Annotated in this window: 44 protein-coding genes and 1 pseudogene (2 of these 45 cut by a window edge); 24 read left to right on the top strand and 21 right to left on the bottom strand. The window is 52.6% G+C overall.

What is annotated here, in order from left to right; genetic code table 11:
* Positions 1-613 carry the 3' portion of a cystathionine gamma-synthase family protein gene (locus HF685_RS05170; RefSeq protein ID WP_168818587.1) on the top strand. The gene continues 707 nt to the left of window position 1, outside the view, so the window shows 613 of its 1,320 coding nt (coding positions 708-1,320); the start codon falls outside the window, past its left edge; it ends in the stop codon at positions 611-613.
* Positions 614-639: 26 nt separating this feature from the next.
* Here HF685_RS05170 and HF685_RS05165 read toward each other — a convergent pair whose 3' ends face one another.
* Positions 640-1,311: an HAD family hydrolase gene (locus tag HF685_RS05165; protein WP_246218762.1), complete on the bottom strand. Its 672-nt coding sequence runs from the start codon at positions 1,309-1,311 to the stop codon at positions 640-642.
* A 133-nt stretch (positions 1,312-1,444) separates the two neighbouring features.
* Here HF685_RS05165 and HF685_RS05160 point away from each other — a divergent pair, with 133 nt between their 5' ends.
* The 4 genes from HF685_RS05160 to HF685_RS05145 all read left to right on the top strand — a co-directional run bounded on the left by HF685_RS05160 (position 1,445) and on the right by HF685_RS05145 (position 4,996).
* Positions 1,445-2,557, top strand: a complete 1,113-nt coding sequence (locus HF685_RS05160; protein ID WP_168818586.1) for an ABC transporter permease — start codon at positions 1,445-1,447, stop codon at positions 2,555-2,557.
* Positions 2,557-3,378 carry an ABC transporter ATP-binding protein gene (locus tag HF685_RS05155; RefSeq protein ID WP_168818585.1) on the top strand — a complete coding sequence of 274 codons (822 nt, stop codon included), beginning with the start codon at positions 2,557-2,559 and terminating at the stop codon, positions 3,376-3,378. The genes HF685_RS05160 and HF685_RS05155 overlap by 1 nt, the downstream gene beginning before the upstream one ends.
* A 62-nt stretch (positions 3,379-3,440) precedes the next feature.
* Entirely contained in the window at positions 3,441-4,388 is a 948-nt protein-coding gene (locus HF685_RS05150; RefSeq protein ID WP_168818584.1) for an MlaD family protein, read from the top strand.
* A gap of 11 nt (positions 4,389-4,399) precedes the next feature.
* Complete coding sequence (locus HF685_RS05145; RefSeq protein WP_168818583.1) at positions 4,400-4,996, top strand: ABC-type transport auxiliary lipoprotein family protein; 597 nt, start codon at positions 4,400-4,402, stop codon at positions 4,994-4,996.
* Positions 4,997-5,166: 170 nt separating this feature from the next.
* Here the strand turns inward: HF685_RS05145 and HF685_RS05140 are convergent, their stop codons facing one another.
* The 5 genes from HF685_RS05140 to HF685_RS05120 all read right to left on the bottom strand — a co-directional run bounded on the left by HF685_RS05140 (position 5,167) and on the right by HF685_RS05120 (position 12,299).
* Positions 5,167-8,643, bottom strand: a complete 3,477-nt coding sequence (locus HF685_RS05140) for a TonB-dependent receptor (protein WP_168818582.1) — start codon at positions 8,641-8,643, stop codon at positions 5,167-5,169.
* A 222-nt stretch (positions 8,644-8,865) separates the two neighbouring features.
* Positions 8,866-9,501, bottom strand: a complete 636-nt coding sequence (gene udk / locus HF685_RS05135) for a uridine kinase (protein WP_168818581.1) — start codon at positions 9,499-9,501, stop codon at positions 8,866-8,868.
* Positions 9,498-10,433: an isopenicillin N synthase family dioxygenase gene (locus HF685_RS05130; protein WP_168821276.1), complete on the bottom strand. Its 936-nt coding sequence runs from the start codon at positions 10,431-10,433 to the stop codon at positions 9,498-9,500. The genes udk and HF685_RS05130 overlap by 4 nt, the downstream gene beginning before the upstream one ends.
* 53 nt (positions 10,434-10,486) lie before the next feature.
* Positions 10,487-11,722 (bottom strand): NupC/NupG family nucleoside CNT transporter, encoded by a 1,236-nt coding sequence (locus HF685_RS05125; RefSeq protein ID WP_168818580.1) that lies wholly within the window; start codon positions 11,720-11,722, stop codon positions 10,487-10,489.
* Positions 11,723-11,729: 7 nt separating this feature from the next.
* Positions 11,730-12,299 (bottom strand): LOG family protein, encoded by a 570-nt coding sequence (locus HF685_RS05120; RefSeq protein WP_168818579.1) that lies wholly within the window; start codon positions 12,297-12,299, stop codon positions 11,730-11,732.
* A gap of 90 nt (positions 12,300-12,389) precedes the next feature.
* On the opposite strand from HF685_RS05120, the gene HF685_RS05115 reads away from it, so the two are divergent.
* Complete coding sequence (locus HF685_RS05115) at positions 12,390-13,046, top strand: queuosine precursor transporter (RefSeq protein ID WP_168818578.1); 657 nt, start codon at positions 12,390-12,392, stop codon at positions 13,044-13,046.
* An 18-nt stretch (positions 13,047-13,064) separates the two neighbouring features.
* Complete coding sequence (locus HF685_RS05110) at positions 13,065-14,852, top strand: long-chain-acyl-CoA synthetase (RefSeq protein ID WP_168818577.1); 1,788 nt, start codon at positions 13,065-13,067, stop codon at positions 14,850-14,852.
* On the opposite strand, the gene HF685_RS05105 is transcribed toward HF685_RS05110, so the two are convergent.
* Positions 14,849-16,813 carry a beta-galactosidase gene (locus HF685_RS05105; protein ID WP_168818576.1) on the bottom strand — a complete coding sequence of 655 codons (1,965 nt, stop codon included), beginning with the start codon at positions 16,811-16,813 and terminating at the stop codon, positions 14,849-14,851. The two genes, HF685_RS05110 and HF685_RS05105, sit on opposite strands and share 4 nt — an antisense overlap.
* A 13-nt stretch (positions 16,814-16,826) precedes the next feature.
* Entirely contained in the window at positions 16,827-18,920 is a 2,094-nt protein-coding gene (locus HF685_RS05100; protein ID WP_168818575.1) for an alpha-galactosidase, read from the bottom strand.
* A gap of 112 nt (positions 18,921-19,032) precedes the next feature.
* Between HF685_RS05100 and HF685_RS05095 the strand changes: the two genes are divergently transcribed.
* The 4 genes and pseudogenes from HF685_RS05095 (at position 19,033) to HF685_RS05080 (ending at position 23,876) form a co-directional block, all read left to right on the top strand.
* Positions 19,033-20,499, top strand: coding sequence for a sodium:solute symporter family transporter (locus tag HF685_RS05095; protein WP_168818574.1), 1,467 nt, complete (start codon positions 19,033-19,035; stop codon positions 20,497-20,499).
* Positions 20,500-20,501: 2 nt separating this feature from the next.
* Positions 20,502-21,523 (top strand): annotated as a pseudogene (locus tag HF685_RS16700) (UDP-glucose--hexose-1-phosphate uridylyltransferase).
* A 5-nt stretch (positions 21,524-21,528) separates the two neighbouring features.
* Entirely contained in the window at positions 21,529-22,692 is a 1,164-nt protein-coding gene (gene galK / locus HF685_RS05085) for a galactokinase (RefSeq protein ID WP_211051368.1), read from the top strand.
* Positions 22,693-22,709: 17 nt separating this feature from the next.
* Positions 22,710-23,876, top strand: coding sequence for a winged helix-turn-helix domain-containing protein (locus HF685_RS05080; RefSeq protein WP_168818573.1), 1,167 nt, complete (start codon positions 22,710-22,712; stop codon positions 23,874-23,876).
* A 10-nt stretch (positions 23,877-23,886) separates the two neighbouring features.
* Here HF685_RS05080 and HF685_RS05075 read toward each other — a convergent pair whose 3' ends face one another.
* Positions 23,887-24,432: a DsrE family protein gene (locus HF685_RS05075; RefSeq protein WP_246218760.1), complete on the bottom strand. Its 546-nt coding sequence runs from the start codon at positions 24,430-24,432 to the stop codon at positions 23,887-23,889.
* A 172-nt stretch (positions 24,433-24,604) separates the two neighbouring features.
* On the opposite strand from HF685_RS05075, the gene HF685_RS05070 reads away from it, so the two are divergent.
* Genes HF685_RS05070 through fghA form a run of 3 tightly spaced genes read left to right on the top strand, consistent with a single transcriptional unit; the run spans position 24,605 to position 26,956 of the window.
* Positions 24,605-25,714 (top strand): S-(hydroxymethyl)glutathione dehydrogenase/class III alcohol dehydrogenase, encoded by a 1,110-nt coding sequence (locus tag HF685_RS05070; protein ID WP_168818572.1) that lies wholly within the window; start codon positions 24,605-24,607, stop codon positions 25,712-25,714.
* 24 nt (positions 25,715-25,738) lie between these two features.
* Positions 25,739-26,119 carry a VOC family protein gene (locus HF685_RS05065; protein ID WP_168818571.1) on the top strand — a complete coding sequence of 127 codons (381 nt, stop codon included), beginning with the start codon at positions 25,739-25,741 and terminating at the stop codon, positions 26,117-26,119.
* A gap of 3 nt (positions 26,120-26,122) precedes the next feature.
* The gene (fghA, locus tag HF685_RS05060) at positions 26,123-26,956 is read left to right on the top strand and encodes an S-formylglutathione hydrolase (protein ID WP_168818570.1); all 834 of its coding nucleotides are present in this window, start codon (positions 26,123-26,125) and stop codon (positions 26,954-26,956) included.
* On the opposite strand, the gene ggt is transcribed toward fghA, so the two are convergent.
* Positions 26,953-28,743 carry a gamma-glutamyltransferase gene (gene ggt, locus HF685_RS05055; RefSeq protein WP_168818569.1) on the bottom strand — a complete coding sequence of 597 codons (1,791 nt, stop codon included), beginning with the start codon at positions 28,741-28,743 and terminating at the stop codon, positions 26,953-26,955. The two genes, fghA and ggt, sit on opposite strands and share 4 nt — an antisense overlap.
* 354 nt (positions 28,744-29,097) lie before the next feature.
* Between ggt and HF685_RS05050 the strand changes: the two genes are divergently transcribed.
* A complete protein-coding gene (locus HF685_RS05050) occupies positions 29,098-30,468 on the top strand; it encodes a DEAD/DEAH box helicase (RefSeq protein ID WP_168818568.1) in 1,371 nt (456 codons plus the stop codon).
* Between the two features lie 84 nt (positions 30,469-30,552).
* Positions 30,553-30,660, top strand: coding sequence for a GIY-YIG nuclease family protein (locus HF685_RS16280; protein ID WP_343040086.1), 108 nt, complete (start codon positions 30,553-30,555; stop codon positions 30,658-30,660).
* A 236-nt stretch (positions 30,661-30,896) separates the two neighbouring features.
* Here the strand turns inward: HF685_RS16280 and HF685_RS05040 are convergent, their stop codons facing one another.
* Together HF685_RS05040 and HF685_RS05035 are read right to left on the bottom strand one after the other, a co-directional pair.
* Positions 30,897-32,351: a coniferyl aldehyde dehydrogenase gene (locus HF685_RS05040; protein ID WP_168818567.1), complete on the bottom strand. Its 1,455-nt coding sequence runs from the start codon at positions 32,349-32,351 to the stop codon at positions 30,897-30,899.
* 95 nt (positions 32,352-32,446) lie between these two features.
* The gene (locus HF685_RS05035) at positions 32,447-33,283 is read right to left on the bottom strand and encodes an HpcH/HpaI aldolase/citrate lyase family protein (protein ID WP_281352815.1); all 837 of its coding nucleotides are present in this window, start codon (positions 33,281-33,283) and stop codon (positions 32,447-32,449) included.
* A gap of 285 nt (positions 33,284-33,568) precedes the next feature.
* Between HF685_RS05035 and HF685_RS05030 the strand changes: the two genes are divergently transcribed.
* Entirely contained in the window at positions 33,569-35,287 is a 1,719-nt protein-coding gene (locus HF685_RS05030; protein ID WP_211051365.1) for a hypothetical protein, read from the top strand.
* Positions 35,288-35,871: 584 nt separating this feature from the next.
* Here HF685_RS05030 and HF685_RS05025 read toward each other — a convergent pair.
* Positions 35,872-37,140, bottom strand: a complete 1,269-nt coding sequence (locus tag HF685_RS05025) for a glycosyltransferase family 2 protein (RefSeq protein WP_246218758.1) — start codon at positions 37,138-37,140, stop codon at positions 35,872-35,874.
* 188 nt (positions 37,141-37,328) lie between these two features.
* On the opposite strand from HF685_RS05025, the gene HF685_RS05020 reads away from it, so the two are divergent.
* Positions 37,329-37,697, top strand: coding sequence for a hypothetical protein (locus HF685_RS05020; RefSeq protein ID WP_211051363.1), 369 nt, complete (start codon positions 37,329-37,331; stop codon positions 37,695-37,697).
* Here HF685_RS05020 and HF685_RS05015 read toward each other — a convergent pair.
* The 3 genes from HF685_RS05015 to HF685_RS05005 are packed head-to-tail and all read right to left on the bottom strand — an operon-like array spanning position 37,694 to position 40,899.
* Positions 37,694-38,761 carry a mannose-1-phosphate guanylyltransferase/mannose-6-phosphate isomerase gene (locus tag HF685_RS05015; protein ID WP_168818562.1) on the bottom strand — a complete coding sequence of 356 codons (1,068 nt, stop codon included), beginning with the start codon at positions 38,759-38,761 and terminating at the stop codon, positions 37,694-37,696. The genes HF685_RS05020 and HF685_RS05015 overlap by 4 nt on opposite strands.
* A 12-nt stretch (positions 38,762-38,773) precedes the next feature.
* Positions 38,774-39,577, bottom strand: coding sequence for a class I mannose-6-phosphate isomerase (locus HF685_RS05010; protein ID WP_168818561.1), 804 nt, complete (start codon positions 39,575-39,577; stop codon positions 38,774-38,776).
* Entirely contained in the window at positions 39,574-40,899 is a 1,326-nt protein-coding gene (locus HF685_RS05005; protein ID WP_168818560.1) for a UDP-glucose dehydrogenase family protein, read from the bottom strand. The genes HF685_RS05010 and HF685_RS05005 overlap by 4 nt, the downstream gene beginning before the upstream one ends.
* A 276-nt stretch (positions 40,900-41,175) precedes the next feature.
* On the opposite strand from HF685_RS05005, the gene HF685_RS05000 reads away from it, so the two are divergent.
* Positions 41,176-42,336: an FAD-dependent monooxygenase gene (locus tag HF685_RS05000; RefSeq protein WP_168818559.1), complete on the top strand. Its 1,161-nt coding sequence runs from the start codon at positions 41,176-41,178 to the stop codon at positions 42,334-42,336.
* Positions 42,337-42,379: 43 nt separating this feature from the next.
* Positions 42,380-43,129 (top strand): enoyl-CoA hydratase/isomerase family protein, encoded by a 750-nt coding sequence (locus HF685_RS04995; RefSeq protein WP_168818558.1) that lies wholly within the window; start codon positions 42,380-42,382, stop codon positions 43,127-43,129.
* 65 nt (positions 43,130-43,194) lie between these two features.
* Here the strand turns inward: HF685_RS04995 and HF685_RS04990 are convergent, their stop codons facing one another.
* Positions 43,195-44,046 (bottom strand): diacylglycerol/lipid kinase family protein, encoded by an 852-nt coding sequence (locus tag HF685_RS04990; protein ID WP_168818557.1) that lies wholly within the window; start codon positions 44,044-44,046, stop codon positions 43,195-43,197.
* Positions 44,047-44,125: 79 nt separating this feature from the next.
* The gene (locus tag HF685_RS04985) at positions 44,126-46,528 is read right to left on the bottom strand and encodes a transketolase (protein WP_168818556.1); all 2,403 of its coding nucleotides are present in this window, start codon (positions 46,526-46,528) and stop codon (positions 44,126-44,128) included.
* 125 nt (positions 46,529-46,653) lie between these two features.
* Between HF685_RS04985 and HF685_RS04980 the strand changes: the two genes are divergently transcribed.
* From HF685_RS04980 to HF685_RS04970, 3 genes are all read left to right on the top strand, one after another.
* Positions 46,654-47,124 carry an Lrp/AsnC family transcriptional regulator gene (locus HF685_RS04980; protein ID WP_211051359.1) on the top strand — a complete coding sequence of 157 codons (471 nt, stop codon included), beginning with the start codon at positions 46,654-46,656 and terminating at the stop codon, positions 47,122-47,124.
* A 167-nt stretch (positions 47,125-47,291) separates the two neighbouring features.
* Positions 47,292-48,065: a glutathione S-transferase family protein gene (locus HF685_RS04975; protein ID WP_168818555.1), complete on the top strand. Its 774-nt coding sequence runs from the start codon at positions 47,292-47,294 to the stop codon at positions 48,063-48,065.
* Positions 48,066-48,226: 161 nt separating this feature from the next.
* Complete coding sequence (locus HF685_RS04970) at positions 48,227-51,241, top strand: TonB-dependent receptor domain-containing protein (RefSeq protein ID WP_246218757.1); 3,015 nt, start codon at positions 48,227-48,229, stop codon at positions 51,239-51,241.
* Between the two features lie 87 nt (positions 51,242-51,328).
* Here HF685_RS04970 and HF685_RS04965 read toward each other — a convergent pair whose 3' ends face one another.
* Positions 51,329-53,911 carry a flavin-containing monooxygenase gene (locus tag HF685_RS04965; RefSeq protein WP_168818554.1) on the bottom strand — a complete coding sequence of 861 codons (2,583 nt, stop codon included), beginning with the start codon at positions 53,909-53,911 and terminating at the stop codon, positions 51,329-51,331.
* 213 nt (positions 53,912-54,124) lie between these two features.
* Between HF685_RS04965 and HF685_RS04960 the strand changes: the two genes are divergently transcribed.
* Positions 54,125-55,279 carry a ribosomal protein uL16 3-hydroxylase gene (locus HF685_RS04960; RefSeq protein WP_168818553.1) on the top strand — a complete coding sequence of 385 codons (1,155 nt, stop codon included), beginning with the start codon at positions 54,125-54,127 and terminating at the stop codon, positions 55,277-55,279.
* Positions 55,280-55,309: 30 nt separating this feature from the next.
* Here the strand turns inward: HF685_RS04960 and HF685_RS04955 are convergent, their stop codons facing one another.
* Positions 55,310-56,056, bottom strand: coding sequence for a 3'(2'),5'-bisphosphate nucleotidase CysQ (locus HF685_RS04955; RefSeq protein ID WP_168818552.1), 747 nt, complete (start codon positions 56,054-56,056; stop codon positions 55,310-55,312).
* Positions 56,053-57,671: the 3' portion of a sulfate adenylyltransferase subunit CysN gene (gene cysN, locus HF685_RS04950; RefSeq protein WP_168818551.1), read on the bottom strand. 295 nt of this gene lie beyond the right edge of the window; the window shows 1,619 of its 1,914 coding nt (coding positions 296-1,914); its start codon lies off the right edge, out of view; its stop codon occupies positions 56,053-56,055. The genes HF685_RS04955 and cysN overlap by 4 nt, the downstream gene beginning before the upstream one ends.

The raw sequence follows: 57,671 nt of genomic DNA, 5'->3' as shown, positions 1-57,671 counted from the left end.
ATGGCAGCAGCCGCTCAATAACGGCGCGGATATTGTGGTTTACAGTCTGACCAAATATGTTGGCGGTCACAGCGATCTGGTGGCCGGTTCGCTGGCGGGCGCGAAGAAGTGGATGGACCCGGTAAGGGCGCTCAGAAACACAATGGGAGGAATTTGCGATCCCAATACCGCCTGGATGCTGATGCGCTCTCTGGAGACGGTAGAGTTACGCATGGAACGTGCCGGACAAAACGCGTCAAAAGTATGCGAATTTCTGGCGCAGCATCCGAAAGTAGACGGATTGGGCTATCTGGGCATGATTTCCGACGCCCGACAGCAGGATATTTTTGATCGGCATTGTTCCGGTGCGGGCTCGACATTTTCAGTCTTCATAAAAGGCGGCGAAGAGGAAAGCTTCCGCTTTCTCGATAGTTTGCGCATCGCCAAGCTTGCAGTGAGTTTGGGAGGAACCGAGACGCTCGTGAGCCTTCCGGCGGCGATGACGCATCTGTCAGTTCCAGATGAGCGCAAGGCACAACTTGGCATTACCGACAATCTGGTGCGGATATCTGTCGGTGTGGAAGACCCGGATGACCTGATTGCTGATTTCGAGCAGGCACTGGAAGCGGTTTAACTTCAAGAATTTTGGACCGACTGCGGTCAATCCCAGTCCACAATCGTCCAGCCACGCGCCTTCGCAGTTTTGCGCAATGCAGCGCTGGGCGTTGTGGCGACGGCTTCATCGGCAAACTCCAGCATCGGCACGTCGGAAATATGATCGGAATAGGAGCGGATGTGCAATTCCTCCCGCTTTAGATTTTCTCCGTCCAGAAAGGTCTTGATACGGCCAAGCTTGGCTTCATCATAGCAATTTTCGCCGATGATTTTTGGCAGAACATTGCCGTCACTATCAATTTCGAGAACAGTCCCAATTACATCATCGAACCCCAGCCTTTTGGCGATGGATTTCACATATAGGTCATAGGATGCCGTCGCCAACACCAGCCGACGACCCTCGGCGCGATCATGCGCTATTTGGACGATGGCTCGCTTGTAGCTGTTACTTTCGATCATCTTATCGGCAAATGTTTCAATATGCGGCTGGAGCGCGGCAAGGCTGGGCTTACCACCAAGTAACAGGCGCTGATTATAGGTTTTGAGGCCTTTGCGCCCGATAAGCTTCATTCCATAGGCAATAAAGCCGAAGGCAACCAATGGGAGCAATGCCAGCCGCCAGGGCGAGCGAGCGAAAACCATGTGCAGAAGAAACGGCGTATAGGTTCCGCTCTTCGTTATCGTACGATCCATGTCGTAAATTGAAAGTTTCTGCATGTGGAGGCGACCTTGATTTTTCAGCGCTCTTATCAGGACAAATTGATTTCCACCAAATAAATGAAAGACGCGTATGAATAAGTTAGGCATAAACGCTTGAGCTTTGCAGTTTTTTCGGTCAATTGTAACGGCAATGACAATTCCGAGCGATTTTAGCGAAGAGACAACAGAAGACGGAGTAGCCACACTTCGGTTTTCCGGAAACCTGTCAATCGCTTCGCTGGAAGACTTACCTGAGCGGTTGCGAGCCTATGACGGCGGTGCAACACAACTGGATATTTCAGAAACCGGTTATGTCGATACCGTAGGTGCCTGGCTGATCTATCGCACCGCTCGCGATATGGGTGCGGAGATTACTGGCGCGGATGATGAGGCGCAGCGATTGATTGCCGCAGTGAGTGCTGCGGACGAACCTGCCGAGGTTCGTCCTGTTCTCCCCAATCCGGTTATCCGCGTGCTAGGCGAGATCGGGGAGGCGACGACTACCGCTTTTAAAACCATGGCGGGGCTTGTCGGTTTTTTCGGTGCTGTGACCGCGGCAAGTTTTTCGCTGCTCCGTCACCCGGGGCGCATCCGCTGGCATGCAGTTATCCAACGGTTTGACGTGGTTGGGGTCCGAGCATTGGGTATTGTCGGCTTGATGAGTTTTCTCATCGGACTAGTTATCGCGCAGCAGGGCGCCGTGCAACTGCGGCAATTTGGCGCGGAAGTGTTTACTGTCAATCTCGTTGGCCGCCTGACTTTGCGCGAACTGGGTGTATTGATGACTGCGATCATGGTGGCGGGTCGCTCCGGTTCTGCTTTTGCAGCGCAAATTGGCACCATGAAGCTCACCGAAGAAATTGACGCGATGCGGACGATTGGCGTTTCCCCGGTTGAGGCACTGGTTATTCCTCGAATGATGGCGGCTGTTCTTATGCTGCCGCTGCTCGGTTTTTATGCGTCGGTCGTTGCGATTATCGGTGGCGGTTTGCTTAGCTGGGTAGCGCTGGATATCCCGCCAGCGACCTTCTTCGCGCGCATAAGAGAAGTTGTGCCAATTACAGATGTCTACATCGGTCTTGTCAAAGCGCCAGTTTTTGGCGCCATTATCGCGCTGTCCGGTTGCTACCAAGGTATGCAAGTAGAAGGCAATGCGGAGGAAGTAGGCAAGCGTACGACTGCGGCAGTGGTTCAGGCGATTTTCCTTGTGATTGTGCTTGATGCGTTTTTTGCTGTGTTTTTCAGCTGGATCGGGTGGAATTGATGCTGGAAGAACTACTTACTGAAGAGGAGATTGTCGTTGACCGCAGTTTCGAGGGCCCGATCATATCGGTCAAGGACCTGCGCAACAGTTTCGGCGACCAAGTGGTCCACGAGCATCTTGATCTTGATGTAAAGCGTGGCGAGATTATCGGCGTCGTGGGTGGATCAGGCACTGGCAAATCGGTCCTCATGCGTTCAATTATAGGGCTTCAAACTCCTGACGAGGGTTCGATCGAAGTTTTCGGCGAATCCCTGCTTGGTAAATCAGAAGCGCAAACCATTGATGTGCGCAAGCGTTGGGGTGTGCTTTTTCAGGGTGGTGCGTTATTTTCCACCCTGACGGTTGCGGAAAATGTGATGGTTCCGATCCGGGAGTTTTATCCGCAAATGGACCGCGAATTCCGCCGCGAGGTTGCAAAATACAAGGTTTGCCTCTCTGGCTTGCCTGCTGAAGCGTCACCAAAATACCCGTCAGAGCTCTCGGGCGGCATGAAGAAACGCGCGGGCATTGCGCGAGCACTGGCGCTTGACCCCGAATTGCTCTTTCTCGATGAGCCGACCGCCGGACTCGATCCAATTGGCGCGGCAGCATTCGACAATCTCACACGCGAACTGCAGCAGACGCTCGGCCTGACGGTCTTTTTGATCACCCATGATCTTGATACGTTGCACGCGATCTGTGACCGCGTCGCCGTTCTGGCGGACAAGCAGGTGATTGCAGTGGGAACGATTGAGGAGCTTCTCGCGATGGATCATCCATGGATTCAGGAATATTTTAATGGCCCACGCGGCCGGATGGCTGCGCCGCAGCCAAAGATGTGAGGATGAGTAAGTTGCAGAGAATAGTTGCAGTGTCCGCCGTAGCCGTCATAAAGGTAATCTAGATGGAAACACGTTCCAATCATATTCTCGTGGGTGTTATCACCCTTGCGCTTTTGGCCCTGGTTGCCGCCTTTCTGGTATGGATTGTCCGGTTTGGCGACGGTGAGCAAAAGGAATATGATATCTTTTTTGCCCAATCTGTAGGCGGATTGGCAAAGGGAACCGGCGTCACATTTGCCGGCGTTCCGTCAGGTCAAGTGCTCGCGGTTGAACTTTGGAAGAAGGATCCCGATTTCGTGCGCGTCCGCATTGCCGTGAGTGAAGAGACGCCAATTTTGCAAGGCACAACGGCTACCGTCCAAAGCGTTAGCTTTACGGCACCGCCTAATATTCAGCTTGACGGTGCCAAAAAAGGCGCGCCGCCGATAACCGAGCTTGGTCCGGAAGGTGTGCCGGTTATCCCCACCAAGCCGGGAGCATTGGGTGAATTGCTCAACAGCGCACCTTTGGTGGTAGAGCGTCTTGCGACATTGACAGACCGGTTGACGTTGCTTTTGTCGGATAAAAACCAGGAGTCGATAGAAGGCATTTTGAATAATACCAAGCAGCTCACCGGGAGCTTGGCCGATCAGGCACCCGGAATAGAAGCGGTGATGGCAGAATCCCGGATCGCTATTCGCAATGCAGCACAGACAGCGGAGAAATTGTCCGCCGTTGCAGATAGTGCCAACAGCTTTTTGAACGCCAATGGCGAGCCACTGGCAAAAGACCTGAGCAAGACTTTGAAAGCGGCAGAAAAGAGCATGGCCGCGCTGGATGCTGTTTTACAGGAAACACGTCCGGGGCTGAAACAATTGGGAACCAAAACGCTGCCGGAAGTCGATCAGCTCGTAGAAGACATGCAGGCTTTGACGCGATCGATGACTTCGGTCAGCGAGCGGATAGACCAGGGCGGGGCCGGTTCGCTGATATCAGCGCCGGCACTTCCAGATTATGAACCGGGCAAATAAGGGGCAGGACGATGAGATTTCATAAGAGATTGCGACCTTTGGCAATGGCAACAGGATTGGCATTGCTGGCTGGTTGTGTCAGCTTTGGCGGCGCAGAGCCACCGCCATTTTTGCTGTCATTGACGCCGGATGCAACGGTCAATGCAGGGGCATCGCTAAGCGGCCCGAAATCCGGATCTCTGGTGGTTCGCCTGCCAGTCACGCCGCAAAAGCTGAACAATTTGCGCGTACCGGTGCAAACCAGCAGCACGGCCATTGCCTATTTGAAAGAAGCGACATGGGTGGATAAACCGGCCCGGCTCTTTCAGGATTTGCTCAGCGAAACAATCGCGGCAAAAAACAATCGACTGGTGCTGACTGCGCCACAAGCTGGCGGCACTGCCGAAACATATCTGGCAGGCGAGCTGGTTAATTTTGGTCTCGATGGGCCGAGCCTGAAGGTGACGGTCACTTATGATGCGGTGAAAATCCGTGAGGGGCAGCCGGTTGAAAAACGCCGATTTGAGGCAAGTGAAACGGTATTCGCAGCCGAAGCAGGCCCTGTTGGAGAGGCGCTGAATACAGCGGCTAACAAAGTGGTCAGCGAAGTCGCCCAATGGGTCGGCTGATTTAGCCAAAGCTAGCCTCGCACGCTGGCCCTGTTTAACGCAGGTTTTCACCAACCCGCTGTGGTGAGCGGGCTTTCGATCGCCTTGTACACACTGCGCTCTTCAATAAAAACCGGCGACACTGATATGCAGCGCCGCCGGCTTGGATCATTGTAGAAAAGCGGTTTCTTCTAGAATTCGTAACGAACACCAAGCTGTATCCGCCACAAGGATGCGGAGAAATTCTGGAAGTTCGTATCGTCAGGAGAGAAGCCCTTCAGCACATAACGGCCCTGATTATCAACACCGCCTGTGATTAACGGGGTCGTATAGTTGCGTGAACGGAAAAGGTTCGCGCCGCTATCGATCAAATTCAGGAGATTATTAAAGTCAGCAAATAGCTGGATTTTATCTTCGACACCAAACAAACGTCCGGGTCCTGGAAGATCCTGCGAAATACGCATATCAAGATCGAAGAACCAATCGTTGCGGCAGGAGTTGCGCGCGATCGACATTCCGCGATTTCTCGACAGACATTTGTCGCCGTTGATATAGGCATCAAGACCCGCTTGCGCTTGGGCAGCGGTTTGAACGACAGCGCCATTGACGACGTTATTGACGTAAACAACGTTCGGATCAGTCGGCCCTGTTGGAACATAAAGCAAAGCATTGTCGTTGCCAGACGCAGAGTCATTGAATACCGCCCCGTTGTCAAAGGTCACGCTGTAAGGCCGACCGGAACGGGCGACAAACACAAAGCCCAGCTGGGTTGCAAAATCACTGAAAAACTCTTCGCGGAAATTCATCGCCCAGGTAATATTGTGGCGCGATTCATATTCCGAAGTAGCAACAGCGTTATTCTGGCGATCAAAAGATGCGACGATATCATAGCTCGACGTTGCCGTGGAGCTCGCGTTGTACCGGTTATTGTCAGCTTTGGTCCATGCATAGCCGAGATTAAAGCTTACACTGCCATTGTCAGTGATGACGCCACTATTCCAACGTTTGGCCAAACGAACCGATGCTACGTGGCTGTTGAAATCCGCCCCGTTTGTCAGCTGGATTTCATCATCGCGACTTGTCGCAAAACACGGAGCATTGACCCCGGTATAGACCGGAGGAACACCGCCGGGATATGTGAGCGACGCGTTACAACCGGTATTGTTCGGATCAATCGCGCGATAGATAGGACGTCCGTCAACGGTAAATCCGTTGAGGCCCTGGGTCACGTCGATCACCTGCGAAAGATCAGCGAAATCGGCGGGGTTGCGGAAGCGGCTGAAAATATAGTCGAAGTTGAATTTCCAGTCGCTGAAAAAACCGCCACTCGTTCCCAAGGTCGTAGACAATCCAAAGTTAGCACGAAGGACGGTTGGAGTCTTGAACTCGGGGCTGGTGGACTGTGCATCACCCAGTCCGCGGGCTGCAAAGTTAATTCCGGAATTGACTGCGCAAGTGGGCGGAGTAGGCACGGAACCGTTGGTCGGGACGGCTAGCTGAGTACCTGGCGGAACGCAACCTGATACACCGGTTTGACCCTGACCAACGCCAAAGCCGTTATTCTGGAAGGCGTTGGAGAGCCATACACTCGGATCACCCCCGGTAAAGAGTCCGACACCGGCGCGAACCTGGGTATCGCTCAAGAAGCCTGAATTGAACAAGTCATAGGTCGCGGCAAAGCGCGGCATGAGCACCGGATCAACCTTGCTGAATGCATTGGCGTTAGTAAAACCATAGCGGGTCAGGAAGTTCGGGTTCGGTGCTGGTGCATCGCCGTCAAGCCAGTCAACACGCGCGCCAATTACCAATGTCAGTTGATCCGTCGCTTTCCATTCATCCTGTGCATAGACGGAGAAAAGTCCGCGACGCCAATTTGCCGCTGCATCATTGACATCACCCGAAAATGAATAATTGCCATAGAAACCTGCTGACACAGAGTTGGGATCACGGTTGCCAAGCACACAAAGGGCCGGGTTGTTTGCGCCAACAATCTGGTTTGCCGTTGGGAACGTATTGGTACCGCAAGCCAGACGGCCAGCCTGAAGATCGGCTGCATTTGCAAATGTATAGGTTCCGTTGGCATTCTGAACGAAAAGATTGAACACTTTGGTGTCGTTCAGTTCTGCGCCGAGCGTCAGATTGTGATTACCCGCTTCCAGATCTGCCTTGAACTTATACTGGTTGATTTCGGTTTTTAGATCATTTGCCGTCCGTGAAAATCCCGGTCCGAACACCAGTGAACCGGACTGGCCATTGTCGGGATTGGTCACGCCGACAACGATACGAGGGATCGGATTAGCGTTTTGGGCTTCACCGCCGCCGATAGGATCCTGAAGGTCTTGGACTTCCGCGCGCGATGCGCGGATTTCAGTAGAAAGCCGGTCGGTCCAGTTCGAGTAAAGACGTGCAGAATAGTAGTTCGACTTCGTGCCGGAAGTGTAGAACGTGTTGTTTCCAGAGTAAGTGCGATTTGATGTACTCACATCATCAGAATTGACACTTGCTTCGTCGAGACGCTGGTAGGTTGCTTCCAACCGGTGCTGATCGTTGATCACCCAGTCAAGACGCCCAAAGAATCGGCGGTTGGATTCTGGCAGGCTGCGCGTTATGCCGCCAGATTCAATGCCGAAATTCTGACGGACAATATCGGAAATATTGTTAAACTGCGCTTCGGTAACGAATGCGAGTTCGGTGCCAAAGCCTGAACCAATGGGCCCGACAACCTGGTTTGAACCGAGCTTCGCTTCTTCATAACCGAAGGAGAAGAAAAGGTGATCAGGAATAATCGGTCCCGAAAGGGTGGCGCCGTAACGCTTCTCGTTGAACGGATCGAACTGGAGCTGCTGGCCATCAAAATTGTCGCCCTGCAATCCGCGGTCAGAATAGGTGAAAAAGGCGCTGCCGTGAAAATCGTTCTGGCCCGCTTTGGTCACCACGTTGATGGCACAGCCAGTAAACGCGCTATACTGTACATCATAAGGCGCAAATTCGACCGACGTTTCTGCGATCACATCAAATGGCAGCGGCAGTGAATTACGGGAAGCAAACGGCGTTCCGTTGAGACCGTAAACATCGGACTGGATGATACCATCAACTGAAAAGGAGTTTGAACGGTCATTGCCGCCAAGACAGCTGACACGGTCGTTTGAACCAGCACGGTCAAGGCTGACACGCGGGTCGATCCTGATAAAATCTCGAATGTCACGAGTGATCGATGGGAAAGCTTCCAGCGTTGCCTCGCCGAAAGACTGTCCGGGGCCGATAGCCAACTGGCTGATGGCAACGCGTTCGCCGGTGACAACGATAACGTTTTCCATCGATCCGCTCGAGAGCGTGAAACCAAGCTGGGTGTTGCCCTGAAGATTGATCGTGACATTTTCAAGCGTTTGTCCTTCAAATCCGGAAGCGGTCGCGGTTACGGAATATGGCCCGCCGGTGGTTAGGCTTTCCGCACGGAACTGGCCGGAAGAACCGGTCGTGATGGAGCGTTGCGCACCCGTCCGCGTGTCGGTCACAACAACTGTTGCGCCTGCAAGAGCATTGCCGTTATCATCCCGGACAGTGCCCTCAATTCCAGAGGTAATCTGCTGCGCAGCAGCCGGCGTTGCTATCATGCCCACAGCGGAAAGACTAACCACGCTGGCTGCTAATAAATACTTGATTTTCATTGATTACGTCCCTGTATTGAACTCAGTTGGAAAACTTACCTGTCAACTCACACCGAATCATAGTGAGAGCCCCTCTAAAAACAGGCATCCTCTAGGCTGCTAAAATGACAGTTTTGTCTCAATCGCAACGACTTTATGTTGCGCTGCACGATTTGAATTTTACCCACAGTTTTTCAGCCGTGATCGGGTTGCTTCATAGAAGCGCGCTTCAACACTTAGTGATTACTGAATTTTTTCTTTGATCAAATGCAATATCTGCACAAATTGATCCGCCATTTGCGCTTTTGACTGTGACGAATTTACAACGATGTCTGCATGGGTCTGGGACGGTTCAACATATCTATCGTGCATTGGCGCTACCTGATCTGTGAAAACCTGGCGCACTGATTCGGCCGTGCGTCCGCGCTCTTTTACGTCGCGCGAGAGCCGTCTTGCGAAGCGCGTTTGTTCGTCACATTCCACAAAAACTGACAAGTCAAACAACTGCCGCATCGGTGCATGATGCAGTATCAATATACCATCGACGATGATCACGGCACGCGGTTCGGTATATTCTGTATCGGCTTTGGGTAGATGGGTTGGGAAGTCATAAAGTGGGCGGTTGATGGCCTTGCCCTGTTTGAGCATTGTAAGCTGAGCGCACATATTGTCGAAATCCACGGCATCGGGATGATCAAAATTGGGTCCGCCTTTGCCTGCCGGCGCGTCGCCTAGGCCGAAGAAATAATCATCCTGCGGCAGAAGTACGCTTTTTGCAGGCCCAAGCGCTTCCAGGAAGTTGGCAGCGAGGGTCGATTTACCGGAACAACTGCCGCCGCTAATGCCTATTGCAATGGGCGGCTTTGCCCTCAGTTTCATGCAAGCCCGATTTCGCGCAGGCGCTCGAGCAGATAGTCATGCGCGGTGATCGGTTCGGGATAGAGATTGGGATGGCTATTATCCACGCAGTCCGGCAACGTTTCGATGAGATAGTCTGGCCGGAAGTGTAGGAAAAAAGGCATGGAATAGCGCGAATGACCCCGCCGTTCCGGAGCCGGATTGACGACGCGATGGGTTGTGGAGGGAAGGCGATTGTTGGTCAGTCGCTGCAACATATCACCGATATTAACCGCAAGCTCGCCCGATTTTGGGGAAACAGAACGCCAATTACCTTGTTTGTCCAGCAGTTCAAGGCCTGCTTCTTCTGCGCCAATCAGCAAGGTGATGGTGTTAATATCTTCATGCGCGGCGGCGCGGACGGCGGGGGAATCTTCCGGCACAGGCGGGTAATGGATCAGCCGCATCACCGAATTGCCATCTTGCACTGTTTCTTCGAAAAAATCGGGTGATAATTTCAGATAACGTGCGATCGCTTCCAATATACGTCCACCTGCCTTGTCGAACGCGGCAAACATTTCGGTGTAGACTTCGCGAAATTCGGGTAGTTCAGCGGGCCAGATGTTGGGAGACATGAAACTCTCAAACGCGTGTCCCGCCGGCAGTTCCCGACCAATATGCCAGAACTCCTTGAGATCATGCAGCGTGGCGTCCTTGGCGACTTCCGTGCCAAAAGGTGTGTAACCGCGTGCTCCACCGTCGCCCGCTATGTGATAAGCGCGCTTGGTTTCTTCAGACAGCGCAAAGAAAGCACGCGACATTTGCTCGGCCCGGCCAATCAACTCGTCAGAAATGCCATGATCCGAAACAATAGCAAAGCCCCAGTCCTCGAAAGACCGGCCAATCTCCTCGGCGAATATCTCGGGATTAACATCCGCTTTGGCCAGAGAAACGGATGAAAGCGTGTCGTTCATGGTCGTCATAAAATTAGTTTGCCTTGGGACTGACGGAACATCATCCTAGCTGGTCACGCGACCGACAGCAATATGCCCGCAAGCGCCGCACTCATAAGATTGGCGAGCGAACCCGCCGCCAAAGCGCGCAAACCAAGCTTGGCAATAACCGGACGCTGGTTCGGCGCGAGTCCGCCAGTGACCGCCAGTTGTATTGCGATACTACTAAAATTAGCAAAACCGCACAGCGCGAATATCACAATAGCATTGGTGAGCGGGGAAATGCCTTCCTGCATTTTACCCAGTTCGATAAACGCTACAAATTCGTTGAGTACGACTTTAGTGCCAAACAGTCCGCCAGCATTGAGTGCCTCGTTCCAGGGGACGCCCAGCAAATACATGATCGGAGCAAAGACATAGCCGATGATCTGCTGGAAACTAAGGTTCGGTTGTCCGAACCATCCGCCGATTCCGCCAAGCACGCCATTGGCCAGAGCGACCAGCGCCACGAAGGCCAGTACCATCGCACCGACCGCTACTGCCAGTTTTACACCGGTTTGCGCGCCCATTGCGGCAGCCATGATGATGTTGGCGGGTTTCTCGTCTTCATATTCCACTGCAATGACCAGCTCTTCCGGTGCTTTGTCTTCCGGATTGTCGGGCATGATGATTTTGGCCATCATGATCCCGCCAGGGGCAGACATGAAAGCGGCGGCCAGCAGATAATCAATGCGGATGCCCATTGCAGCGTAAGCGGCGAGGATGGTCCCGGCTACGCCCGCCATCCCAACGCTCATCACGGTGAACAGCTGTGATTGGGTTAGAGTAGCGAGATACGGGCGGATGACCAGCGGCGACTCAGATTGGCCAACGAAAATGTTGGCCGCAGCGCAAAGCGATTCAACTTTCGAAATACCGGTAATTTTCTGGATACCGCCGCCGACCCATTTGATGATGAACTGCATGATGTTCAGATAATAAAGGATCGAAATCAGCGCAGAGAAAAAGATGATCACTGGCAAGGCCGCAATGGCAAAACTGGTCCCGCCCATGTCAGGACTGGCGAGCGGGCCGAAAATGAAATTCGTGCCTGCAGAAGCATAGCCCAGCAGGTTGGATACACCGCCAGCCATCGCCGCAATCACGTTCTTGCCAGCCGGCACATAGAGCACCAATACTGCGATACCGGCTTGCAACGCGAAGGCAGCACCAACAACGCGCAGCCGGATGTTGCGGCGCCCGGTCGAAAGAGCGAGAGCCAATAGCAGGATGAGCAGCATCCCGCCGATGCTGGCTAATATGGAAGTCATACGCGCTCTACCATGTCACTTTTCCTTCGTTATCCGTGCAGGCTGCTTTCAACGATTCCAGCGCGCCGTCAATATTATCCTCGACAATCAGTTGTTTGCGCCGTGCGGTGGACATGAAGCCGTTTGTTTCGACCGAATCCAGAAACGTCACCATGGAATCCCAGTAATTGGCAACGTTGAGCAAGCCAAAGGGTTTTGCGTGATAGCCCAAAGCATTCCAGGTCCACGCTTCAAAGAGTTCGTCCAGTGTTCCGATGCCGCCGGGCAGGGCGACAAATGCGTCACAGAGCTCTGTCATCTTGGCCTTACGCTCGTGCATGTTGCGGACAATGAAGAGCTCCGTCACGCCGGTATGTGCGACTTCGTGGTCCTTGAGCATATCGGGAATAACACCATAAACTTGGCCGCCGCCATCAAGAACAGCGTCTGCTATAATACCCATTAGACCTAGTTTACCGCCGCCATAGACCAGATTGATGTTCCGCTCTGCCATAGTCGCGCCCAGTTTTCTGGCAGTGTCAGCAAAGACCGGATTGGTTCCGGTCGCTGATCCACAATAGACCGCAAGATTTTGCATAAGATGCTCCCCGTTGAAGGATTCGCCATATAGGGGCTCTGCAAGAGTTTGGTGCCTTTTTTTTTCTGGCCAACCCGTTATGGACAGCAAATGACAAATGAACCCACTTCGATTTCCGTCCCGCGCGGGCTTTTCATAATCTCGGTGCTCTATGGCGGGATGGCTAGTCTCGCCGGAATTCTGGGCAACAAGCTGGTTTCGCTGGAACCGCTGCCATTGGCCGTTGAGGCCGGGATATTTGCGTTTATCCTGCTGGTTGTGTTGTCCAGTGCCACGGCTGAAATTTACGGTCGTGCAACGGCCAACCGGCTCGTTCTATTTGGTTTCATTCCCATCATCGTGTCGATGATATTGATCCAGCTAGTTCTGGCATTGCCGCCGGCATCCTTTTGGGAGGAAGAAAAACGGGACGCATTTGACATCATTCTCAATCAATCGACCCGGCTGATGTTTGCCGGAATATTGGCTTACGGCGCTTCGCAGCTACTCAACGTTTTTCTGATCACCAGATTAAAGGGTGAATCCGGTCGTTTCTTGTGGTTGAGAAGCATGATTGCGGGCGTAACCAGTCAGGCTCTTGATACGCTGATTTTTATAACTGTGGCATTTTATGGTGTGGTCCCGCTGATGAAAATCATGCCAGGACAGTTGCTGGCGAAAATAGTTTTGTCCGCAGCGTTCGTGCCGCCGCTGGTTTATGCTATTGTTGCCCTGATCAAGCGGTTAGACGCGGAAAAACCGCAATAAAATAAGGAGAGAATAGGTTTGAACTTCATATCCAGGATTAAGCGGGAAGTCGGATTTACCATAGCGCTGAAGCGCTTGATGAAGAATGTTGAAGGCATTGATCGCGATTCGGATGTGCTGATCGCCGATGATATCGAAGCTAGCGTCGATGCGCATCGGGGCAATGTAGCGTTTATCTTTGGTAACAATATGCAGACCTATGCGGAGTTCGATGCGCGAGCAAACCGTATCGCGCACTGGGCGTTGGGGCAGGGCTTTCAGGCCGGTGATGCAGTGGCATTGTTCATGGAGAATTGTCCCGACTACGTCACGACGTGGTTTGGCTTAACCAAAGTTGGCGTCGTTACGGCGCTGATTAATAGCAATCTTGATGGCTCAGGCTTGGCCCACTGCCTTAATATCGCTTCTGCCAAAGCGGTGATCACCAGCGCCGATCTTGCGCGGCGCGTTGCTGGTATTAGTGGTCACCTCGAAGGCAAGCCCAGTCTGTGGGATTGGGATGGTGTAGTTGGCGAAGATCTGAATTCGGCGCTTGCCGGGCTTCCCGATGAGCGCCCGGATCGCAAGCATCGCGCGCATTTGCGCGGGCATGATCTATTTCTATTTGTCTATACATCCGGCACCACCGGATTGCCCAAAGCAGCCAAAATTTCCAACATGCGCGCTCGCCGGAGTTTCCGGATTGGAATTACTACCTGCAATCTCACGGATCAGGATCGTATTTATATCACGCTCCCGCTTTACCATGTAACCGGCGGTTTTGTTGGTCTTGGCGGCGCACTGCTGAGCGGTGCGACAGCTATTTTGCGGGCGAAATTTTCCGCTTCCCGATATTGGGATGATGTGTCGGATCATGGTGCAACCGTCATCGTTTATATTGGTGAGCTTTGCCGCTATTTGCTCAACCAGCCTGAGCACATCAAGGAGCGTGCCCATAAAATTCGCACCGGTATCGGCAATGGATTGCGGCCCGATATATGGCAGAAGTTTGTCGACCGGTTTGCTATTCCCAAATTACTGGAGATTTACGGTTCTACCGAAGGCAATGTTTTCTTGATGAATTTTGACGGAAAAATCGGCGCAGTTGGGCGGATCCCAAAATATCTGGAAAAGAATTTTGGTGATGTTCGCATTGTCAAATTTGATGTGGTTTCGGAAGAGCCAGTGCGCGGCGATGATGGCCATTGTATGATTGCTGATCTTGGCGAGCCGGGCGAGCTGCTGGGACGGATCGACCAAAATGGCCCATCTGATTTCTCAGGCTATCACGATAAAAAAGCGACCGAGAAAAAGATTTTGCGCGATGCTTTTGAAAAAGGGGACGCCTGGTTTCGCACCGGTGACCTGATGAGCAAAGATGCCGAAGGTTATATTTATTTCAACGACCGGATAGGCGATACATTCCGCTGGAAAGGCGAAAATGTGGCAACCAACGAAGTCGCCGAAGCGCTATCGCAATATCCGGGAATCGAGACGGCCAATGTTTACGGTGTGCCGATAAAAGGGACGGACGGAAAAGCAGGCATGGCATCGCTGACGGTGGACGAGAGTTTTGATATTGACGGGCTGAAAGCTCATCTTGCTGGCGCGTTACCGCCTTATGCGGCTCCGGTTTTCATCCGTATTCAACCGGAAGCGGATACCACCGGTACGTTTAAATATCGGAAAGTGGAGCTGGTCAAAGAGGGTTTTGATCCCTCTCAAGTTGATGACCCTCTGTGGTTTTCAACGGCTGGTAGCGATGCGTTTGAAGCGCTGGATGCCGATGAATATTCGAAGATACTGGGTGGAGAGTATCAGTTTTAGGCTCTGTTTTGGCTTTCGATTTGACGCCGCCAGACAGCCACGCCCGCACTGGGCAGATTCTCTTCCCCGATCAAAAATTCAGTGGCGGCGCTGGCAAGGTTTAAATCGCTCAAACTTAATGCTTCTATGCCGTGGTTAAATGCAAATTGGAGATCGCCAAGGCTCCGCAAGCGAAGGTCTCTTGGCAATTCACAAATGCCGACATCTGCATCAGAAGCCATTTTCATAAAGATTCTTCTCAGCAGCTTTTGGGATGGCCATGCTGCAAGATAGTTGACGCCATTTTTTCCAAATAAAATGCCGCGCTCATCAACAAGCGTTTCGCTGGGCACCAAGTCCGTCTCAACATCCTCAATCCAGCGCGAAACATCATGGTCATCGCCCTTTTCGGTCAAGCCGGGTCGCAGGCTTTGCACGCGCTTGATCTTTAGCGGCAAAACGTCCTGCAACGCGCCGGGAGGAAGCTCTGCCGGGATCTGGAAGTCAGCTGTTTTGCTTCCGGTCCTTGGGCCAAATAGAATCGGCACAGCCAGAGCCTTTATTTTGTCCACAAACGCGCTGCTGAGAATTGGCAGGCTCGGCGCAACAATCATTTTGTAACCGCTCAAATCGGCTTCATGTGAAACAATATCGACGTTGAGGCCAAGCTGGCGAAGCGCGCTATACATTTCAAAAACCAGTTCGATATAGCGGAAGCTTTGTCCCTGGGGCTGGGTTTCGAACAGCCAAGCCGCTTCGTATGCGAATATTATTGCGACGGATTTTTGCCCGTTGTTTGCTGTTTCAAGTAACGCGATTTCTCGAGCCACTTGTCGCGCTTCAACCGCGCCCTGCGCTTCTTCGTTATCCGGCCTAAGCAAACCCGCGTGCATTTGTTCTTGTGCAAACGGAGCCTGTCGCCAGCGGAAATAGGAAACCAGTTCCGCCCCGTGTGCCATGGCTTCCAGGGTCCACAGCCGGACGATGCCGTCCAGCGGTGCTGGATTGTAGCGCGCCCAATTTACCGGTCCAGGCTGTTGCTCCATAACGCTCCAACGCCCGCCGGTGCAGCACCCGCGATAAAGATCATGATGGAAAGCCGCTATATCGGGATGGCCTTGGCGCGCGTACCGCAGCTTTTCTTCGTCGCTGAACCAGAATTGTTCGAGAAAGCCGAGCGGGTAGCTATCCCAGCTGGCGACATCCAGATCCTGGCCGACCTTGTGATGATTAAATTCGGTGAAGAAGCCCATATAATTGTGAATCATGTCCCGGCCCGGCGAACGCGCGCGCAAAATATCGACCTGCAGCTTGTTGAACGAAACCACCTCGTCCGATGCAAAGCGACGGTAATCGAGAACGTGCGAAGGATTGGGTTCGGTAACGGTAAGATTCGGTGGGTCAATCTCGGCAAAGTTGCGATATTCCATGCTCCAGAAAATGTTACCCCACGCAATATTGAGCGCGCCCACATCGGCATATTTTTCCGCGAGCCATTTCCGGAAGGCCAGTTTCGCGGACTCTGAATAGCTGACAATGGTATCATGGCAGCCATATTCATTGTCGGTTTGCCACGCTACGATAGCGGGATGATTGCCATAGCGTTCGGCTAGAGCGGTGACGATCCGTTCACATTCCTTACGATAGTTGAGATGTGAGAAACAATAATGGCGGCGTGATCCAAAATTGCGTGGGTTTCCATCGGCGTCGATGGCGATCATATCCGGCATGCTATCGACCAGCCATTTGGGCGGGGTAGCGGTCGGCGTGCCTAATATGATTTCGAGACCTACGTTATCAAGAGTGTCAATAGCGCGATCGAGCCATGCCCAATCATATCGACCTGGCTCAGGTTCGATCCGGCTCCATGCAAATTCGCCAATCCGCACTTGCGACAGGCCGATGTCTTTCATGCGGCGCGCATCATCCACCCAGATATCTTCCGGCCAATGTTCGGGATAATAGCAGCAACCCAGTTTCATATTTTCGCTTTCATCAGGCTAGTTTCTCAATGGCAATAAGCCATGCTGTTTCAGGATGGGTGAGGGGCAGGGCGATCCCGCGCTCGCTCAGCGCCACACCACTCATAATAATGCCATTTTCCCATAGTTCCCGATTGGCGAGATATTGTGATGCTTTCCCCGGCCAAGGCTTTGGCAGCGCGATTTTATAACGCGCTTGGCTGTCCAATCCAGTTAGTCTGATGGGTGCGGCATTAAAATTTTCCGCAAATCGGGTCTGTGCGGCGAAGGCGATTCCTAGTTTCCCGTCGTTCACCATTTGACTAAAAACACCTGGATCGGGATGATGTAGCCTGCGGAATTGCCCTTGATGCAAAACATTGCGCCACTCCTTGTAGAGCGCAATATGCGCGCGCAAAATCTCGCGCTCGTTCTTTTCCATTTCGGCCGGATTGGCCTCAACCCCCATATGCCCAAACAGCGCAACTTTGGCGCGAAAATCCATATCGGTGCGTCGCCCGGTAATTGGATTGGGCGAGGGACCGACATGGTTGCCCAATATTTCCAGCGGCAAAAACCGTGTCCAGTTATCCATGATGCGCAGGCGTTCGATGGGATCATTATTGTCGCTTGGCCAGATGCGGTGGCAGTGCTCCAATATAGCAAAGCTCACCCTGCCGCCGCCACTGGAGCAGCTCTCGATTTCGACCTTCGGGTATTTTTTTCGCAGGTTTCGTAGCATGCGATCAATGGCAAATTGTTGCAGGCCGTTGTCGGGGAAAAGCCGTCGGTTATGGTCCCATTTCAGATAAGCGATATCGTTTTCGTCGAGCAAAGTGTGTAACGCATTTTCGGTATAGACAAAGGCATCCTCACAGCTCAAATCCAGAACAAGCTGGTTTCGTTCGGTCGGACGATGATTGCTATCGCCATGCAGACACCAGTCGGGATGCGCGCGATAAAGGTCGCTATCGGGCGACACCATTTCCGGTTCAACCCAAAGCCCGAAATCCATATCGAGACTATGGATATGATCAATTAGCTGGGTCAGCCCTGCCGGAAAAATAGCCGCGTCAACCTGCCAATCGCCAAGTCCGGCGTTGTCGCTGCGACGGCCCTTGAACCAACCGTCATCCAGTACAAATCGCTCGACCCCCAGTTCCGCCGCGCTGTTGGCAAGTGCCTTCAGCCGTTGTTCGTCCATATCAAAGCCCAAAGCTTCCCAACTGTTGAGATGGACTTTTCGTACAGGCCATTTTGCTCGCTCGGGCAAGATATTGGTTCGAACATGATCATGAAAAAGCTGGGAGAGATGGTCCTGATCATCGCCCAATATAAGGGTTACAGCACCGAGGTCTGTAAAATCTCCAGCCTTCAACGCAATGCCCTGCGGCAATACCCGTGCTTCTATTGACAATGCAGCCCGACCATCCTGATCACGCAGGATATGAGCGATGTGATCACCGTTTGACGAGGCATGGATTCCGAGACGCTGAGGCGTGCCATCACCGCCAAATATTAGCCAGTTTCCGGCGTCAAATCCGGGCTTTCCATTCGCCGACCGCATTTCGATGCCCTGATTACTGATCTGCGTGAAGGTTTCCTGCATCTCCCGTGCCCAGCGGCCGGGAAAGGCTATGAAGTTTGTGGACGTTGACGGCAATGGCATGGAAAGGGAAGTGGCTGATTGCAGGATGATATCGCCGTTGTTATCGGCGGTGAGCTTGGCAGCGACAGTGATCGTCCGGCTGTCAATAATCGCCCAGATCATCTCCACTTGGAGCCCGGTAACTCGTTCTGTCCAGGTCGCCATCATGTTGCGGCCACCCGCATTGATTTGAGCCAACTGAAAATCGCAATCGATTTCCCGTCCATCATTCCAGATACGATAAGCGGGGCGGCCAGCGTATCCATAGCGCCTTTGCGGCAATAGTCCTGAAACTGGAGGATCGTTGGGCTGGTTCTCATGCTTGCCGAAATGCCCGGACCGCGCCAGAGCATTCAGATCTTCATCAAATGGTAGTCGCGGGCCAAGATAGACCAGATCGATATTCTCGAGACCAGCGGCGACAAAAACCAGCGTGAGGTCTTCGCCATCTATTCGCCATGTTTGTCCGATCTCTATCATCGTCAGACTAGGCGATGAATCGCAAAGCAAAGTCAATCGCAATTCGGCTTGGCAATCGGGATAAGCATCCCTAACCTGTTCCCATGCACGGCAAGTGCGACGGGGAGCGTTTGTGTTAGAAAATTTACCGACGACGAGCGGAATCCAAATTCTGGTCTTCTTTGTTTTGACAGCCATTGTAGGCGTCGCAACCTGGGCGAAAGTCCGGCAGGCAAAGGTCCATGACGGTTCCAGCAAGGATGTGTTTCTGGCAGGGGGCGGCCTGACCTGGCTGTTTGTCGCTGGCTCGATCACGCTCACCAATCTCTCCACTGACCAATTGGTGGGCATGAATGGCAACCAGATGCTGCTCCTCGCATGGTGGGAAATCTGCGGATTTGCGGGCCTGCTTATCCTGGCATTTGTCTTCGTGCCGATTTACTATCGCAACAATTGCACGACCGTAACCGAGCTTCTGGAAAAGCGTTATAAGGGCAAAAGCATCAGAACATTGATCTCGGCGCTGTTTCTGATCGGCAATATCCTGATCTATCTTCCCGCTGCGCTTTATTCCGGTGCGCTCTTCATGCAGTCCCTGTTCGGCAGCGATCTGCCGCTTTTATATTTCGCAGGTGCTCTCGCGATAGTTTCGGCCGCTTACACGATTTTCGGCGGTTTGCGGGCGGTGGCGGTCATGGATACCTATTCCGGCGTTGGCATTCTCGGCCTTGCTTTGCTGATCGTGGTTCTGGCGCTGGCGGCGGTGGATTATGATATTGTAACCGATGTCCCAATGGAACGTCTGACGATGATCGGCGGACCGGATTCACCCATTCCGTTCCACACATTGTTCACGGGGATGATATTTATCCAGATATTCTACTGGTCGACCAACCAGAATATCACCCAGCGTGCGATGGCCGCACCGACGGTGAAGGAAGCGCAGAAAGGCGTGATGGTCGCGGCACTCATCCGGATCCTCATCGTGCCGCCAATTGTGGTGATTCCAGGGATCGTGGCGTTCAAGCTGTTCGGGGACGTCGGCGATGCTGCTTATGGGCGGCTCGTTGCTGAGGTGCTGCCCGGCTGGTTGTCTGGCGCCTTTGCAGCGATGGTCGCTGCGGCAGTCATCACGACTTTTAGCGCCGTGCTGAATAGTTCGGTCGCGCTTTATTCGGTTGATTTTCACGAGCAGTTTATCGGTGAGGTAAAAGATCACTGGAAACTGGCGGCAGCGGTTTCTGTACTTCTCACAGTAGTCGCAATCTTCCTCGTGCCGCTGTATCAAAATGCCGAAAGCATCATCAATTTGCTGCAACAATTAAACGGCCTGTTGTCGATGCCGATCCTGTCGGCCTTCATTGCCGGACTGTTGTTCCGCGGGGTCGCGGCTCCGGCGGCGGTCGGTGGTGTCATCTGGGGTGTACTGCTCTATGGCCTCTTCACTTTCCGGCTGGAACCGGAAGGGATCATTACAATGCACTATATCGATTTCATGGTGGTGACGCTGGTAACGTCGGTAATGGCGGCGCTGTTTGTAAACCGCTTTCTGCTCGGCAACCGCGCAAAATTTGCGGGCTTTAAAGAAGCGCTGCAATAGCGATGTTTGATACGCCGCATCGCCGCTTTAATCCGCTCAACGGAGAATGGATATTAGTCTCGCCGCAACGGATGTCGCGGCCATGGCAGGGCGCGGAAGGGCAGGTGGCGAACGCGCAACCGTCGTACGATCCGGAATGTTACTTATGTCCCGGAAACAAACGCGTTACCGGCGAGCAAAACCCGGACTTTGAACATGTCTTCGTGTTCAAAAACGACTTCGCGGCGCTGATGGAGGATGTCCCGGAGGCGCAAAACCATGACAGCCTGTTCCGCGCCGAGACGACTTCGGGCGAATGTCATGTGATTTGTTTTTCACCCGATCATGGAAAATCCCTGCCGGAACTCTCGCAGAGCGAGATTGGAAATGTGATTGACGCATGGATTGCGCAATCAGCCAGGCTTGGCCAAAAATATCGTTCTGTGCAGATATTCGAGAATAAGGGCGCGATGATGGGATGTTCCAATCCGCACCCCATGGCCAGATATGGGCGACAAGCCATTTACCCGGCGAAACCGCGATTGAGGATGAAAAGCAGCGCAAATATTTTGCGGACCACGCCAATCCGATGTTGCTTGATCTCGCCGAGCGGGAGGCAGAAGCAGGTGAGCGTGTTGTCGCGCAAACCGAACATTGGTTGGCAATCGTCCCCTATTGGGCGAGTTGGCCGTTTGAAACCTTGCTCTTGCCGCGCTTCGCGGTGCAGCGGATTGATGACTTGCAGCGCAATCAACGTAGTGATCTCGCTGACATTCTGGGCAAGTTGACGGCGCGATATGACAATCTGTTCCGTACCAGTTTTCCCTATTCCATGGGCTGGCATGGAGCCCCTTATGGTGATGAGGATATCTCCCACTGGCAGCTTCATGCGCATTTTTATCCGCCACTGCTCCGCTCTGCGACGGTGCGCAAATTCATGGTGGGCTATGAAATGCTCGCTGAAGCACAGCGCGATCTGACGCCAGAAAAGGCGACGGAAATGCTACGCGAGGTTAGCGATGTGCATTACAGCAGTCAGGGTTAAGACCAGTGGACCGGCGAACACAATTGGTCGAGCGCGTCACGCAGGCTTTTTTGCAGGCTTATGGAAAGCAGCCGACTAGGCTTTTCGCTGCACCGGGCCGGGTCAACCTGATCGGCGAGCATACGGATTATAACGACGGTTTCGTGCTTCCCTGCGCGATAGATTATGAAACGATAGTCGCCATCAGTAGCCGGGATGATGAGCGGATGCTTGTGCTTGCCTGTGATGCGGGAAATGCCGAGGACAGTTTTGATCCCGGCACTGTATTCGTGGCGCAGCCGGAAGAATGGAAGAACCATGTGCGCGGGGTTGCGGCAAGCTTTCGTGAGCGTGGCCATGAACTGGCAGGAGCAAATGTCGCGATCGCCGGGAACGTGCCGCGCGGGGCCGGCCTGTCTTCATCGGCTTCGCTTGGTGTAGCCCTCGCGACCGCCTTTGCCGAAATGAACACACTTGCACATCTGACGCCAACAGATTTCGCGTTGATCGCACAACAGTCGGAGAATGATTTTGTAGGATGTGCTTGCGGGATCATGGATCAGCTGGTGTCCGCGCGGGCGATGGCAGGCTCGGCGCTGCTGATCGATTGCCGGTCCCTGGATGCTCGGCCCGTGGCGATATCGAGTGACGTGGCCGTGCTGATTGTTCATTCGGGGATTGAACGGGGTTTGGTGGACAGCGCCTATAATGAACGCCGGTTCCAATGTCAGAATGCAGCCAAACACTATGGAGTGGCGGCGCTGCGCGATTTGGATATGGAACAGATGGAGGCTTATCGTGGTAATCTGGATGCTCTCAGCTATCGGCGCGCTCGTCATGTGGTCGCGGAAAATGCGCGGACACTGGATGCGGCAGAGGCGCTTTCGTCTGGCAACATCGACCGGCTATCGACGCTAATGGCGGCGTCTCACGCTTCGATGCGGGATGACTTCGAGATCACCACACCGGAGATTGACGGACTGGTAGCGATGATGGGAGACCATCTTGGCGCATCCGGCGGTGCGCGCATGACTGGTGGTGGTTTTGGTGGTTGTGTGGTGGCTTTGGTGGCGCGAGACAAGTTGGATGGACTCAAGATGCTGGTCCATGAGCGTTATCGAACACCAGATGGAAACCGGCCACGGATGTTCCAGTGCACGGCCTCCTCCGGTTCCAGTAGAATCGCCTGAATGACGGGGCCAAACAGATGCGGATAGACAACCGGACGGCACGGTGGCTTTGGTTGAGTGCCCAAGGCCTCGCATCCAGCCCGACCGGACCGCTGGATGTACTCACAATCATCAGGGATTTGGGCTTCGTGCAGCTCGATACCATCCGCAATGTTGCGCGCGCGCATCATCATATACTCTGGAGCCGCAACCAGAATTATCGCGAGCCCATGCTCAACCGGTTGCTTGCTGACGAGCGTTCGATTTTCGAGCATTTCACTCATGATGCTTCGGTTCTGCCCATGGATTTTTATCCGATGTGGAAGCGACAATTCCGCCGATTGCAGGAGAAGATATCGCGGTCTAATTTTTATAGCTCACCGCTAAATCAATCAGAAATAGCGGCGATCAAGCAGCGAATTGAAAGGGAAGGCCCACTATCGACCCATGCCTTCGATACCAAAGTCATTGGCAAAAAAAAAATGTGGGCGCGACCGCCGCATAAGAAGGCGCTGGATCATATGTGGTATGCAGGCGAACTCGCGACATCCCACCGCGAGAATTTCACCAAATTTTATGATCTGGCGGAACGGGTTATTCCTGATGAGCATTTATCGCATGAAGTATCGGACGCGGCGCAAATTGACTGGCTCTGCCGGGAAGCGCTGGACCGTCTCGGTTTTGGATCAACCGGCGACATTCAAAGATTTTGGGCGGCAGTGAGCGCCAAGGAAGCGAGGGATTGGGCCAAGGAAAATGCGGGCGAGTTGGTGGAAGTGGAATTGGAAACGGCGGATCGCAAGTGGATAAAGGCTTTCGCCCCGCAAGACATTGACACGCGGATAGCCAGACTTCAGCCACCGACCTCGCGGTTGCGGATATTAAATCCGTTTGATCCTGTAATTCGTGATAGAAGCCGGTTGTCACGACTATTCGGGTTTGACTATCGCATCGAAATTTTTGTGCCTGCCGCAAAGCGCATATGGGGCTATTATGTATATCCGTTGCTGGAGGGCGATCGGTTTGTCGGACGTGTTGAGTTAAAGGCCGACCGCAAGGCCGGGATACTGAAAGTTATCCAGATATGGCCTGAAGAGGGTGTGAAGTGGACGATGAACAGATCTGGTAAGTTACATGCTGAACTGGGCCGATTGCAGAAGCTCATCGGTGCGGCCAAAATCAATTGGCATTGTCCCGAGCCGTGATACGAGGCACTTAAAACGGATTGAGCGTATACCCTCGCTGCTGCAAAATCGCGTGCGCCGTCATCGCGGAAAGCTGCATTTTTACGCCGGGTAACAGGTCTTGATTTGTGATTCCATGCGCCGCTGCGCTTTGCCCGCATAGATGGAATTCAACGCCGTGCTTTTGTAATTCGGCAATCGCAACCGCGCTGCCATTCTCCGTGCCGTCATTTTGCGCGGCATAAAATTTGGAGTTGGTCAGATCGTGGGAGGCACCGCCGTGAATCACGATGGCAATCTTGATATTTTCTTCCGGCATGCCGGCAGCCACATGCATGTTGATAAATCGGGCGGCGCTTTCAAATGTGCGGTTGAGCTTCCCGGCATCAGCCTTGGTCGCAACGTCAAAAGCGATATTAAATTTCGTTTCTGCTGAAACGGCAACATCGGTCTGCACCTGCGCTGTTGGCCCAAAGTCTTCAAAAACCGGGCCGGTTTTGAAATTTTCCATTTGCGCCAAAGCGGGGCCAGCAAAGATGAGAGCGCTGATAAGGATCGGAATTTGAGTTTGTTTCACTAGATTTTTCCTGAAGTTGTCATTCAGCAGCGGATAAGCCATTTGAACCGGCACGGCCATAAAAATAGGGAACGGGATTGTACATAATGCGGCTTCCCCGACAACATCGTTGATAAAAGACCTTACCTAAGCCACTCTATCCAAAATCGAATCTTGTGAGGACTCCAAATCAATGAAAACCCGCGCCGCCGTTGCCTTTGAAGCCAGGAAACCACTCGAAATTGTCGAGCTCGATCTGGAAGGACCGCAACCAGGGGAAGTGCTGGTGGAGATTATGGCGACCGGTATTTGCCACACCGATGCCTATACGCTCGACGGCCTCGACAGCGAGGGCAAGTTTCCCAGTGTATTGGGCCACGAAGGAGCAGGCATTGTGCGCGAAGTTGGCGCTGGTGTCACCTCGGTTGCACCCGATGATCATGTCATTCCGCTCTACACGCCGGAATGCCGCCAGTGCAAAAGCTGCCTTTCGGGAAAGACCAATCTCTGCACCGCGATTCGCGCAACCCAAGGGCAGGGGCTTATGCCAGATGGCACCAGCCGCATGTCTTACAAGGGCGAGTCCATCTTTCATTATATGGGATGCTCGACCTTCTCCAATTTTATCGTACTGCCGGAAATTGCGGTCGCCAAAATCCGAACCGACGCACCGTTTGACAAGAGCTGTTATATTGGCTGCGGCGTCACTACCGGTGTCGGGGCTGTGGTCAATACAGCCAAGGTAGAGCCGGGTTCCAATGTCATCGTATTTGGTCTGGGCGGCATCGGTCTCAATGTCTTGCAAGGTGCCCGAATGGTTGGCGCGGACAAAATTATCGGCGTCGATATCAACGACGCGCGCGAGGAATGGGGCAAGAAATTCGGCATGACCCATTTCGTCAATCCGACCAAGATAGAAGGCGATGTTGTCGAGCATCTGGTCGAACTGACCGATGGCGGCGCGGATTATACTTTTGACTGCACCGGAAATACTGATGTCATGCGGCAAGCGCTTGAAGCCTGTCATCGCGGATGGGGCGAAAGTATCATCATAGGCGTGGCTGAAGCGGGTAAGGAAATTGCTACCCGCCCATTCCAGTTGGTCACCGGTCGCGTCTGGAAAGGCACAGCCTTTGGCGGTGCGCGCGGGCGAACGGACGTTCCCAAAATCGTGGATTGGTATGTGAACGGAAAGATTGAAATTGATCCGATGATCACGCACACGCTGACATTGGACGAGATTAATAAAGGTTTTGATTTGATGCATGCGGGTGAAAGCATTCGTAGCGTCGTGGTTTTCTAGAGTTTCACAAAAGGAGAAGAAAAAATGTACAGTCACAATATGGTTGGATCGAATGATATCGAGCGGTCCAAAAAATTCTATGACGCTTTGTTTACCGCGATTGGCGGAAGAGAAGGCATGATTGATCCCAAAGGCCGTCTGATGTACATGCACAATGATGGCATTTTTATGGTGTCCCAAGCGATTGATGGTCAGCCCGCTACTCATGGCAATGGTAGTACCGTTGGTTTCGCGATGGCGAATCCAGAACAAGCCGACGCTTGGCATAAAGCGGGTGTCGAGGCCGGCGGAACGGCGATTGAAGACCCTCCAGGCGTTCGGGAAAATCCAGGAATGAATATGTATCTGGCCTATCTGCGGGATCCGGACGGCAACAAGCTTTGCGCCTTGCACGCGATGAGCTGACCATTGGAAACAATTTCCACCAATAGAAGTCACGGCGGGGTGCAGGGGGTTTATACCCACGCCTCCGCCGTGACCAATACGGAAATGACTTTCGCGGTGTATGTGCCAGATCGCGAGGATGACGAGAAGCTGCCTGTATTGTGGTATCTTTCTGGCCTGACCTGCACCCACGCTAATGTGATGGAAAAAGGCGAATACCGTCGGATGGCCAGTGAGCTTGGCTTGATAATCATCTGTCCCGATTCCAGTCCACGTGGACAAGATATTCCAGATGATCCGGCTTATGATATGGGGCAGGGCGCAGGGTTTTATGTCGATGCGACGCAGGAGCCTTGGGCCGCGAACTTTCAGATGCGCAGCTATGTCGAGCAGGAATTGCCCGCGCTGATTGCCGACGAGATTCCCGCCGCCGATATGCAGCGGCAGGGGATTTTCGGTCATAGCATGGGCGGGCATGGCGCGCTAACGATCGCGCTCAGAAATCCGGACCGGTTTAAAAGTGTTTCAGCATTTGCGCCAATTGTTGCGCCAAGCGAAGTGCCATGGGGCAAGAAGGCCTTGGGGCGGTATCTCGGCGAGAAAAAATCGGCTTGGCGCATTTATGATGCTTGCGCGTTAATTGAAGATGGCGCGCGTGTGCCCGAAATTCTGGTCGATCAAGGCGCGGCAGATAATTTTCTTGATCAACAGCTTAAGCCACATTTATTGCAGGAAGCTTGTGATCAAGCCGGAATAGGGCTGACTCTTAATATGCGAAAAGGCCACGATCACAGCTATTTCACGATCTCTACTTTTATGGATGATCACCTGCGCTGGCATGCCGCACGTCTGGGCTAGTACCCCAACGCTTGTCCATCCTTCCGCATCTCGGTAGCGCCATGATAGACGCCGGTTTGCGGATCGCGGACAATCGCTTGATAGCCGCCAAACATTGCGCCGTTATTCACCCGCTCAACCTTATGACCCATGGCTTTTAGCTGCTCCACCGTCTCATCCGAGATTCCCGGTTCGACATTCAGCACGCCAAGCAGGTCAGCGCCATTGCCTGCCAGATCGTCAGTTGGCTGGCGCCCGCCATCATGATTGAGCCGCGCAGCATCGCCTGCTTCCTGCAGGTTCATGCCGAAATCGACCATGTTGATCATCACCTGAACATGGCCCTGGGGCTGCATCCCTCCGCCCATCAGGCCAAAGGACATATAGGGTTTTCCGTCCTTTTTCATAAACGCCGGGATGATAGTCTGGAACGGGCGTTTGCCGGGTGCGTAAACATTGGGGTGGTTGGGATCGAGCGAATAAAGTTCACCGCGATCCTGAAACATAAACCCGAGACCGTCGGCGACCAATCCGCTGCCCATGCCGCGATAGTTGGACTGGATGAGCGAGACCATCATGCCGTCTTTATCGGCAACGGTCAGATAGGTGGTATCGCCTTCGCCTTCCAGCTTGGGCTCACCGGGACCAAATTCGGGTGTGGCTTTCGCAGAATCAATCAACGCGAACCGCTCTTTGCCATATTCATCCGAAAGCAACCAATCCAGCGGGGCAGGGGACGCATCGGGATCAGCATAAAAACGCGCGACATCCTCAAAGGCCAATCGTTTGGCCTCTGTAATATAATGCAGCACTTCGGCAGATCCACGAGGATATTGCGCGAGGTCAATATTTTTCAGGATATTGGTCATTTGCAGCGCTGCAAAGCCTTGGCTGTTCGGTGGAAGTTCACACAATTCATAGCCCTTGCGATAATCGACGCAGCCCGGCGCGACCCATTTGCTGCTATGCGCTGCGAAGTCCTCGTAACGCAGATTTCCGCCAATGCGTTTGAAATAGGTATCTATGGTCCTGGCAATATCGCCGCTGTAAAAAGCATCGCGGCCACCCTCGGCGATTTTACTTAACGTATTTGCGAGGTCGGGATTTTTGAATACCTCCCCAGTCTTCGGCGCACCGTCAGCAAAATAGGTCGCGCGCGCATTGTCAAACTCGCCGATCATTTCGACGCTCTGGTTGAAGCGTTTCAAATTGCTGTCGAGATAATAGGCGATGACCGGCGCGACTGGATGACCCTCGCGGGCATAGTTGATGGTTGGCGCCAATATTTCGCTCATGCTGAGCTTGCCAAACTTGCCGTGCATCTCAAACCAGCCATCGACAGTTCCGGGAACAGTGACCGGCATCGGGCCAAACGGGGGAATGGTTTTGCTGCCGTTAAGTTGTTTCATGAACTGCTTGTAGGATGTTCCCATCGGGCTTTTGCCGGAGCCATTAAGGCCATAAAGCTTTTGCGTCTTTGGATCCCAGATGATCGCGAACAGATCGCCCCCTATCCCGTTGCCGGTAGGTTCCATCAGCCCAAGCGCTGCATTGGCTGCAATCGCTGCGTCAACCGCGCTGCCGCCCTTTTTAAGGATATCAATAGCGATCTGGCTGGCTAATGGATGAGCCGTTGCTGCCATGCCGTTTGCGGCATAGACAGGACTTCGTGACCATGGCTCTCCCACCGGTCTTCCACCTGCTCCTATTTCCAATTTCGGTTTTTCCGCGCCAGTCTGGTCTTGCGCAAAAGCCGGTGAAAAAGCCAATGCTGCGGATGAAAGAGCGAAAGCCAGCGTCTTATACATAATTTTTTTCCGTCTATATTTGGTGATTTACCATTGCTGTGGAGCTTGATGACCTTGAATGCACTGTAGCCACAAAGGGTGCTGCATCAAGTGCGGAACACGGTAATGGTTGACATAATTACAAAAACACCTATGTTGCATTGCAGCAAAGGCGGCATATTAATTTAAAACCGTCTGGCGAGAGTTCTGCGTGAGAGATTAACCTTGGAAAAAGGGTCCTATCTCGAACCTATCGCCTTCATTGCTTTTCATTTTCCGGCAGCCTGATCACGCGGGTCGTCTTAACAGACGGCGATAACGCGCACGTACGAAAGTCGTGCTGCGCCCACTTGCTGCTATTCAAAGGTATTAATTTTGACTAAATTTTCTGATTTCGCACTTGCGGAACCAATTCAAAAACGTGTGGCCGACGGCGGCTACACTACTCCATCGCCAATCCAGCAGCAGGCGATCCCGCCTGCGCTTGAAGGCAAAGACATTCTCGGCATTGCGCAAACCGGCACGGGTAAGACCGCCGCTTTCTCGCTTCCCGCCATTCATCATCTATTGACCGACAAACGTAGAGCAGGCCGCAACGAATGCCGGATGCTGGTGCTTGCGCCTACCCGCGAACTGGCGCGCCAGATTGCTGACAGTATGACCGGCTATTCCAAAGGGCTCGGCCTTTTTGTAACTTCGGCCTTTGGTGGTGTTCCAATCAACCGGCAGAAGCGCATTTTGGAGCGCGGTGTTGATGTTCTTGTCGCAACTCCTGGCCGTTTGCTTGATCTTATCGATCAGCGCTGCCTGACACTCAGCAAGGTCGAGATTCTTGTTCTCGACGAAGCGGACCAGATGCTGGATCTTGGCTTTATTGTCCCATTGAAGAAGATCGTTCCGATGCTTCCGAAAAAACGCCAGAGCCTGTTTTTCTCGGCGACTATGCCTAAAACGATTTCGCAGTTGGCGGACCAGTTTCTGACCAACCCTGTGCAGGTATCGGTTGCGCCGCAGTCGACGACGGCTGAGCGTGTGGACCAGAAAGTCACCTATATTAATCAGGACGACAAACAGCGTCTGCTCAAGGATTTCATCAATAATGAAAACCCTGATCACATGCTGGTGTTTACGCAAACAAAGCACGGCGCGGACAAGGTTGTTAAAAACCTGATGGCTGTCGGTATTCATTCCGCAGCGATCCACGGCAACAAAAGCCAGCCGCAGCGTGAACGCGCTTTGGGTGATTTCAAGAAGGGCAAGATCAACATATTGGTCGCGACTGACATTGCCGCTCGCGGCATTGATGTTGATGGCATCACTCATGTTATCAACTTCGATATGCCGAACGTTTCCGAGCAATATGTACACCGTATTGGCCGGACGGCACGGGCAGGGGCGTCAGGTATTTCCTACTCGCTAGTAGCCCCCGATGAGCGCCAATTCTTGCGTGATGTCGTGAAACTTACCGGCGTGAAGCCAGATGTTATTGCGCTGCCAGAGGGTTACGATGAACCTGCCCGCGAAGAAGTGGCTCCGCGTATCTATGGTCAGAAGCCGAAGAAATTTGGCGCACGTCCCACTCGCAGCGGACCGCCCAAGAACAAGCATAGCTCGCGTAAAGGCCGTCCAGGCGGCGGCTCAGGTCGCGGTGGTCCGGGGTCGAATGCGAGCAGTGATGGTCCCAAGCACTGGAACAATGGCGCGAAGTCGTTCAAGCGCCGGCAGGCACGTAAAGCGGACGCTTAATCTCCTGATTGCTGACTAGTTATCAAATCCGGCCATCGCTCATCCTGAGCTTGTCGAAGGACATCCTGCGGTTATCACTGACCGATGGATTATTTCGTTCACATGCTTCGATGTTCTGATGGCCGTTTTTACATCGGCCATAATGAAAATCTGGAAGGCCGGTTTACCCAGCACCAGAATGGTAATTTTTAGGGATATACTTATAGTCGTCGCCCAGTCGAACGCGTTTGGTTCGAGAGTTTTCAATCTCGCGATCATGCCTTTCAGATTGAACGAAAGTTAAAGGGTTGGAGCCGGTCGAAAAATCAAGCATTGATCGACGGTGACTGGGAGCAGATAAAGTTTCTCGCGAGAAACCGTCAGGCCTCGCTTCGTTGATGTCCTTCGACAGGCTCAGGATGAGCGGGTTTTTCGGCTATGATTGCGATTCAGAGCTTCATCTGCTGTTTTAAAGTTTTATCGGTGGCCGCGCCATAAGGCGGCAAGAAGCCGGCGATTTTCGCCACATTGATCTTCGGTTGCCGATAGATCGCTTTGGCGTGGCTGAATTCCTTGAAGCCATCCGGGCCGGTATATGCGCCCATGCCGGAGGGGCCAACGCCGCCAAACGGTAAATCATGTTGCGCGATATGAAAAATCACATCATTCACCGTAACGCCGCCAGAAATTGTGCGATCCAGAACTTTGCGCTTGTCACTCTCGGTTTCGCCAAAATAATAAAGGCCCAGTGGACGATCATGATCGTTCACATAATCGATCACTTCATCAAGATTGCGATAGGTTTTTACCGGAAGCACCGGACCAAAAATTTCTTCCTGCATGACCCGCATGTCATCGTTGACGTTTTGCAGTACAGTGAGAGGCATTTTATTGCTGTTGGTGTTGGAGAAATCTTCGTCGCCCGGATTGACAACGGTTTGTTTTGCGCCTTTCGCAACCGCATCATCGATAAGTCCCTGCAGTCGCTCTTTATGTCGTCCGTTAATCACGGACGTATAGTCATCATTGGCAATCATGGTCGGATATTGTTCGGCTACATTTGAAGCGATGCCTTCAACAATGGCATCTTCCTTGTCGTGCGGCACGAGCAGATAATCCGGCGCAAGGCAGATTTGTCCCGCATTCATCATCTTGCCCATCGCAATGCGCTGGGTTGATTTCTGGACGTCAGCATCGGGACCGATGATGGTTGGTGATTTGCCGCCCAATTCCAGCGTCACCGGGGTCAGATTTTTCGCTGCCGCTGCCATCACATGCTTGGCAATCCCGCCGCCGCCTGTGAAGATAAGGTGGTCCCAGGGGATTTCGGAAAAGGCCTTGCCAGTTTCAGGACCGCCGGTAATGACCGTCATTTCCTCCGGCGCAAAATATTCCGCAACCAGTTTTTTCACCAGCTCGCCGGTTTCCGGACAAAATTCCGAGAATTTAATGATCACCCGGTTGCCGGCACCAAAGGCGCCAATCGCAGGGTCAAAAGCAAGGTTGATCGGGAAATTCCAGGGTGCGATCACTCCGACAACGCCTTTGGGTTGATATTCCACCTGACCACTTGCGCCGAGCAGGTTAAGCGGAAAATCCATTTTGCGCTTTTCAGGACGCATCCATTTTTTCAGATTTTTCTTGTGGTCTTTCGCGTGGCCGACGACGGACATCAGGTCGGTCATTGCCGTCTGGACGCTGCTGCGATGGCCAAAATCATTGGATACAGCTTCACAAAGCGCATCCTGATGATCAATGATCATCTGCGCAGTACGGTTGATCCGGTCCATGCGCGCTTCATAGCTCACGGGAAGTTCGGCGTGAAACGCGTCGCGCTGGGCCTTGAATAGTTTTTCGATTTCTTCCTTAGGCACTTCGCCCGCTGCTGCTTCCAATGCTTCCATTTTATCGCTCTCCAAACGGGCGGTGCTTTCGCCTGTGATTTTGTCTTAATTGAACACTTAAACCAATTTTTGGGGGTTTGTCGAGTTGGAAGCGTTCAAGCCCCGTGAGAAGCAATAGCTTCGGCTATTGCAACTGTCTGTTTGGCTTGCTTAAGGTGCAGAATTTCGGTCATTTTACCATCAACGGTGATCACGCCTTTTCCGGCGTTAACCGGATCAGCAAAAGCAGCAATAATCGCTGCCGCCTCGGCAATTTTCTCGGCGCTCGGTGAAAATGCAGCGTTGGCAATTTCAATTTGCGATGGATGGATCAACGTCTTGCCGTCAAAACCGTATTTTCGTGCTTGTTCGCATTCCACCGCTAATCCATCCGGATCATTGAAATCATTATAAACGCTGTCGATTATGTTGAGGCTATGCGCGCGCGCTGCCATAATCGATTGTGCCATTGCCGGGGTGAACAAAGTCCGGTCCTGCTCTGCACGCATTTCCTTGGCGAGATCGTTAAATCCCATAACCAACGTGGAAAGGCGCTTATGTTCCGACATGGACGCGATTTCGGCGATGTTTATCACTGCTAATGGCATCTCGATCATCACCCAAAGCTTTTTTTCGAGATGGGCCTCTTCATTTTCCATAAAGTCGGTCAGTGAAGCGATATCTTTGGCGCTGGTAACTTTCGGGACGAGGATCGCATGCGCTCCGCTCGCACACATCCGTTTCATATCATGAGTGAACCAGGGTGTGTCCATGCCGTTGATGCGGACAACGAGTTCGCGTGCGCCGTAATCGCCGGACCCAACAGCGTCAAAAGCTCCTTCCCGGGCATCGCTCTTCGCATCTGGCGCAACCGCATCTTCCAGATCAAAGATGATGGTGTCGGCGGACAGGGTCTTGGCCTTTTCCAGTGCGCGTTCATTGGATGCTGGCATATAGAGGCAGGAGCGACGGGGGCGGAAGGATGATTGGGTCATATCTTGACAATATCACCAGTCTGTTCTGCGACAAGGTTAGATTTCATGCACCAGGAAAATTCTAACGGAGTTAAGGCCTCCTCACACTAGGCCCTGACCCCGGATCGAAACCGAACAACATTTGTGCCGGAATGTCAGTTCCAATGTAGATGAAAATTAACCATGTTGATATATGGCGATGCAATGGCAATTCCCGATAAATTTCGCGACATGACTGTTTTGCAAAAGTCCTTTCGCATTTGCATGTTTGCACTGATTGCCATGCTCATTGCGGTCACCGCGATGTCGCGGATCGGTTTCAAGAACGTCAGCGATTTTTTGCCAATTTTCTACTTCCGGCGTCAGGATGTCTGGCTGGCTGCGATATTGTTATTTTGCTGGTTGAAATTTGCATCGTACAAGTCTGCGGAAGGCCCTAAAAGTTTCGGTAGCTTGTCGAACTTTGGGGAATACCGATATGCCCCCGCGCTTGTGGCAATAGCATTGTTCATCTTCTGCACGGCCGGGCATTTTCTCGTGCTGGGCGGTTATCATGCCAGTCGGGATGAACAGATGGCGGTATTCGACGCAATTATATTTGCGGACGGTCGCCTGGTTTGGCCGATTGCAGAGCAGTGGCGTTCGATGGCACCCGCGCTCAATCAGCTTTTCATTTTACCCATTGGTACGCACGAAGCTTGGGTATCGGCCTATCTTCCGGTCAATGCTGCGGTCAGAGCAATATTTGGTTTCCTCGGCAGCCAATCATTCGCCAGTCCCTTTTTCGTTGCCATAGGTGCAGTTGCATTGTGGAAAATAGCCAGAATATTATGGCCGGATCGCAGAGACGTCGCCTGGCTGTGCCTGATTTTATATGCAGGGTCCGGTCAAGTTCTGGTCACCGGGATGACAGCCTATGCGATGAACGGGCATCTGGGGCTCAATATGTTGTGGCTTTGGCTGTTTCTGCTCAATCGCCGGCGAACGGATTGTGCGGCGCTTATTGTCGGTTTTCTCGCAACCGGGATGCACCAACCGCTATTTCATCCTCTGTTCGCCGCGCCGATTCTTGCGATACTGGTTTTAAGACGGGACTGGCAACGGGTTGCTGTTTATCTATTAGGCTATGCTGTCATTTGCCTGTTCTGGCTCTACTGGCCGATCGCGATCAGTAACTTGGCTCAGACGTCTGCCACCGAAACCGGTGCAGGCTTGGATTATCTGACCCGGTTAACTGATGCGATTGGAGAAATAAGCTTTGGCGGCGTTATGCTCATGCTGGCCAATATATTTCGCTTTGTCGCCTGGCAGCATTTGCTCCTGATCCCACTGGCTATGGTGGGCATCCATACGGTGCTGAAAGCCAAAGACCGGTTTGCAACAGCTCTGGCTGTTTCGTTGATTTTGCCGATACCGGTGTTATTGCTCCTCTTACCATATCAGGGACACGGATTTGGATATCGCTATCTGCATCCAGTGCTCGGAAATGCCATTATTCTTGCTGGCTATGCCTGGAAATTTATGGATCCAGACGATATTTGGACCAAACAAACAGGTCAAAAATTGCTAGTGACAACATCGGCGATTACCTTCGGGCTTCTGGTACCGTTACAGCTTTATTTCGCCCACAGTTTTTATGCGCCATGGGCTGCAGTTGATCGGGCAATTGCTGAAAGCAAGGTGGACATTGCGCTGATTGATAGCACCGCAGCTCCATTTGCTGCCGATCTTGTTTTTAACCACCCTGAACTGTCAACTAAGCCATTGCGGCTTGATGCGCGACTGTTGTCGGCAGAAGATATGATCAAGGTTTGTGGAAAAGGGCCTTCAGTGCTTCTGGTTGGAGCAGATGCCACTTCTGATATAGCGCGCTATTTCGGTCGAGCGTTGAAAAGCGATGCGGATACAAAATCCAGTCTGGGTGAATTCGGTCCGATGCAGGGATGTCGAACGATCAATGCTCCTGAACCGCTGAAACAATAGCATCGGCCTTGTGTTTTCCGCAAGCGATCGATGGACAGATTGAGGTCATTTGGCATGTGGGTGTTTTGCTATGCTCGTAGAGGCTTCAGGAACGGAGATAAGACCAAAACAGGAAAATTTCAGAGCCTCCGCAGGGCGTGTTGTGAAGGATATGCGCCGAGCAATTTGCAAGCAATATAGTGCTGGAATGGTGGCACGGTGACGACAGTATCGCTGAGCTCTGCCGCGGTGAACGTATGGCGCACGGTGTTTATTTTAGATGGTCAAAGAACTTTATGGAAGCCCGGAAGAAGCGCGCTAGACCGCGCTGGGCATGGAACTGGGTTCCCGATGAGGTCCATGACTAGAAACTGGAAATGCCGATTGAACAACTGATCTTGGTCCGCGCGAACGTGCGGTAATGTTCACCAGCACTAGTGGCTATTTCGTGTCCGATGCTTGTGTTTACCGGCTCTTGAAGTCCCATCACCTGCTCACCTACAATGCTCCCAGCTATGTTTCTGATGGGTTAGCGGATTGGCTCGAAGATCGGAAGATGAGCCATGTTCGCGGGGCAGCGTTCCTTCCCCGAACACTCACCCACGTCAATTTGCCATGCGTCTCAAACTATCTGATGACGGAAAGTCACCAAAATCCGCGCGGTGCCCGGATATGATGGCGAACAAGAAGCCACCCAGGATGGTTTGTAAGCCCGTGGTTCCGGCCGTTGCGGCAAGCACCAAAGGGAGGTTGCTGGCCATAGGAGCAAATCCGCCGATTGACCATGATTGAGCGATACCCACAAACCCGGCAACGGAGGAGAGGATCAGTGCGAAGCCGCAGATCAACATTGTTTCTAACGTCAGGATATTTTCATATTTTCGGAATATCGGCCGCAGGTGCCGGTAACCCTGGTTTACGCCATGCAAATGCGATGTGACCGCCATAATCGCTGCCAAGTGTCCGGCAGTGAAGAGGAATCCTGCTGCAATTGTCCAGCCTGTTCCCAATATCTCTTTGCCACCAATAACACCCAAGCTGTGCAATGTTATGACCATCAACAAAAGTGTGGAAATCCCGATTGCCGCCGCCGCAGGAACGCCGAATACCCAAGTCGGGCTCAGCATCAACAAGTAGCGAAGGTGCCGCCATCCATCGCGCCATGGGCGCAAATGGGGTGCGCGATCGCGCAGATCCCGCGATAGTGTCGCAGGCACTTGTTCTATATGGAGCTTTTTGAGGTGCGCCTTAATGACCATCTCACTGGCGAACTCCATACCAGTGCCCGAGAGGCCTAGATTGTCGAAGCTATCTTTGGTGATCGCCCGCAAACCGCAGTGAGCGTCGTCAATATCAGACCGGAAAAACAAATTCAAAATGCCGGTGAGGGCGGGATTGCCAATGTACCGATTTTTCCAGGGCATCGCTCCAGGCGCTATTCCGCCCTGAAATCTCGATCCCATGCACAGATCCGCGCCGTCAACTAGCTTGCCGATCATCGCCACGCCCTCGGTAAAATTATAGCTGCCATCAGCATCGCCCATAAGAATATAGCGCCCGGCAGCTGCACGGCAGCCGCCGATGAGTGCTGCGCCATAACCCTTTGCAGTCACATCGACAACGCGCGCACCCATTGATGTCGCAAAGTCTTGACTGCCATCATCCGAGCCATTGTCGGCTATCACTATTTCTCCGGTCAGTTGATATTCTGACATGATCATAGCAAGCGTGTCCTGAGCATTGGCAATGCAGTGCGGAAGACTGATAATTTCGTTAAGACATGGCATCACAATGGTCACATCAACATTGCCGTCAAAACCAGCATTTTCGTCCGGTTGAGCTTGATCAAATTCTTGCCTGTTCTGGATGTACAACTTTTTACCCCTGCGATTTGTTCGATGAACTGCTTGGAATGGAGTAAAACGATATGGTTTATAAAATGTTACCAATGACGACGACGTCAAGCGCATTTCTGATCTGTTTCTTCGCTGTTGCAGTACGAAGGGCTGTTGATAAAGCTTTGTTCATTGACGGTTATAGAGGAGTGCGGCAAGCGACCAGAATGCAATGGTTTGAAATCAAAAACTGGCTGGAGCTGGTAACGGGTCTAGATCGCGACTCTTTGCATATTTATGCAGCGGTCGGAGTGCAACTTGTTGTGGCCCTTTTTACAAGGCGGTCGGTGGCCAGTATTTGGCCTTGGCTGGCGGTTATAATTGTCGCTTTTGGTAACGAATATCTCGACTACCAGAGCGCTGGTGATGACCCTGATGCTCTTGTGCGGGCAAGCGAAGAGGCCTGGCGGGATATCTGGAATAGCATGCTATTGCCGACACTATTATTGCTTATCGCCCGATTTTGGCCGCAATGGTTGGTTGGGAAGTCCGAGGATAAAAAGTCCACAGCTGCGGCGGCAGCGCCTGACGCTTAGTCAGGTTTTTTGGCGTTCTCGGAAATTTGTTTTACATGCTGAGATTGGCCTCTTGGCAGGATCATGACTTGATTGCCTTTGGCAACAATAATCAGATCATCAACCCCATAAGCGTGCACGTCGATACCGTCACTGTGGATAAGGTTTTGATGTGATTCCAACGCCTGAACCCTGCCGGAAACGGCATTCGAGGCGCTGTCTTTAGGGCTTATTTCGAACAAAGAATCCCAACTACCAACATCCGACCAGCCCGGACTAACAGGTGTTACGGCAACTTTTTCGGCCTTTTCCATAATGGCATAGTCAATGGAATCAGAGGGTGCATTTGCGAAGCTCTGCTCGTCGGGATAGATCCTGGACGATTTGGAAACACCGTTTGACATGGCTTGTTTTGCCGCCGCCAGCATCTCGGGAGAATGTTTCTCAAGCGCCTGCAAATAGCTGTCGGCACGGAACAGGAAAATTCCGGCGTTCCAGTGAAAGCCGCCTTTGGCCAACATTTTGGTGGCATTGTCTGCATTCGGTTTTTCGACAAATTTCTTCGCTGCGAAACTGCAAGCACTTCCCGCAATTTCGTCGCCCTGTTCGATGTAGCCGTAACCCGTCTCAGGACCGGTCGGCGCAATTCCGAACGTAACCAGCCAGCGGGCGATTGCTAACGATAGTGATTGTTGAACCGCTGTTTGAAACGCGGGAACATTTTCTATCACATGGTCGCTGGGCATGACAAGCATGGCCGCCTGCGGATTTGTGCAAGCCAAAGCGGCAAGAGCAATGGCAGGTGCGGTGTTTCGGGCGCATGGTTCCAAAATCAGGTTTTGCGGAGAAACACCGATTTCGGCCATTTGCTCTTCTGCGATATCAGCATGACGTTCACTGCCAACAATTATGGGATCGGTAAAAAGCCCCTTTTGAGAGCATCGTTCCAAGGTCAATTGGAACATCGACTGCGCACCGGTAAGATTAAGAAATTGTTTGGGTTTCTCGTTGGTTGAAAGTGGCCAAAGCCGGGTGCCGGAACCACCCGAAAGGATGACGGGCGTGATTAATGATTTGCTATCCATTACTATCAGAACTCATTTCATATTGCAGGCGACAAGCGAACGAATATTTTCGTTCAGATCAATGTCTGATGCATTTGGGCATAGTCCGCATTCACCGGATTTGATTACCTTGCCGCGGACCTTGACTTGTCCTTCAAGCGGGACGACCTGCCATTCGGATGCTTTAACTCCACTGAGCATCTCCGGCGTATCGCCAAGCACTTGAAATAACCGGAAATGCGGACCATCAATCAAAAGTCCTGCATCACCGGCAGTCAGAGCGCTGGAGTTATCCATGTCATAGGGCGCGAGTTTGGCGACGGCGAGCGCCTCGTCCAAATGGAGTTCCCGCGGTCTGCCATAATCATAAAGCCGGTAGGTCAAATCGATATTCTGTTGTACCTCAATAAGTTGGATGCCTGCACCGATCGCATGGATTGTACCAGCAGGAATATAGAATAGATCACCCGCCTTTACCGGCTTCCAATCAACAAGGCTTTCGACTTCACCAAGAACAACAGCTGTCCGCAGCTTTGTGGCACTTACTTTTTTTTTGAGGCCGATTCCTAAAACTGCATCTGGCTCTGCTTCCAGTATGTACCAACATTCCTCTTTGCCGTGCGCCATGCCAAAGCGTCTCGCCAGGCGATCATTAGGGTGCACCTGAATGGAGAGCTTTTCGCTGGTAAACAGATATTTGACCATCAAAGTCGGAGCGATACCCTTGGGAGGCTCAAACCAAATTTCACCAATTTTTTCTTTTTGCTTCCCGCCGAATATATCGGGCAGTGTGGATTGCCCCCATGGCTTAGCAACTGATTTTTTAGTAAGTTTCATATTGTCTGGGAACTCTTCGAAATGCGGCCAACGCCAGTATAGTTAAGGCCTGATTTTTCTACATCTGCCGGATGATAGATGTTGCGCAGATCAACCAATTCTTTGCCAGCCATGGTCTTGGCCAGTTTTCCAAGATCCAGTGCGCGAAAGGCATCCCATTCGGTTACGATGACAACAGCGTCGGTGCCATTTGCAGCTTCATAGCTGCTTTCCGTCATGATGACTTTGGGCATGATTTCTGCCGCAATTTCCATGCCTTCTGGATCATATGCGCTAACAATTGCACCGGCATCCATCAATGTTTGCGCGATCGCTATTGATGGCGCGTCGCGCATGTCGTCCGTGTTGGGTTTGAAAGTCAGGCCAAGCAACGCAACTTTTTTGCCGCGCGCTTCACCACCGAGGGCGTGAATGACCTTGCGGCCCATTGCCCGTTTTCGCTGGTCATTGACTTGCACGACAGCTTCCACAATCCGCACCGGACTATCATTGTCCTGCGCGGTTTTGAGCAGAGCGAGCGTATCTTTCGGAAAACAGCTGCCACCATAACCCGGACCCGCGTGCAGAAATTTCGAGCCAATGCGATTGTCGAGACCAATGCCACGGGATACTTCCTGAACATCGGCACCAACTTTTTCGCAAAGATCTGCCATTTCATTGATAAATGTGATCTTCGTGGCCAGAAAAGCGTTGGCGGCATATTTGGTAAGTTCGGCGGTACGCCGTCCGGTGAACAGGATTGGAGATTCATTAAGGAAAAGCGGGCGATAAATTTCGCTCATCACATCTTTTGCCCAATCATCTTCCGTACCAATGACAATACGGTCAGGACGTTTGAAATCTCCAATAGCAGCGCCTTCGCGAAGAAACTCCGGATTGGAAACCACCGCAAACTGATCTCGCGGCAGTTTTTTGGACAATATCAGTTCGACTTCGTCGCCTGTGCCTACCGGAACCGTTGATTTGGTGACCACGACAGTAGGTTTGGTAATGACTTCGGCAATTTCTTCACTGGCGGCATAAACATAGCTCAGATCGGCATGTCCATCACCGCGTCGAGATGGTGTACCGACCGCGATAAAAATCGCATCGCTATTTTCAACCGAAGCTTTCAGGTCATTCGAAAATGACAATCTTCCGCCATCGACATTGCGCTTTACCAGATTTGCCAATCCGGGTTCGTATATAGGCATAATGTTCTGGTTGAGGCTTTCGATCTTGCTGTCGTCTTTGTCGACACAAACAACCTGATGGCCAAAGTCGGCAAAGCAAGCCCCAGACACCAGGCCGACATAGCCGGATCCGATCATCGCAATTTTCATAACTATCCTTGTTGTCTGTGTGGCATTATCGCGCAGAATTTCTGTAAGATTACAAGCCTGTTTCGAGCAGACTTCTGGCCTGATCATGATTGTTGGTCAAGTGTGCTCTTGAAGGCTGTGCTTATGATCAATTATCAGGAGCGTTAAATCGGCTGTGTGAAGAATTTATTTCCATAGCGGAATATTTTGCGGAAATATCAAAATGGAAGCTAGGTAGATTGGCGATTCCTGTTTGATCGAAGAAAATGGCAACCAGAAAGGGAAAAACCGGTTCACATGAAGGCGATAGTCGCAGGGGGTGGAATTGGCGGGCTGAATGCGGCGCTATGCCTGCATAAATTTGGGTGGGACGTTGAAATACTGGAGCAAGCCGCTGAGCTGGACGAAGTTGGCGCGGGAATTCAGATTAGTCCCAACGGCATGAAAGTGCTGCAGGCTCTGGATTTGGGTGCCGAAATCGAAAAAGCCGGTTTCCGGCCCAGAGCAAGCCAGTTGCGCATGGGTCAATCCGGCCGGGTCATCATGACAAACAATATGGGCGATTATGAGGATAGATACGGTGCACCATATTTGCACATCCATCGCGCAGATCTGGTCCATATTCTGAAATCCGCTATTGATGCGAGACTACCGGGTTCAATCTCCAATGCTAAAACGGTAACCGGTTACAGGCAGGATGAGATCCATGCTTGGGCAATTTGTGAAGACGGTAGTTTGACAGAGGGCGATATTGTCGTCGGTGCTGACGGGATAAAATCCGCCATGCGTAATCAGATGATTGGTGCAGATGAACCTCGCTTTACCGGTAACGTCGCATGGCGCGCGGTGGTACCGGTTGAAAAGCTAGGCCGAAATGTGCCACTTCCCGTTGCATCGGTTTGGCTGGGCGAGGGCAAGCACGCTGTGACTTACTTGCTGAGAGGCGGGGCGGTTGCGAATTTTGTCGGTGTTGTAGAACGTGGCGACTGGCAGGAAGAAAGCTGGACGCAGCAAGGTTCCCGTGAGGAAGCGCTCGCCGATTTTGCTGATTGGCATCCTACTATAACGGCGCTGATCGAGCAGGCGGAAAGCCATTTCCGGTGGGCTCTTTACGATCGGAAACCACTGGAAAAATGGGCAGACGGCCGGGCGATATTGCTCGGTGATGCTTGTCATCCGATGCTGCCATTCATGGCGCAGGGCGCAGTGCAGGCGATAGAAGACGGCTATGTGCTCGCGCGATTTCTGTCAGAAAAGCCGACCATTGAAGCGGCGCTATCAGGCTATTTTGCGGCCCGGCATCAACGCACTGCGAAAATACAGGCCGCTGCCCGCGCCAACATGAAAATTTTCCATAAGCCTGATGCGCTTGGTCCGATGTGGCTTGCAGATAAGATCAAGTCCAATGCACTGGATGACCGACTGAACTGGATTTACGGCCATGATGTAACAGCATGATCGAAATAACGATGGATAGAGATTTTTTGGTGGAGAATAGATAATGACTGACCTCGTATTGCGTGAAGACAATGATGGGATAGCGCTGCTCACGCTTAATCGCCCGGATAAACTAAATTCGCTCACGGTCGGTATGTTCCGGGAATTGAGGAGTCACGTTTCGGATATCGCAAAGGATGATGAAATAAAATGTGTTGTCCTGCGCGGAGCGGGCAAGTGTTTTTCCGCTGGCCACGATCTGGCCGATATTGCGGAAGGAGAGGCGGTGCCTTCGCGCGGCTGGCACAGCGAAACGCTGCGGATGATGGAGAAACTTTCCAAGCCGGTTATCGCTGCGGTCCATGGGCATTGCTATACCGGCGCGCTCGAAGTGGCGCTGGCTGCTGATTTCATCATCGCAGCTGACAATGCGCGGTTTGGCGACACCCATGCAAAATGGGCGCTGACACCTATATGGGGCATGAGTCAACGCCTGCCGCGCCGCGTGGGCATTGCGACTGCCAAACGGCTTATGTTTACCGCTGATATGATTGGCGCGGACGAAGCGGTGCGTATTGGGCTGGCGGAATATGTGGTGCCGTTGGATAGCTTCGATACCGAGATCGAAGCGCTGGCTACCAAAATTACCACCAATTCCTCATTCTCCCACGCGGCCAACAAGCACTTGCTTGAGGCGACGGACGGGAACCCGCTGGATGCTGGCCTGCAATGGGAAGTTCTGGAAAATGAAGGGGTTGGACCCGATATGCAGGAACGGATTATGGCTTTTACCGGAAAAAAGAACAGCGGCTAAAAGTTCAGGCGGACAGGTTAGAGCAAGACTGCAACACGCCCGATAATAGGTCTGGATATCCTGAGTTACGATGTAAAGCGCAGCGGTTCGGGTGCGATTTGTACTCTCATTGGCAAGGTGCCAGCAATATCCCCATCGGCTTGAACAGGCGTTCCGGTTAATGCCGAAATATGCAGATCGTTGCAGGTTAGTTGCGTCCATTTCGCTGACTGGAAGCGCGGGCTTATGATGGCGCTTGCAATCAACCTGATAAAATCACGACGACGTGCTTTGGGAAGCAAAATGACAGAGAATTGCGGCAGCGTAATATCCGCTTGGCGGCACAAGCTCCAAGGTCCAGCGAAATACTTGCTTTTCAGCACATAAATGGCTTCGGCACGGACGGTTTCTCCATCAATTTTGACGGATAACTCCATTCTTTTCCAGTCCATGAGTTGCTGAACAAATGCGAAAAGATAGGCGAGTCGCCCCCACTTGTCTTTTGATTTTTGTGTAACGCGCGCAACGCTATAGCTATCTGGCCCAATGGAAAGACAGGCGACGAAAGCGTCATCATTCATTTTGGCGGTATAGTGACTAACCGGATCTGCAAGAGAAGCAATCCGTGTGGCCATTATTTCCGCATTTTTTTCATATTCGCGCTCGCGCGCAACTAGATTGATGGTGCCCAAAGGCAATATACTGAAACTAGGCGATACGTTGAAAGATCGGGCGAGGTTTATGCTGTCACGCAAAGTTCCGTCGCCACCCAACACACAGACATGATCGCAGCGACTTAGCTCTTCGGAAAATTCCTTGTCCCGGGTTCCCACTGAAAATACCAAATGACCGCGTTTTGCTAACTGCATTTGCAGCGCATTCAACAGCTTGGGACGAAACCCTCCGGCAAATTTATTATAGGCAAGCAAAACGCGCATAAGCGGTTTGAATATATGGAATTGGTTAAAATAACCCCATGCTGGTTGCTGTTGGTAACTTTAGCCAGCTAAGCTCTTGTTAAACCGTACGGACAAATCTTAACGGTCGCCTTAACGCCAGTTCCTGCGCTGCTTGCATAATTCCGGCAGCGTCGATTCCATAGTGGCCGTAAAGCTCGCCAATAGAGCCCGTTTGCCCAAATTTCTCAACGCCAAGCGACCGCGACTTATTGCCATTAACCGATCCCAGCCAAGCCAAGGTTGCCGGATGGGCATCACAAACGGTGACAATGGCCGCGCCTGGATTGAGAGTGCCGAAAAGCCTCTCAACATGAGATTGCGCGCCGAAATCTCCATTCTGACGGCGTTTTTGCGCGGCTGAAAAACCGGCCAGCAGACGATCTGCGGATGTGATCGCTAATAGGCCAATGTCGCGGACATCTTCGCCCATCATGCCGACTGCCTGTATCGCTTCGGGTGCCAAAGTGCCGGTATAGGCAATGATCACCTCGGCATTCGGTCCCGGTTCCCGAAGCCAATAGCCGCCGTCGATAATGTCAGACCGTAACTCCGGTGTCATTTTGCGCTCGATTTGTTCAATCGGGCGGGTTGAGAGCCGCAGATAGATGGAGCCTCCCGTTTCATCATTAAGGCAATTTGCTGTAGCGTTACGCGCGGGCTCCTCGTTCTGCATGAATTCAAAACCAAAGCGCATGATGACCGCCAACTCATCGGCAAAGGCGGGTTCAAAATAGGCCATCCGGTCCTGCGCCATACCAACCAACGGTGTGCCGATGGATTGATGCGCGCCGCCTTCGGGCGCGAGACTGACGCCTGATGGCGTTGCGACCAGCATGAAGCGGGCATCCTGATAACAGGCATAGTTCATCTGATCGGCAGCGCGGTAAATAAACGGGTCATAGACGGTGCCGACAGGCAAAAGGCGTTCTCCGTTTATGGTATGTGATAGTCCGAGCGCGGACAGCAGAATGAACAGGTTCGACTCCGCGATCCCGAGTTCCAGATGCTGACCGGTAGGCGACGAACCCCATTTAAACGTCGAAGGAATTTTCTGGTCGCGGAAAGTATCTTTGACCTTGTTTCTGGAAAATATGCCGCGGCGATTGACCCAGCCTCCCAGATTGGTGGAAACAGTCACATCCGGGGATGTGGTGACGATGCGGTCTGCTAGTGCACTATCGTCCTTGCCAATATCATTCATAATATGGCCGAATGCCATTTGCGTGGAGAGCGGCTTGCCCTTGCCTTCCGGCGACGGCAAAGCGTCTGGCAGCGGAACCTTGGGGGCCGTCAAACGGCGCGTGCCTTTGGCAAAGAAGGCGCTATTTTGAATGATGCTTTCAAGGTTTTGTTGATGCGCTTCCACGCCCTCCCATTTGTCCCATTCATGTCCTTCTCGGACGCCTAATTGCTGCCGCAAAACATTAATCTGTTTGGGCGTCATCAATCCGGCGTGATTGTCTTTATGGCCCGCCAGCGGCAAGCCGCGGCCCTTGATCGTGTAACAAATGAATAAGGTGGGGCGATCATGCTGCGAGGCTGCTTCAAAAGCTTCAGCCAGCGAGGGCAGGTCGTGGCCGCCTAGATTGCCCATGAATTTTTCCAGTGCGGCGTCGTCCAGTTCGGACAATATTGTCAGCACCTCGGCGTTGTCGCAAAAATCCTTGTTCAGTCGCTCGCGCCATGCAGATGCGCCCTGAAATATCAACGCGGAGTAAAGCTGGTTCGGACATTGCTCTATCCATTCGCGCAATGCTTCCCCGCCGGACCTCGCAAAAACCTGTTCCTGAAATTGCCCGTGTCGAAGCGTCACGACGTCCCAGCCAAAGCTGCGGAACATATCTTCAAACTTCTGGAACAGGCCTTCATGGACAACCGCATCCAGTGATTGGCGATTGTAGTCCACAATCCACCAGCAATTGCGCAGATTATGCTTCCAACCTTCAAACAGAGCCTCGTATATATTGCCCTCGTCCATTTCCGCGTCGCCAATGAGAGCGACCATCCGGCCGTCAGGACGATCGTCCATCATCCCGCGATGCGTCACATAATCCTGAACTAGCGAAGAAAAGAGCGTTTGCGCTACTCCAAGGCCAACCGAACCGGTGGAGAAGTCGACATCGTCAATATCCTTGGTCCGTGACGGATAGCTTTGCGCACCACCAAAACCACGAAAATTCTCAAGCTTTTCCAATGTTTGTTGGCCTGACAGATATTGAATGGCATGGAATATCGGCGATGCATGAGGTTTTACCGCCACACGGTCTTCCGATTTCAGGCTGGTGAAATAAAGCGCTGTCATGATCGTTGCGATGGATGCAGACGAGGCCTGATGACCGCCTACTTTAACATCGGAATCGCCTTTGTCCCGCAAATGGTTGGCATTGTGTATCGTCCATGACGCAAGCCACAAAATTCGCTTTTCCAATATCCTCAGCGCATCCAGTTGCTGATCTTGCATAGCTCTATCTCATTTGTTCGTATTAATCCGATCGAGATATATAAACCAAATCAACCGGATTTGAATTGCAAATTATAGCAATTTCTGCTGATAAATTGGTGATTATCACTAATATTGAAAGAAACATGATGGATAAATCCAATTTTGATGATATCGACAGGTCGATTCTGCGTGCGTTGCAAGGCAATGCACGACTATCGATGTTGGAACTGAGTGATACGGTTGGGTTGAGTCCGACGCCGTGCGCCAGACGTGTCAGACGTCTGGAAGCTGACGGTTTCATATTGGACTATCATGCCCAACTGAACGAGTCCGCCATCGGTTACGGGTTTTCTGTTTTCGTTTCCGTACAATTGGACAAACAGGTCGATGATGCTTTGCAAGCTTTTGAACATGCGATCGAACAATACCCGGAGGTCGTCAATTGCTGGCTGATGACCGGGAATAGAGACTATCTTATGCGGATCGCAGTAGCGGATCTGGCTGGTTATGAATCTTTTCTGACGGGCAAGCTCACTAAAATTCCCGGCGTCGCCTCTATTGAAAGTTCGATACCGATCCGTCAGGTCAAAGCGCAATTGTCGCGGGAGATTTGAGTGCAGGCCATGCATTTTCGAAATGCCGATGGGCGGGGCGGTCTACTTCAGAAAAAAAATTCATTGCGCCGCAGTGTAAAATCCGACAGTTTGCTTGTCTTGAACGATTTTCGAGATCGTCAAAGCTTACATAAATCTATGGAGCTTAATTAAAGGGAGGATATATTATGCTTCGCCAATCCGCCGCAGGACTTATGCTTATAGCCGCCGCAATTGGCGCGCCGCAAATGGCACAGGCCGAGTCAAAAACCACACAAATGGAAGCGATGCCAATGCCGGATTTGACGATTTACCACCTCGAAGGACGACGCTCTGAACGCATTGTCTGGCTGATGGAAGAACTGGAAATGCCCTACAAGCTTGAATATGTGCGTGGCGATTTAATGGCATCCATGGCCAAGGTACGCGGCCTCGGTCATGAAATGGCGATGGTCCCAACGGTTGTGATCGATGACCATATATTGGTAGAATCGGGCGCGATCATCGATACGATCCTGACCCGTTACGCGCCTGGCAAACTGGCTCCTGCGCGCGACAGCGAATTTTATCCCGAGCACGTTATGTGGATGCACTACGCAGAAGGCTCGCTCGCTGCCCGATTGTTCAGCGATTACCGGGCATGGAGAACCAACCCGCCGACAGAGCGATCGAGGTTCGTCGATAGCGAAGCGGTTGTGCAATATTCTGAAAACTATCTTGCAAAACACCCGTGGTTTGGCGGTGCCGAATTTTCTGCGGCGGACATCATGATGCTTTTCCCACTCAATGTGGCGACCGGGCTCAACCTCGTGGACAAGGAAAAATTCCCGAATATTGCGGCGTGGAAAGTGAAAATTGAAGCCCGTCCGGCGTATAAAAGAATGCTTGCGGCTGCCCGACCAGACGGGATGATCGGCAATCTGCCGCCCGTCACCCAGCACCCTCCATCGGAAAGGAAATAACTGAACGACGCAAAATGACCTAATTATTGCAGGCAAATATTGCTTCCGTTGTGCATAAAGTTTCTTGACTATCGAACATGTTTCGGCGCAACCTTCGCATACTAAAAAAAATAGCCCGATCCCCCAGGAAAATGAGGCTAATACAACAGGAGAGGACGAGGATGAAAAAATCCGTTTTACGCAATACGAGCGCCTTGAGCGCATTGATCTTGTCAGCATCGTTGATGCCCGGTCTGGCGCACGCACAGGACGCGCAGGAAGCGGATGAGCAAGAAAATATCATCGTCGTTACCGGCAGTTTCATCCGCGGTACACCGGAAGATGCCGCAGTTCCTGTTGATGTGTTCTCGTCCGAGGATCTAGCACAAAGCGGTGTGTCTTCACCGCTGGAATTCATTAAAAGCCTGCCTTCAGTAGGCGCAGTGCTTGGCGATTCAAACCAGTTCTCAACCGCGAGTCAGGGTTTTCAGGGCAATGGCTCGATCAACTTGCGTGGCCTTGGCCCTACACGGACGCTGGTACTGTTTAACGGAAGGCGCGCAATTTCAGCGCCAGGCGACGGATTTGTAGACACTAATCTCGTTCCGTTTTTTGCGGTTGACCGAATTGAACTTCTAAAAGACGGCGCAGCGGCGACCTACGGGTCTGATGCGATTGCCGGGGTTGCCAACTTCATTACCAAAAAGGGTTTTGAAGGCGTTGAAATGCAGGGCGATTACGAGTCAATCAAGGGTTCTGATGGCAACTGGACGAGCTCAATCGTGGTTGGCAAAAATTTCGGGAATGCCAATATTCTCGCCGGTTTCGGTTGGCAACATCGCTCCGAACTGGGCACGAAAGACCGTGATTTTACGCTGGTTCCTTATGAAGTAAACCCGTCAGGCTGGTCAGCGGTCGGCAATCCGGCGACGTACACGCCGCGACTGGGAAATATTTCGCAAGGCCGTGCCGGAACAACGATCGGGATTGGCCTTGACGGTTCCTCCGTCGGTGCTTGCCAGGCGTTGAGCGGCGTTGTCGATAGCATCGGCTTCCCAATTTGCCGGTTTTCCTTTGTTCCATTCGATAACCTGATCGAAGAAGAAGATCGCTATCAGGGCTATATTCAGGCTGATGTGGAGTTGAGCGACACATTCCGTTTCCATGCTGAAGGGCTCTATTCGCGCACCGATCTGGAATCTCTTGCTTATTCACCAAGCTTCCCCGCAACCCAGGGCCCATTGGGATCAGGAAGCGCCAACCAGTTTTTTGTTCCATCGTCCAACCCGGGGTATCGCGGATTCATACAGCAGTCGGGACTTGCAGGGGGCATCGCAGATCCTTTCACTCCTGGCACCCTGGCGGCAAACAATGGCACTTATGCAACGATCATTTTGACACGGCCAGTCGCTTTGGGCGGTAATCCTCGGGATACCGAGCGCGGCGCTGGTCGAGGTAGTGCAAAGAACGAAGCATGGCGTTTTTCAGGCGGGTTTGAGAAAGATTTCTCCGACAACTTCCGCGCGCAACTCTATACGACCTGGTGGCGTTCGGAACGTGATGCTTTCGCCCCGGATGTTATTGGTTCACGTTTGCAAGCTGCACTGGAAGGCTTTGGCGGACCCAATTGTGTCAGGGCTACGGGCACTGCGGGCGTAGGCAATTGCGGCTATTTCAATCCGTTTATTAATAGCGCTCCATCCAACCTCCCGTTTAACCTTGCCAACCCCGCCTATATTCCGGGTAACGAGAATGATCCCGCGCTATTTTCCTGGATACAAGTGCCCAACGGCACCCACCAGGTCGAAGAGCAGACAGTGATTGATCTGATCTTCTCTGGCGAGCTTGGCATCGATTTTGGTGGCGGTCCGATTGGTTATGCATTTGGTGGACAATATCGCGAGAATGATTTTTCCAGCCGTTCGCTCAATCGCGAGCCCGATCTTCGCTTCAATCCCTGCTTTATTGAAGGTGATCTAAGTTGCGCAGGCACTTCGACCGATGGCGTTGGTTCGTTCATCTTCCTTGGCGGAACAAGACCCACTAGAGTTGGTCAGAACGTCAAGGCGCTGTTTGCCGAAGTTAACGTCCCGATCAGCGACACGCTTGAGATCAATGGCGCAATCCGGTTTGAAGACTATGGCGGATCAGTCGGTTCTACTATCAATCCCAAAGGCGCAATCCGCTGGGAACCAACCGACTGGCTGGTGCTGCGTGGTTCAATCGGGACAACATTTGCCGGACCTTTGGCCACCCAGGTCTCACCGAATGCGGTAACAAGCCTCGCGGGCATCCAAGCCGCTGGCAACAACTTTAAGTCTGTCGATATTTTTGGCAATCCCACTACCTTGGGGCCAGAAGACGCTTTGACTTATAATATCGGAGCGGTGCTCGATTACGGCGGGTTTACCTTTTCGGTCGATTACTGGACCTATGACTTTAACGGTCGGATTACGACCACTCCGGCTCAGGCGATTGCCTCTGGTGCTATAAGCGGAGGATTGGTCCCAGGCAGCACATCTAACCGATTCGCCGATTGTTCGAACGTTTTTATTGATCTGATTACGTTCCAAGGTGGTGTTTGTACCCAGGGTGTAACGAATGGCCTTGATATTTCACGCGTTCGCACGGACTGGGTCAATGGGCCGGGTGCAAAAACCAGCGGCCTTGATTTCGCGCTCGATTTCACCACCGAAGTCGGTCCTGGCGTCTTCTCGATCGGTGGCAATGCATCGCACGTCCTGAAGTTTGATTTCGAGGATTTCGTGCTGCGCGGGGTTGTGGTTCAACCGGGCTATAGTGCAGACGGTTTCACCAACTACTTCCGTGACCCGGGTACGATTTCGAAATGGCGAGGCAATGCCTATGTCAACTATAATTTCAGTGGTTTGAACCTGCGTTACGGGTTCAAATATGTTGATGGTGTTACCGATGATCGGTGTGTCGGACTGGCCGCTTGTGCGACTACAAGCTTTGGCCCGACGAGCTTTGGCCGGGAAGTCTCAAGCTATACCCAGCATGATTTCCATGCGACCTACAACTTGCCAATAAGCGCGGTCGATGTGCAACTGCAATTCTCGGTCGAGAATTTCACGGATGAGGATCCATCTGCGGCACGGCTTGAGGTCAGCTATGATCCGTTCATTGGTAACCCCTTTGGCCGGATATTCCGTTTTGGTGCCAAAGTCGGCTTCTAAATCCCGGATAGACTCTTAAAGAGACCCCGCCGAAAAGATTTCGGCGGGGTCTTTTTTTTAAGCTCCGATATCGGGAAAGATGCGTCGTTAGCTTGCCGGTTCCATGACCTTGAAACATTGCTTCAGGCTCGCCGCAATTTCTTCCCGCGCTTCATTGGCTGACAATATCGTGCCGACTGAGGCAAAGGACGTATGTATTTGCCCAGGATATGTGATGTAGCGCGTAGGAGTGCCAGCCGCGGCTAAAGCGTCGGCATAGTCGCGCCCCTGATCCCGCAAAGGATCAAATTCAGCTGTCACAATCAACGCGGGCGGCAGGTTTGAGAGATCGGTTGCGCGCAAGGGCGATGCTTTGGGGTCGGCGCGATCAGCGGGGTCGGCGTAATTGTCCCAGAACCAGTCCATCAACGCCTTGGTCAAAACAAATCCTTCCGCATTGTCGCGCATGGATGGACGATCATCATCACAATCCGTCACCGGAGTGATAAGAAACTGTCCGGCAATATCAGGCCCGCCACTATCGCGTGCAAGCTGGCAAACAACGGCCGCAATATTCCCGCCTGCGCTCCAGCCGCAAACCGCTAGCTGACCGGAGATTCCGCCAAGGCTCTCGATATTCCCGGCGACCCAATTGAGTGCCGCAAAGCCATCATCGGCAGCGGCTGGGAAACGGGCTTCCGGACCGTGACGATAATTTGCGGACACCACCATTGTATCGGATTGTCGGCAAAGATCGCGGCAGAACGCATCGTCGGACGTGTGATCACCCAAGACCCAGCCACCGCCGTGGAAATAGAGAGTAACTGGATGCGGTCCAGGCGTCGCTGGACGGTAAAGGCGGTAATCCAAATCACCATCAGCACCGGGAAATTTGCCATCGATGACTTCGCCGACTGCGGGACCCGGAGGCGTGCCAGCGTTCATCGCGACGGACATTGCCCGGGCGTCGTCAACGGGCAGGGTTTCCATTGCAGGCAGATCCATCTCGGCCATCATTTCCAGCAAGCCGACAACGTCCGGTTGTTGTCTTCTGACCAGACCGTCGTTGCAACGCGGGCCACCCGGGCCGTCAAATTTGAAGCCGAGATAATCCTGTGCCGCCACATCGTTGCAAGCCCGGCGATACGCCCCGACACCGCCGACGAAGGGCAGGCATACGCGCGGTTTGCCCGGAACATTCGCGCCCATATACCAGGAATTTGCCATCGGGAAAAGTGTCAGATCGCTAAAGTCGGTGCTATACTTCACCCAGCCACTTTCTGCTGTCAACGTTGCATCAATGACGGCGAGATTTTCTTTTTGCATGTAGCTGATGCAATCGGTGATCCAGTCCACATGCTGCTCGATCGAAACGATCATATTGGACAAAACCGATGGGCTGCCCGGTCCGGTGATCATGAAGAAATTGGGAAAGCCGGAGACGGTGAGACCCAGATAGTTGACCGGACCATCGGCCCATTTTTCTTTCAATGTCTGACCATTACGACCCTGAATATCAACCGCCAGCAACGCGCCGGTCATCGCATCAAAGCCGGTTGCAAAAACTATCGCATCAAACTCGAAATTCTGGTCCGCCGTGGCAATCCCGGTTTCGGTGATCTCGGTGATCGGATTTTTGCGAATATCCACCAGACTGACATTCGGTTTGTTGAACGTTTCGAAATAACCGCTATCGAGGCAGGCGCGTTTGGTGCAAATCGGAAAGCTTGTCGGGCTCAAGATTTCTGCAACCTCTGGATCGTCAATGACACTGCGGATTTTTTTGCGGGCAAATTCCGCTAGTGTGTCATTGGCCTCCTTGTTGGAGAGAATATCAGCAAATTCAGAACCAATATGCGGAATTGCTCCTGTGTTCCACAACGCTTCATAGCGCTTTTCGCGATCTTCATCAGACACCATGAAAGTGAAATCAACGGTTTCTTTTCCGGGCACGCCAACGGGAGTCCACCGCGCTTCCTCGCGATAGTCCTGATAGCGCTGCTTGATTGCGAGTTTTTCCTTGGAGATCGGACCGTTCCCGGCTGGGATTGAATAGTTAGCCGTGCGCTGGAACACGGTCGTATGCGCGGCCTGTTCCGCGATGAGCGGGATAGACTGGATACCGGAAGACCCGGTGCCGATAATGCCAACCCGTTTGCCGGAAAAGTCCACGCCGTCATGCGGCCAGCTGTGGGTCTTATAGATTTCGCCGCCGAAATGATCAGCACCCTCAATGTCGATATTCTTTGGCTGGGACAGGCACCCGGTCGCCATGATGAAATATTGGCAAGTTGTGACTTCACCATTTTCTGTGGTCACGGTCCAGAGCGATGTTTCCTCGTTCCATACCGCTTTCATCACCCGCGTATTGAACGTGATATCGCGCTTGAGGTCATGCTTTTCCGCAACATGCTGGGCATAGCGCAGTATTTCCGGTTGGGTCGCATATTTTTCGGTCCATTCCCAGTCCTGCTCCAGTTCGGTGTCAAAACTATAGGAATAGTCGATGCTCTCAATGTCGCATCGCGCGCCCGGATAGCGGTTCCAATACCATGTCCCGCCAACATCGTCACCAGCCTCAAATGCTCTCGCGGACAAGCCCATTTTCCGCAGCCGGTAGAGAAGATAAAGTCCGGCAAACCCGGCTCCCACGACAACGACGGAAAGTTTTTCATTGCTTGATTCGGGCACGGTCAATTCCAATAATTATATATGAAAACGCAATATGATCGGCATGTCTTAAAGCTCGCAGACCCTTATTTCTCCTATTGGAAATAGGAGCAAAAGTAAAACACCTGTAGGATGCTATACCGAGGCTGAACCAAATTCGTGGGAGCGCAAGCGATCCGGGCGGCATAAATATTTATCTGTGCTTATCTTCGCCAAACTGTGTAGCGACCCTATATGCAAAACTTCAACCTCGATACCGCGACCTTCTTGCGCGACTATTGGCAACAAAAGCCGCTGCTGATCAGAAATCCGTGGCCGTCTTGGAAGAATCCAATTGCGCCGGATGAACTGGCGGGCCTCGCATGCGAAGATCTTGTGGAGTCGCGTCTGATCATGCGGGCCGGTGAGAGCTGGAACCTCGAGCAGGGGCCATTTCCAGCGAAACGCTTTGGTGTGCTCGATAAAGAAGCCTGTACCTTGCTGGTGCAAGCGGTTGATCATCATGTGCCCGAAGTGGCGGCGCTGATCGAGCCATTTCGCTTCATTCCCAATTGGCGGATTGATGATGTCATGGTCAGCTTTGCCAGCGATGGTGGCGGGGTCGGGCCGCATTTTGATCACTATGATGTATTTCTTGTTCAGGGTCTGGGCAAGCGCCGCTGGCAAGTCGGCGGGATGTGCGATGAAAACAGCGAACTGTTACCGAATGATGATTTGCGATTGCTCGCCAATTTTGAGGCGACCGATGAGTGGTTGCTGGAGCCGGGCGACATGCTTTATGTACCGCCAGGAATATCCCACAATGGCGTTGCGGTTGGCGATGATTGCATGACCTATAGTATCGGCTTTCGCGCGCCATCGCGCAGCGAACTTATCGGTTATTGGGCAGATGATTTGCTGGCAGATATGACCGATGATGATCGCTACGGCGATACGGGTTTGCAGCCGCAGGATAATCCGGGTGAAATTGCACCGCAAGCGATTGACCGGCTCCACGCCATGATCACCGAAAAAATGGCAGACCGCGAAGCCTTTGTGCGCTGGTTTGGGCAATATAGCAGCACGCCCAAATATCCTGATGTGGACTGGCGACCGGAAGTGCCTCTCGAGGTAGAGCGATTGCGCAGGGCTTTAGCCAGCGGTATCCCGTTGCACCGCAACCCGGCCAGCCGCTTTTCATTTGTCTGCGAGAGCGAAGATAGCTTGATGCTGTTTGTTGATGGTCAGTCGTTTCAATGCACCGATGAAACCATATCTTTCGCAAAAGATATTTGCGCGCGCGACACCGTCACTATCGATCGAGATTCCATTCAGTCAGACGCCGTGATGCGTTTGATTGTTGCGCTCTATAATCAGGGCAGCCTCGCCAGCGAGCTTTCTCACGAGTAAATAGACCGACATTCCCTGCCGGTAATATTTCTAAAGCCCGGCAAGCGCGTTGAATACCGGATCAGCGTGTTCTTTCCGGCAGATGAGCAAGTCTGGCACGTAAACATCGCGCTGGTTGTAAATCAGGGGTGAGCCATCGATGCGACTGGCGTGCAGCCCGTGTGCCAATGCCACCGCAGCGGGCGCGCAATTATCCCATTCATATTGGCCCCCGGTATGGAGGTAAATATCCGCCTCGCCGCGAACGACCGCCATCGCCTTTGCACCAGCGGAACCCATCGGAATCAATTCGGCATTCAGAGTTTCTGCTGTCGCGACTGCTTCGGCAGCGGGGCGGGTACGACTGACGACCATGCGCAACTTTCCGGGTGCATCGGGAAGACTGATTGGTTGATCCGAGCGCAACACAAGATCAAGACTGGGTAGGGCGACGGTCCCAATCACGGGAGCGCCATCAATGGCCAGCGCGACATGCACCGCCCAGTCCGTCCGGCCTTCGCCATATTCGCGGGTGCCATCGACCGGATCAATAATCCAGACGCGTGATCTGGACAGGCGTTCATCGGTGTCCTTGCTCTCTTCGGACAGAAGGCCATCATCGGGCCGCTGCTGCGCGATCGCTTGGATCAGATATTCGTTCGCCGTTTTATCTCCTGCCTTGCCCAGCGCCTTTCCGGTGAAAGTCCCGCTCTCACGCACTTGGAGTAAAATTTTTCCTGCGGCCTCAGCGAGGTGCGCTGCCAGAGCAGCGTCGTCTTTTATCTGGGCATCCGTCATTTAAGCGGCGCGATCTGGCGGACGATATAATCAGCAGCTTCGACCGGAGTCATCTCCACGGTATTGACCCGGATATCGGGCTTTTCCGGTGGCTCATAAGGACTATCAATACCGGTAAAGTTTTTCAGCTCCCCTGCGCGTGCCTTTTTATAGAGCCCCTTCACGTCGCGCTGTTCGGCAACTTCCAGTGGGGTATCAACGAAAATCTCGATAAACTCACCTTCGGGCAGCATGGCGCGCACCATCTCGCGCTCGGCCCGGAACGGCGAAATAAACGCCGTGAGCACGATCAGACCCGCGTCGGTCATCAGTTTGGCGACTTCACCGACGCGGCGGATATTTTCAATCCGGTCCGTTTCGGTAAAGCCGAGATCCTTGTTCAAACCATGCCGTACATTATCGCCGTCGAGCAGGAACGTATGCCGGTTCATGACGTTGAGCAGTTTTTCCACCTCATTAGCGATGGTTGATTTGCCCGAACCCGACAAGCCGGTGAACCAGAGCACTTTGGGCTTCTGGTTTTTCAGATCCGCATGCGCCTCGCGAGTAATATCCGTCGCCTGCCAATGGACATTTTGCGCGCGACGGAGGCTGAAATGCAGCATCCCGGCGCCGACGGTCGCATTGGTAATCTTGTCGATCAGGATGAAGCCGCCCAGCGTGCGGTTGTCGGCATAGGCTTCAAATACTATCGGTTTATCCGTCGCGATTTCGGCGACGCCAATGGCATTGAGGTCCAGCGTCTTGGCCGCCATATGCTCCATCGTGTTGACATTGACGGTATATTTGGGCGCCTGAACAGTAACCGAGACCATCTGCGTCCCAAGCTTCAGCCAATAGGCGCGGCCCGGGACGAGGTCTTCATCGTCCATCCACACAATCGTCGCCTCAAACTGGTCGGAGGCTTCGGGCGGGTCATCGCTGGCCGCAATGACATCCCCGCGCGAGCAGTCGATTTCATCGTCAAGGCATAAAGTCACCGATTGCCCGGCAACCGCTTCGTCAAGATCACCGTCCAGCGTGGCAATCTTGCTGACGGTCGAAGTCTTGCCTGACGGCAGAACACGAATGGCATCCCCCGGTTTCACCGAACCCGCAGCGATTTGGCCGGAAAATCCGCGAAAGTCGAGATTGGGCCGGTTGACCCATTGCACCGGCATCCGCAGCGGCTTGTCCTGATCGGCGTCCAGATTGAGCGAAACCGTCTCCAGATGCGCCATCAGCGGCGTGCCCTTGTACCAAGGGGTGTTTGCCGAGTTTTCGGTTATATTATCGCCGTTAATCCCGGAGATTGGCATGGCGGTGAAACTCTCAATGCCAATTTCTTTGGCAAAGGCGGCGTAATCAGCGACAATCGCGTCATATTTTTCTTGATCATAATCGATCAGATCCATCTTGTTGATCGCCAGAACGATATTCTTGATGCCGACCAGATTGCACAAATAGCTATGCCGCCGCGTCTGGACCAGCACGCCTTTGCGCGCGTCGATCAGCATTACCGCCAGGTCTGCAGTCGAAGCGCCCGTCACCATATTGCGGGTATATTGCTCGTGCCCTGGGCAGTCCGCGACAATGAATTTGCGCTTTTCGGTCGAGAAGAAACGATAGGCGACAT

Origin of the sequence: Parasphingorhabdus halotolerans, from assembly GCF_012516475.1 — a bacterium.
Lineage (GTDB): Bacteria > Pseudomonadota > Alphaproteobacteria > Sphingomonadales > Sphingomonadaceae > Parasphingorhabdus > Parasphingorhabdus halotolerans.
Note: the sequence above shows the minus strand (reverse complement) of the source record. Positions and strands in the feature narration are given on the sequence as shown.

Bases quoted from the DNA above. Each gene is read 5' to 3' on its own strand.
- HF685_RS05165 (WP_246218762.1), bottom strand. From the start codon at position 1,311: ATGCAGAAACTTTCAATTTACGACATGGATCGTACGATAACGAAGAGC.
- HF685_RS05160 (WP_168818586.1), top strand. From the start codon at position 1,445: ATGACAATTCCGAGCGATTTTAGCGAAGAGACAACAGAAGACGGAGTA.
- HF685_RS05155 (WP_168818585.1), top strand. From the start codon at position 2,557: ATGCTGGAAGAACTACTTACTGAAGAGGAGATTGTCGTTGACCGCAGT.
- HF685_RS05150 (WP_168818584.1), top strand. From the start codon at position 3,441: ATGGAAACACGTTCCAATCATATTCTCGTGGGTGTTATCACCCTTGCG.
- HF685_RS05145 (WP_168818583.1), top strand. From the start codon at position 4,400: ATGAGATTTCATAAGAGATTGCGACCTTTGGCAATGGCAACAGGATTG.
- HF685_RS05140 (WP_168818582.1), bottom strand. From the start codon at position 8,643: ATGAAAATCAAGTATTTATTAGCAGCCAGCGTGGTTAGTCTTTCCGCT.
- udk (WP_168818581.1), bottom strand. From the start codon at position 9,501: ATGAAACTGAGGGCAAAGCCGCCCATTGCAATAGGCATTAGCGGCGGC.
- HF685_RS05130 (WP_168821276.1), bottom strand. From the start codon at position 10,433: ATGAACGACACGCTTTCATCCGTTTCTCTGGCCAAAGCGGATGTTAAT.
- HF685_RS05125 (WP_168818580.1), bottom strand. From the start codon at position 11,722: ATGACTTCCATATTAGCCAGCATCGGCGGGATGCTGCTCATCCTGCTA.
- HF685_RS05120 (WP_168818579.1), bottom strand. From the start codon at position 12,299: ATGCAAAATCTTGCGGTCTATTGTGGATCAGCGACCGGAACCAATCCG.
- HF685_RS05115 (WP_168818578.1), top strand. From the start codon at position 12,390: ATGACAAATGAACCCACTTCGATTTCCGTCCCGCGCGGGCTTTTCATA.
- HF685_RS05105 (WP_168818576.1), bottom strand. From the start codon at position 16,813: ATGAAACTGGGTTGCTGCTATTATCCCGAACATTGGCCGGAAGATATC.
- HF685_RS05100 (WP_168818575.1), bottom strand. From the start codon at position 18,920: ATGATAGAGATCGGACAAACATGGCGAATAGATGGCGAAGACCTCACG.
- HF685_RS05080 (WP_168818573.1), top strand. From the start codon at position 22,710: ATGCGGATAGACAACCGGACGGCACGGTGGCTTTGGTTGAGTGCCCAA.
- HF685_RS05070 (WP_168818572.1), top strand. From the start codon at position 24,605: ATGAAAACCCGCGCCGCCGTTGCCTTTGAAGCCAGGAAACCACTCGAA.
- HF685_RS05065 (WP_168818571.1), top strand. From the start codon at position 25,739: ATGTACAGTCACAATATGGTTGGATCGAATGATATCGAGCGGTCCAAA.
- ggt (WP_168818569.1), bottom strand. From the start codon at position 28,743: ATGTATAAGACGCTGGCTTTCGCTCTTTCATCCGCAGCATTGGCTTTT.
- HF685_RS16280 (WP_343040086.1), top strand. From the start codon at position 30,553: ATGGATTATTTCGTTCACATGCTTCGATGTTCTGATGGCCGTTTTTAC.
- HF685_RS05040 (WP_168818567.1), bottom strand. From the start codon at position 32,351: ATGGAAGCATTGGAAGCAGCAGCGGGCGAAGTGCCTAAGGAAGAAATC.
- HF685_RS05035 (WP_281352815.1), bottom strand. From the start codon at position 33,283: ATGCCAGCATCCAATGAACGCGCACTGGAAAAGGCCAAGACCCTGTCC.
- HF685_RS05030 (WP_211051365.1), top strand. From the start codon at position 33,569: ATGTTTGCACTGATTGCCATGCTCATTGCGGTCACCGCGATGTCGCGG.
- HF685_RS05020 (WP_211051363.1), top strand. From the start codon at position 37,329: ATGCAATGGTTTGAAATCAAAAACTGGCTGGAGCTGGTAACGGGTCTA.
- HF685_RS05015 (WP_168818562.1), bottom strand. From the start codon at position 38,761: ATGGATAGCAAATCATTAATCACGCCCGTCATCCTTTCGGGTGGTTCC.
- HF685_RS05010 (WP_168818561.1), bottom strand. From the start codon at position 39,577: ATGAAACTTACTAAAAAATCAGTTGCTAAGCCATGGGGGCAATCCACA.
- HF685_RS05005 (WP_168818560.1), bottom strand. From the start codon at position 40,899: ATGAAAATTGCGATGATCGGATCCGGCTATGTCGGCCTGGTGTCTGGG.
- HF685_RS05000 (WP_168818559.1), top strand. From the start codon at position 41,176: ATGAAGGCGATAGTCGCAGGGGGTGGAATTGGCGGGCTGAATGCGGCG.
- HF685_RS04995 (WP_168818558.1), top strand. From the start codon at position 42,380: ATGACTGACCTCGTATTGCGTGAAGACAATGATGGGATAGCGCTGCTC.
- HF685_RS04990 (WP_168818557.1), bottom strand. From the start codon at position 44,046: ATGCGCGTTTTGCTTGCCTATAATAAATTTGCCGGAGGGTTTCGTCCC.
- HF685_RS04985 (WP_168818556.1), bottom strand. From the start codon at position 46,528: ATGCAAGATCAGCAACTGGATGCGCTGAGGATATTGGAAAAGCGAATT.
- HF685_RS04980 (WP_211051359.1), top strand. From the start codon at position 46,654: ATGATGGATAAATCCAATTTTGATGATATCGACAGGTCGATTCTGCGT.
- HF685_RS04975 (WP_168818555.1), top strand. From the start codon at position 47,292: ATGCTTCGCCAATCCGCCGCAGGACTTATGCTTATAGCCGCCGCAATT.
- HF685_RS04970 (WP_246218757.1), top strand. From the start codon at position 48,227: ATGAAAAAATCCGTTTTACGCAATACGAGCGCCTTGAGCGCATTGATC.
- HF685_RS04960 (WP_168818553.1), top strand. From the start codon at position 54,125: ATGCAAAACTTCAACCTCGATACCGCGACCTTCTTGCGCGACTATTGG.
- HF685_RS04955 (WP_168818552.1), bottom strand. From the start codon at position 56,056: ATGACGGATGCCCAGATAAAAGACGACGCTGCTCTGGCAGCGCACCTC.